Source organism: Polynucleobacter arcticus (assembly GCF_013307205.1).
GTDB lineage: Bacteria > Pseudomonadota > Gammaproteobacteria > Burkholderiales > Burkholderiaceae > Polynucleobacter > Polynucleobacter arcticus.
The window spans coordinates 847373-903870 of sequence record NZ_CP028940.1; the positions used below are offsets into that span (position 1 = coordinate 847373).

At 46.3% G+C, this 56498-nt stretch carries 62 protein-coding genes and 3 tRNA genes (2 of these 65 running past the window's edge); 42 read left to right on the forward strand and 23 right to left on the reverse strand.

What is annotated here, in order from left to right:
- Window positions 1-771: the final stretch of a beta strand repeat-containing protein gene (locus DN92_RS04265; RefSeq protein WP_173960089.1), read on the forward strand. The gene continues 18420 nt to the left of window position 1, outside the view; the window shows 771 of its 19191 coding nt (coding positions 18421-19191); the start codon falls outside the window, past its left edge; the stop codon is at window positions 769-771.
- 129 nt (window positions 772-900) lie between these two features.
- Window positions 901-1491 carry a hypothetical protein gene (locus DN92_RS04270; RefSeq protein WP_173960090.1) on the forward strand — a complete coding sequence of 197 codons (591 nt, stop codon included), beginning with the start codon at window positions 901-903 and terminating at the stop codon, window positions 1489-1491.
- A 77-nt stretch (window positions 1492-1568) separates the two neighbouring features.
- Here DN92_RS04270 and DN92_RS10730 read toward each other — a convergent pair whose 3' ends face one another.
- The 5 genes from DN92_RS10730 to pgi form a co-directional block, all read right to left on the reverse strand.
- On the reverse strand, window positions 1569-1724 hold the full coding sequence (locus DN92_RS10730; protein WP_367651931.1) for a type II toxin-antitoxin system CcdA family antitoxin: 156 nt from the start codon (window positions 1722-1724) through the stop codon (window positions 1569-1571).
- Between the two features lie 174 nt (window positions 1725-1898).
- Window positions 1899-3284, reverse strand: coding sequence for a phosphomannomutase/phosphoglucomutase (locus DN92_RS04280; RefSeq protein ID WP_173960091.1), 1386 nt, complete (start codon window positions 3282-3284; stop codon window positions 1899-1901).
- Between the two features lie 17 nt (window positions 3285-3301).
- Window positions 3302-3670 (reverse strand): type II toxin-antitoxin system PemK/MazF family toxin, encoded by a 369-nt coding sequence (locus DN92_RS04285; RefSeq protein ID WP_173960092.1) that lies wholly within the window; start codon window positions 3668-3670, stop codon window positions 3302-3304.
- Window positions 3670-3930, reverse strand: a complete 261-nt coding sequence (locus tag DN92_RS04290; RefSeq protein ID WP_173960093.1) for an AbrB/MazE/SpoVT family DNA-binding domain-containing protein — start codon at window positions 3928-3930, stop codon at window positions 3670-3672. Before DN92_RS04290 ends, DN92_RS04285 begins: the two co-directional genes overlap by 1 nt.
- Window positions 3931-4015: 85 nt before the next feature.
- On the reverse strand, window positions 4016-5506 hold the full coding sequence (gene pgi, locus DN92_RS04295; protein WP_173960094.1) for a glucose-6-phosphate isomerase: 1491 nt from the start codon (window positions 5504-5506) through the stop codon (window positions 4016-4018).
- 140 nt (window positions 5507-5646) lie between these two features.
- Here pgi and DN92_RS04300 point away from each other — a divergent pair, with 140 nt between their 5' ends.
- Window positions 5647-6783 (forward strand): NAD(P)/FAD-dependent oxidoreductase, encoded by a 1137-nt coding sequence (locus tag DN92_RS04300; protein WP_173960095.1) that lies wholly within the window; start codon window positions 5647-5649, stop codon window positions 6781-6783.
- Between the two features lie 170 nt (window positions 6784-6953).
- Window positions 6954-7041: transfer RNA gene (locus DN92_RS04305), tRNA-Ser, on the forward strand.
- Window positions 7042-7194: 153 nt separating this feature from the next.
- On the opposite strand, the gene DN92_RS04310 is transcribed toward DN92_RS04305, so the two are convergent.
- Window positions 7195-7443, reverse strand: a complete 249-nt coding sequence (locus DN92_RS04310; protein WP_173960096.1) for a helix-turn-helix domain-containing protein — start codon at window positions 7441-7443, stop codon at window positions 7195-7197.
- Between the two features lie 721 nt (window positions 7444-8164).
- On the opposite strand from DN92_RS04310, the gene DN92_RS04315 reads away from it, so the two are divergent.
- Entirely contained in the window at window positions 8165-8410 is a 246-nt protein-coding gene (locus tag DN92_RS04315; RefSeq protein WP_173960097.1) for a hypothetical protein, read from the forward strand.
- Between the two features lie 21 nt (window positions 8411-8431).
- On the opposite strand, the gene DN92_RS10735 is transcribed toward DN92_RS04315, so the two are convergent.
- The 6 genes from DN92_RS10735 to DN92_RS04345 all read right to left on the reverse strand — a co-directional run bounded on the left by DN92_RS10735 (window position 8432) and on the right by DN92_RS04345 (window position 12749).
- Window positions 8432-8917, reverse strand: coding sequence for a helix-turn-helix domain-containing protein (locus tag DN92_RS10735; protein WP_173960098.1), 486 nt, complete (start codon window positions 8915-8917; stop codon window positions 8432-8434).
- The gene (locus DN92_RS04325) at window positions 8914-9633 is read right to left on the reverse strand and encodes a helix-turn-helix domain-containing protein (protein WP_173960099.1); all 720 of its coding nucleotides are present in this window, start codon (window positions 9631-9633) and stop codon (window positions 8914-8916) included. The genes DN92_RS10735 and DN92_RS04325 overlap by 4 nt, the downstream gene beginning before the upstream one ends.
- Window positions 9634-9637: 4 nt before the next feature.
- A complete protein-coding gene (locus DN92_RS10740; RefSeq protein WP_173960100.1) occupies window positions 9638-9850 on the reverse strand; it encodes a helix-turn-helix transcriptional regulator in 213 nt (70 codons plus the stop codon).
- A gap of 74 nt (window positions 9851-9924) precedes the next feature.
- Window positions 9925-10479, reverse strand: coding sequence for a hypothetical protein (locus DN92_RS04335; protein ID WP_173960101.1), 555 nt, complete (start codon window positions 10477-10479; stop codon window positions 9925-9927).
- Between the two features lie 89 nt (window positions 10480-10568).
- Window positions 10569-11768 (reverse strand): tyrosine-type recombinase/integrase, encoded by a 1200-nt coding sequence (locus DN92_RS04340; RefSeq protein WP_173960102.1) that lies wholly within the window; start codon window positions 11766-11768, stop codon window positions 10569-10571.
- Between the two features lie 318 nt (window positions 11769-12086).
- Complete coding sequence (locus DN92_RS04345; protein WP_173960103.1) at window positions 12087-12749, reverse strand: 3'-5' exonuclease; 663 nt, start codon at window positions 12747-12749, stop codon at window positions 12087-12089.
- Window positions 12750-12862: 113 nt separating this feature from the next.
- Here DN92_RS04345 and DN92_RS04350 point away from each other — a divergent pair, with 113 nt between their 5' ends.
- From DN92_RS04350 to DN92_RS04360, 3 genes are all read left to right on the forward strand, one after another.
- Window positions 12863-13630, forward strand: coding sequence for a metallophosphoesterase (locus DN92_RS04350; protein ID WP_173960104.1), 768 nt, complete (start codon window positions 12863-12865; stop codon window positions 13628-13630).
- A 131-nt stretch (window positions 13631-13761) separates the two neighbouring features.
- The gene (locus tag DN92_RS04355; protein WP_173960105.1) at window positions 13762-14034 is read left to right on the forward strand and encodes a helix-turn-helix domain-containing protein; all 273 of its coding nucleotides are present in this window, start codon (window positions 13762-13764) and stop codon (window positions 14032-14034) included.
- A gap of 2 nt (window positions 14035-14036) precedes the next feature.
- On the forward strand, window positions 14037-15377 hold the full coding sequence (locus tag DN92_RS04360) for a type II toxin-antitoxin system HipA family toxin (protein ID WP_173960106.1): 1341 nt from the start codon (window positions 14037-14039) through the stop codon (window positions 15375-15377).
- A gap of 67 nt (window positions 15378-15444) precedes the next feature.
- Here DN92_RS04360 and DN92_RS04365 read toward each other — a convergent pair whose 3' ends face one another.
- Window positions 15445-16026 (reverse strand): hypothetical protein, encoded by a 582-nt coding sequence (locus tag DN92_RS04365; RefSeq protein ID WP_173960107.1) that lies wholly within the window; start codon window positions 16024-16026, stop codon window positions 15445-15447.
- 235 nt (window positions 16027-16261) lie between these two features.
- Between DN92_RS04365 and DN92_RS04370 the strand changes: the two genes are divergently transcribed.
- The 5 genes from DN92_RS04370 (at window position 16262) to DN92_RS04390 (ending at window position 21463) form a co-directional block, all read left to right on the forward strand.
- The gene (locus tag DN92_RS04370) at window positions 16262-16645 is read left to right on the forward strand and encodes a DUF1924 domain-containing protein (protein ID WP_173960108.1); all 384 of its coding nucleotides are present in this window, start codon (window positions 16262-16264) and stop codon (window positions 16643-16645) included.
- A 5-nt stretch (window positions 16646-16650) separates the two neighbouring features.
- Window positions 16651-17118 (forward strand): diheme cytochrome c, encoded by a 468-nt coding sequence (locus tag DN92_RS04375; protein WP_254598342.1) that lies wholly within the window; start codon window positions 16651-16653, stop codon window positions 17116-17118.
- An 8-nt stretch (window positions 17119-17126) separates the two neighbouring features.
- The gene (locus DN92_RS04380; RefSeq protein WP_217426051.1) at window positions 17127-17789 is read left to right on the forward strand and encodes a cytochrome b/b6 domain-containing protein; all 663 of its coding nucleotides are present in this window, start codon (window positions 17127-17129) and stop codon (window positions 17787-17789) included.
- 37 nt (window positions 17790-17826) lie between these two features.
- A complete protein-coding gene (locus tag DN92_RS04385) occupies window positions 17827-19269 on the forward strand; it encodes a sensor histidine kinase (protein WP_173960110.1) in 1443 nt (480 codons plus the stop codon).
- 91 nt (window positions 19270-19360) lie between these two features.
- Window positions 19361-21463, forward strand: a complete 2103-nt coding sequence (locus DN92_RS04390; RefSeq protein ID WP_173960111.1) for an alkyl/aryl-sulfatase — start codon at window positions 19361-19363, stop codon at window positions 21461-21463.
- Window positions 21464-21541: 78 nt separating this feature from the next.
- Here DN92_RS04390 and DN92_RS04395 read toward each other — a convergent pair whose 3' ends face one another.
- A complete protein-coding gene (locus DN92_RS04395) occupies window positions 21542-22756 on the reverse strand; it encodes a CaiB/BaiF CoA transferase family protein (protein ID WP_173960112.1) in 1215 nt (404 codons plus the stop codon).
- A gap of 81 nt (window positions 22757-22837) precedes the next feature.
- On the opposite strand from DN92_RS04395, the gene DN92_RS04400 reads away from it, so the two are divergent.
- Both DN92_RS04400 and DN92_RS04405 read left to right on the forward strand, forming a co-directional pair.
- Window positions 22838-23836: a Bug family tripartite tricarboxylate transporter substrate binding protein gene (locus tag DN92_RS04400; protein ID WP_173960113.1), complete on the forward strand. Its 999-nt coding sequence runs from the start codon at window positions 22838-22840 to the stop codon at window positions 23834-23836.
- Window positions 23837-23907: 71 nt separating this feature from the next.
- Window positions 23908-24711: an enoyl-CoA hydratase/isomerase family protein gene (locus DN92_RS04405; RefSeq protein WP_173960114.1), complete on the forward strand. Its 804-nt coding sequence runs from the start codon at window positions 23908-23910 to the stop codon at window positions 24709-24711.
- A 64-nt stretch (window positions 24712-24775) separates the two neighbouring features.
- Here the strand turns inward: DN92_RS04405 and hemW are convergent, their stop codons facing one another.
- From hemW to rph, 3 genes are read right to left on the reverse strand one after another with little or no spacing between them, the layout of a single operon-like run.
- On the reverse strand, window positions 24776-25993 hold the full coding sequence (gene hemW / locus DN92_RS04410; RefSeq protein WP_217426052.1) for a radical SAM family heme chaperone HemW: 1218 nt from the start codon (window positions 25991-25993) through the stop codon (window positions 24776-24778).
- Window positions 25959-26549 (reverse strand): RdgB/HAM1 family non-canonical purine NTP pyrophosphatase, encoded by a 591-nt coding sequence (rdgB, locus tag DN92_RS04415; protein ID WP_173960116.1) that lies wholly within the window; start codon window positions 26547-26549, stop codon window positions 25959-25961. Before rdgB ends, hemW begins: the two co-directional genes overlap by 35 nt.
- 17 nt (window positions 26550-26566) lie before the next feature.
- Complete coding sequence (rph, locus tag DN92_RS04420; RefSeq protein WP_173960117.1) at window positions 26567-27298, reverse strand: ribonuclease PH; 732 nt, start codon at window positions 27296-27298, stop codon at window positions 26567-26569.
- Between the two features lie 32 nt (window positions 27299-27330).
- Between rph and DN92_RS04425 the strand changes: the two genes are divergently transcribed.
- The 4 genes from DN92_RS04425 to DN92_RS04440 are packed head-to-tail and all read left to right on the forward strand — an operon-like array spanning window position 27331 to window position 31540.
- Window positions 27331-28260, forward strand: a complete 930-nt coding sequence (locus DN92_RS04425; RefSeq protein WP_173960118.1) for a YicC/YloC family endoribonuclease — start codon at window positions 27331-27333, stop codon at window positions 28258-28260.
- Between the two features lie 20 nt (window positions 28261-28280).
- Window positions 28281-28931, forward strand: a complete 651-nt coding sequence (gene gmk / locus DN92_RS04430) for a guanylate kinase (protein WP_173960119.1) — start codon at window positions 28281-28283, stop codon at window positions 28929-28931.
- Window positions 28932-28975: 44 nt separating this feature from the next.
- Window positions 28976-29179, forward strand: coding sequence for a DNA-directed RNA polymerase subunit omega (gene rpoZ / locus DN92_RS04435; RefSeq protein ID WP_088527738.1), 204 nt, complete (start codon window positions 28976-28978; stop codon window positions 29177-29179).
- A gap of 15 nt (window positions 29180-29194) precedes the next feature.
- Window positions 29195-31540, forward strand: coding sequence for a RelA/SpoT family protein (locus DN92_RS04440; protein ID WP_173960120.1), 2346 nt, complete (start codon window positions 29195-29197; stop codon window positions 31538-31540).
- Window positions 31541-31570: 30 nt separating this feature from the next.
- Here the strand turns inward: DN92_RS04440 and greB are convergent, their stop codons facing one another.
- The gene (gene greB / locus DN92_RS04445) at window positions 31571-32071 is read right to left on the reverse strand and encodes a transcription elongation factor GreB (RefSeq protein ID WP_173960121.1); all 501 of its coding nucleotides are present in this window, start codon (window positions 32069-32071) and stop codon (window positions 31571-31573) included.
- 18 nt (window positions 32072-32089) lie between these two features.
- Between greB and DN92_RS04450 the strand changes: the two genes are divergently transcribed.
- The 7 genes from DN92_RS04450 to DN92_RS04480 all read left to right on the forward strand — a co-directional run bounded on the left by DN92_RS04450 (window position 32090) and on the right by DN92_RS04480 (window position 39115).
- A tRNA-Arg gene (locus tag DN92_RS04450) sits at window positions 32090-32166 on the forward strand.
- Between the two features lie 89 nt (window positions 32167-32255).
- Window positions 32256-33428: an MlaE family ABC transporter permease gene (locus tag DN92_RS04455; protein WP_173960122.1), complete on the forward strand. Its 1173-nt coding sequence runs from the start codon at window positions 32256-32258 to the stop codon at window positions 33426-33428.
- A complete protein-coding gene (locus DN92_RS04460; protein ID WP_173960123.1) occupies window positions 33428-34195 on the forward strand; it encodes an ABC transporter ATP-binding protein in 768 nt (255 codons plus the stop codon). The genes DN92_RS04455 and DN92_RS04460 overlap by 1 nt, the downstream gene beginning before the upstream one ends.
- Window positions 34192-35106 (forward strand): MlaD family protein, encoded by a 915-nt coding sequence (locus DN92_RS04465; protein ID WP_173960124.1) that lies wholly within the window; start codon window positions 34192-34194, stop codon window positions 35104-35106. The genes DN92_RS04460 and DN92_RS04465 overlap by 4 nt, the downstream gene beginning before the upstream one ends.
- A gap of 11 nt (window positions 35107-35117) precedes the next feature.
- The gene (locus tag DN92_RS04470; protein WP_254598343.1) at window positions 35118-35753 is read left to right on the forward strand and encodes a PqiC family protein; all 636 of its coding nucleotides are present in this window, start codon (window positions 35118-35120) and stop codon (window positions 35751-35753) included.
- Window positions 35754-35846: 93 nt separating this feature from the next.
- Window positions 35847-36632 (forward strand): SDR family oxidoreductase, encoded by a 786-nt coding sequence (locus tag DN92_RS04475; RefSeq protein ID WP_173960126.1) that lies wholly within the window; start codon window positions 35847-35849, stop codon window positions 36630-36632.
- A 5-nt stretch (window positions 36633-36637) separates the two neighbouring features.
- Window positions 36638-39115, forward strand: a complete 2478-nt coding sequence (locus tag DN92_RS04480) for an ABC transporter permease (RefSeq protein ID WP_173960127.1) — start codon at window positions 36638-36640, stop codon at window positions 39113-39115.
- A 46-nt stretch (window positions 39116-39161) separates the two neighbouring features.
- Here the strand turns inward: DN92_RS04480 and DN92_RS04485 are convergent, their stop codons facing one another.
- From DN92_RS04485 to DN92_RS04500, 4 genes are read right to left on the reverse strand one after another with little or no spacing between them, the layout of a single operon-like run.
- Window positions 39162-39701, reverse strand: coding sequence for an RDD family protein (locus DN92_RS04485; protein WP_254598344.1), 540 nt, complete (start codon window positions 39699-39701; stop codon window positions 39162-39164).
- Window positions 39702-39722: 21 nt separating this feature from the next.
- Window positions 39723-40349: a DUF3106 domain-containing protein gene (locus DN92_RS04490; RefSeq protein WP_173960128.1), complete on the reverse strand. Its 627-nt coding sequence runs from the start codon at window positions 40347-40349 to the stop codon at window positions 39723-39725.
- 26 nt (window positions 40350-40375) lie between these two features.
- On the reverse strand, window positions 40376-40840 hold the full coding sequence (locus DN92_RS04495; RefSeq protein ID WP_173960129.1) for a DUF3619 family protein: 465 nt from the start codon (window positions 40838-40840) through the stop codon (window positions 40376-40378).
- Window positions 40837-41406, reverse strand: coding sequence for an RNA polymerase sigma factor (locus DN92_RS04500; RefSeq protein WP_173960130.1), 570 nt, complete (start codon window positions 41404-41406; stop codon window positions 40837-40839). The genes DN92_RS04495 and DN92_RS04500 overlap by 4 nt, the downstream gene beginning before the upstream one ends.
- A gap of 194 nt (window positions 41407-41600) precedes the next feature.
- Between DN92_RS04500 and DN92_RS04505 the strand changes: the two genes are divergently transcribed.
- From DN92_RS04505 to DN92_RS04530, 6 genes are all read left to right on the forward strand, one after another.
- Window positions 41601-43388 (forward strand): acetolactate synthase 3 catalytic subunit, encoded by a 1788-nt coding sequence (locus tag DN92_RS04505; RefSeq protein WP_173960131.1) that lies wholly within the window; start codon window positions 41601-41603, stop codon window positions 43386-43388.
- Window positions 43388-43879: an acetolactate synthase small subunit gene (gene ilvN, locus DN92_RS04510; RefSeq protein WP_173960132.1), complete on the forward strand. Its 492-nt coding sequence runs from the start codon at window positions 43388-43390 to the stop codon at window positions 43877-43879. Before DN92_RS04505 ends, ilvN begins: the two co-directional genes overlap by 1 nt.
- Window positions 43880-43930: 51 nt before the next feature.
- The gene (gene ilvC, locus DN92_RS04515) at window positions 43931-44947 is read left to right on the forward strand and encodes a ketol-acid reductoisomerase (RefSeq protein ID WP_173960133.1); all 1017 of its coding nucleotides are present in this window, start codon (window positions 43931-43933) and stop codon (window positions 44945-44947) included.
- Between the two features lie 56 nt (window positions 44948-45003).
- The gene (locus tag DN92_RS04520) at window positions 45004-45651 is read left to right on the forward strand and encodes a phosphatidylserine decarboxylase (RefSeq protein ID WP_173960134.1); all 648 of its coding nucleotides are present in this window, start codon (window positions 45004-45006) and stop codon (window positions 45649-45651) included.
- Between the two features lie 27 nt (window positions 45652-45678).
- Window positions 45679-46542: a CDP-diacylglycerol--serine O-phosphatidyltransferase gene (pssA, locus tag DN92_RS04525; protein ID WP_173960135.1), complete on the forward strand. Its 864-nt coding sequence runs from the start codon at window positions 45679-45681 to the stop codon at window positions 46540-46542.
- A gap of 242 nt (window positions 46543-46784) precedes the next feature.
- Complete coding sequence (locus DN92_RS04530; protein WP_173960136.1) at window positions 46785-48332, forward strand: 2-isopropylmalate synthase; 1548 nt, start codon at window positions 46785-46787, stop codon at window positions 48330-48332.
- Between the two features lie 33 nt (window positions 48333-48365).
- Here the strand turns inward: DN92_RS04530 and DN92_RS04535 are convergent, their stop codons facing one another.
- Window positions 48366-48959, reverse strand: a complete 594-nt coding sequence (locus DN92_RS04535) for a lipid-binding SYLF domain-containing protein (protein WP_173960137.1) — start codon at window positions 48957-48959, stop codon at window positions 48366-48368.
- Window positions 48960-49078: 119 nt separating this feature from the next.
- Here DN92_RS04535 and DN92_RS04540 point away from each other — a divergent pair, with 119 nt between their 5' ends.
- The 10 genes from DN92_RS04540 to DN92_RS04585 all read left to right on the forward strand — a co-directional run.
- Window positions 49079-50248 carry a patatin-like phospholipase family protein gene (locus DN92_RS04540; RefSeq protein ID WP_254598345.1) on the forward strand — a complete coding sequence of 390 codons (1170 nt, stop codon included), beginning with the start codon at window positions 49079-49081 and terminating at the stop codon, window positions 50246-50248.
- Window positions 50249-50474: 226 nt separating this feature from the next.
- Window positions 50475-50744, forward strand: coding sequence for a 30S ribosomal protein S15 (rpsO, locus tag DN92_RS04545; protein ID WP_112204355.1), 270 nt, complete (start codon window positions 50475-50477; stop codon window positions 50742-50744).
- A 271-nt stretch (window positions 50745-51015) separates the two neighbouring features.
- The gene (gene pnp, locus DN92_RS04550; protein WP_173960139.1) at window positions 51016-53187 is read left to right on the forward strand and encodes a polyribonucleotide nucleotidyltransferase; all 2172 of its coding nucleotides are present in this window, start codon (window positions 51016-51018) and stop codon (window positions 53185-53187) included.
- Between the two features lie 35 nt (window positions 53188-53222).
- The gene (locus DN92_RS04555) at window positions 53223-54221 is read left to right on the forward strand and encodes an NAD(P)H-quinone oxidoreductase (RefSeq protein ID WP_173960140.1); all 999 of its coding nucleotides are present in this window, start codon (window positions 53223-53225) and stop codon (window positions 54219-54221) included.
- A 17-nt stretch (window positions 54222-54238) separates the two neighbouring features.
- Complete coding sequence (gene tpiA / locus DN92_RS04560; RefSeq protein WP_173960141.1) at window positions 54239-54997, forward strand: triose-phosphate isomerase; 759 nt, start codon at window positions 54239-54241, stop codon at window positions 54995-54997.
- A gap of 23 nt (window positions 54998-55020) precedes the next feature.
- Window positions 55021-55368: a preprotein translocase subunit SecG gene (secG, locus tag DN92_RS04565; protein ID WP_173960142.1), complete on the forward strand. Its 348-nt coding sequence runs from the start codon at window positions 55021-55023 to the stop codon at window positions 55366-55368.
- Window positions 55369-55455: 87 nt separating this feature from the next.
- Window positions 55456-55540 (forward strand) — tRNA-Leu (locus tag DN92_RS04570).
- A gap of 106 nt (window positions 55541-55646) precedes the next feature.
- Window positions 55647-56006, forward strand: coding sequence for an NADH-quinone oxidoreductase subunit A (locus DN92_RS04575; protein WP_011902892.1), 360 nt, complete (start codon window positions 55647-55649; stop codon window positions 56004-56006).
- A gap of 5 nt (window positions 56007-56011) precedes the next feature.
- Window positions 56012-56494, forward strand: a complete 483-nt coding sequence (locus DN92_RS04580; protein WP_011902891.1) for a NuoB/complex I 20 kDa subunit family protein — start codon at window positions 56012-56014, stop codon at window positions 56492-56494.
- A gap of 3 nt (window positions 56495-56497) precedes the next feature.
- A protein-coding gene (locus DN92_RS04585) for an NADH-quinone oxidoreductase subunit C (RefSeq protein ID WP_173960143.1) crosses the window boundary here: on the forward strand, window position 56498 shows a 1-nt sliver of it. 599 nt of this gene lie beyond the right edge of the window; only 1 of the gene's 600 nt is visible here; its start codon straddles the right edge of the window (only 1 of its three bases is visible, at window position 56498); its stop codon lies beyond the right edge, outside the window.

Consider the following 56498-nt stretch of genomic DNA (forward strand, 5'->3'; position numbering starts at 1 on the left):
ACTACCTTTGAGACCCAGACCTATAACGGTAATGTCCGAATTGGAAGTAATGGCAATAATGGCCTAATTCGCACACTCCTGTCTGCAGATCCTAGTGTCACCTTCAATGGTTTGTTGGATGACACCAATTCTGGCACCCATACGCTATTGGTTAGGGCAATTGCAATGCAGGCAGGTCAAAATCCAGTGATCAATTTCAATCAATATGTCGGGTCTATTGCACCTTTGGCTGCATTGGATGTGAAGACTGGAACCCAAACACCAGTCAGCCCAACTACGATCATTACAGACACGTATTTGTTAGCGGCAAATTATTCCGGAAGCATCAATATTGCTGGTGATGTCACTACAACGGGTAATCAAACCTATACAGCTAATACCTACAATTTGGGCGATTCTTCTACGCCCAATAGACAGCAAGCCTTCACCACTAGTGGTGGTGACATTACCTTTAATATTGGTTTGGCAGCCGGAGGAGGAGTGAGCTCTCTAGGCGGTCTGCCAGTTAACTTTGCTCCAAACGGTGGTGTATTAAGTGGTCTATCTGGCTCGGGCTTAAGTTACCAAAACCTATCAGCCATCCCTGGTGTAAATGTATCCGGTAATGAAGGAATCGCAACAGGGACAATCATGGCCTTAATTAAGGCTAGTAAGGACACTAACGACGTTATGCTACGCGGGAATAATGCCCCTAGCTCCGTATCGGTAACTAGCCCAGATTCAGAGTGCAGGGCGTCAGAGGAAGAATGCTTAGGTGCAAAGCCAATCTAAAGAAAAGCTTTCATGATTGGGCCGCTGTATATTCCTTAGGTGATCCTACTGCCCTAATGTAGGTCTAAAACGGCCCCAAAATCTCAAGTTAAATGATCTTTCTATCAAACTACTGGATTCAAATTTAATATGGCCATTAAGCAATTAAATGCCTCTTATGTAGTTAATGAAGACCGCATTTTGTTTCGGTTTAACACTCAAGATCAGGCTGAATATCGTCTCTGGTTAACCAGAAGAGTAACGCTATTTATTCTAGTTGCTAGCACCCATTTGCTAACCAAAAAGCTCGAGCAAGTACATTCACCTGACACGGCAAAAGCCGTTAATGAGTTTGAAAAAGCAGCGCTGATAGAAGCTGCAAAAACTGCAAATGCAGGATCAACAGATTACGAATCCGGTGTGCAATTTCCACTTGGATTTGATCCATTATTGGTCATGGATGTGTCGTGTTCTTTGACTAAAAATGGTGAAAAAGTAACCGATGAAAATTCATCAAAAGCAGTTGATTTTGACGATGCATTATCAATAGATTTTTTACTCCCCGGTGGAGCCAATTTGAATCTAAATCTACCGAATAATCTGATGCGCGCAATGTGTCTATTATTAGATCAATTGCGTATTCAGGCTGGTTGGGGTGAGGCTGTATTGAGTATAAAAAAAGATGTAGAAATAGAGCCTGTTGTAGATGAAGTTCTCAAGAAAAATAGCCCGCTACATTAAAGAAAAAGCGCTGCTGTTTTCATCTCTTTAAGGCAGTGATTTTCCCCCAATATTTTCATACACGCTAGATCTTGCGATTAGAAAGCTCTCCAACTATCCAACGGCAAACCTTCATCTTCAATAGTTTTGTTATAGCTGGCAATGAAGTCAGTATTCTCCAGTTTCCAAAGTCGCTCTTTTTCATGCTGAACCAGAGACTCAAGTAATGCGTCACAGGCCTTTGGGATATTGATTCCTAGTTTCTTAGCCTCAGCTAAAACCTCAGCACTTAAGCTTAGGTTAGTCGACTTTTTTTAAGGCTTTGTATTGAGGGCGGATAGAGTTATGAATGATCATGGTCCAATCATATGCATAATTCATACGCAGTTAATATGCGCATAAATTATGCGGGTAATGCTATAGGTGTCCTAAAAAGGCAGCTTCGCCCCCGGCTTAGCAGCCAGTAGAACCGCCTTAAACTCCGCCTGAATACGCTTAATCGCCTCTTCACTATCCGCCTCAAAACGCATGACTACCGCTGGAGTCGTATTGGATGGTCTAGCTAGACCAAATCCATCGGCATATTCCACGCGGACACCATCAATCGTATTAATGGATTCTGATGTTGGGAACTTGGCATTGGCTTTAATGGTTTCGAGTAGGGCGAATGGCTCACCTTCAGCACAAGCTAGTTGTAACTCTGGGGTACAAATCGCATTAGGCAAGTTATTGAGAGTATCGCTCGGATTCTTTTCTTTACTGAGGATCTCTAGCAAGCGAGCGCCTGTGTATAAGCCGTCATCAAAACCAAACCAACGATCCTTAAAGAAGATATGACCGCTCATTTCACCAGCAAGCGGGGCACCAGTTTCCTTAAGCTTGGCTTTAACTAAAGAGTGGCCTGTTTTCCACATAATGGGTTCGCCACCATGCTCTTTTACGTAGGTGGCTAAGTTACGAGTGCACTTCACATCGTAAATAATTTGACCGCCAGGATTTCTGGATAGAACATCTTTAGCAAAGAGCATCATCTGACGATCTGGGAAAATCACTTGACCATCTTTAGTCACCACGCCTAGGCGATCGGCATCACCATCAAAGGCAAGGCCTAATTCATTATCGGTAGTCTGGAGGTTTTTGATGAGATCTTGCAAGTTCTCTATATGCGCTGGATCAGGATGATGGTTGGGGAAATGCCCATCGACTTCACAAAATAACTCTTGAACTTCACAACCAAGGGCTCTAAATAACTTGCCAGCAAATGCACCACCAACCCCATTACCGCAATCGACTGCAATCTTCATCGGGCGGGCAAGCTTGATATCACCCACAATATAGTTGAGGTACATGGGGAAAATATCAAAAGTACTTCTTGTTCCTTGGCCGGTAGCAAATTGCTTAGCTTCAATACGCTTTCGCAAATCCTGAATTTTGTCCCCATAAATCGCAGCAGTGCCCAAGACCATTTTGAAGCCGTTGTAATTCGGGGGATTGTGACTACCAGTAATCATGATGCCGGACTTGGGAGTCTTGCCACCAATAGTGTGATTGGCGGCAAAGTACACCATGGGTGTGGCAACCATATCCAAATCAATCACATTGATCCCGGTAGAGAGTAGGCCTTCTGTTAGCGCCTCGATCAGGCTTGGTCCAGATAGACGGCCATCGCGACCGATGACGATATCGGTTTCACCAAGCTCACGCATTTCGGTGCCAAAGGCTTGGCCAATCAGTTCGGCAATCGAGGGATCTAAAGTCTCATCAATAATGCCGCGGATGTCATATGCTTTAAAAATTGAAGGGGATAGTTTCACTTTGATTCCTGGTGGTATTAATGAGCAATTTCGATGATTGAGTTTAGGCCCTCACAAGCCTCCTGAAAGAGAGCGGGCGGCAGGCTCTTCCATGGATGGGGTCTTGCGGAGCGCAGGCGCCAGTCAAAAGATTTTGGCTGATGTGTCAAGATAAAGACGGGCTCACTACGACCAACAGAAAATTTGATTGCAAATGGATTGGTTTCATTGGACTTTGCGTGCGTCATAGGGAGCCCAATAACAAGACCAGTTTTTTCATTAAATGCTTTAGGTGAGAGGACGAGCATAGGATGTTCATCTTTCATTTCTTTTCCCAATTGGGGGTTAAAGTTAATCCAAATCATGTCCCTACGCTCAGGAACCCAAGCCTTCAATTTTTCTGCCATTAAATAATTTCTTTCCCAATGGGTGTTGATGTCATTACTTCACCGCCATGTGTCTCTGGATCAAAGGCTTTTAGCTTTTGAGAGAGGCTCAGTTTAGGCTTGCCAACCACCCGGAGTAAAACACCATCCTTAACAACCTCAACTGAGATAGGGACTCCTTTAGAAAAATGGGCAGCCTTAGCCACTGGTGAGGTGATTCGAACACCAAGACCATTTCCCCATTCTTGAATGGTTTGCTCTACCTTTAATGCTGGAGCCATAGGTACCCCCTAGATGAATGTTTATACAAGTTTAAACAATTTGTCTGACAATGTCAATTTGATCAGACTTAGGTGGATTGGCGCTCTATGAATTTAATAAATTAATACGGGTAGCAGTGACAGCATCTATATCTGTACTAGCAGTAATGTCGTTCTGATGACTAGCTAGGGCTTTTTCAATCGGCTTAGCTAGTACTTTGCCGTATTCCACTCCAGGCTGATCAAAGCTATTGATATTCCACAAAGCGCCTAATGTAGCAGTGCGGTTCTCATACAAAGCGAGTAGGGCGCCAAGATAAAAGGCATTGAGCTTAGGCAGCAACAAGAGATTGCTCGGACGTTTACCGGGATAAACATCATTCGGGTTGCTAGCAGCTTTGCCATTCGCCAATGCTTGCGCTTGTGCCAAGCAGTTAGAAAGCAGAATACGGTGATGCGCTATAGCCTCCGGCCGATCACTCATCGGCTCACGCACTGCGATGAAATCAATTGGAATGATTTCCGTGCCCTGATGAAAGAGCTGGAAGTAAGAGTGCTGAGCATTACTGCCAGCACTACCAAACACGACTGGAGAAGAGTGTTTGACAGGATTGCCATTGCGGTCCACGCTCTTACCATTGCTCTCCATATCCAGCTGCTGCAACCACTTCGGAAACCAATCTAAGGCATCTGCATAGGGGATGGCAGCATAGGCTTTGATATTGTGTTTTTCTTGCTGATAGAGCAAGGAGAGTGCCATGATGACAGGCAAATTGTCTTCGAGAGGTGCATTCTTAAAGTGCAGATCCATTGCTTCTGCACCAGCTAAAAACTGCTTGAAGGTCTCAAAACCGTATTGCAGAGCAATCGGTAGGCCGACTGCTGACCAAACCGAATAGCGTCCACCGACCCAATCCCAAAAAGGATAAATATTATTTTCCTCAACACCAAATTCTTTAGCGGCCGGGATATTAGCAGTCACTGCATATAGAGCATGAGCAACTTGACTCTTAGTACAACCACTATCTTTTAGCCAAGCAACGACTGCCTTGGCATTCATGGAGGTCTCAAGGGTGGTGAATGACTTCGAGACCACAATCACGCGAGTGCTGTGTGGCTGTGCACGGGCCAAGATACGCGCTAACTCGGCAGTGTCAATATTTGCCAAAAAATGCATTCGCATACCGCGGCTCTGAATACTGGGTACATGGGCTAAGGCTTCAATTGCCAGGCGGGGGCCAAAATCTGAGCCACCAATACCAATGTGAATCACATCCGTGACGCCAACCCACTTATTACAAAGTGCCTCTATACGATGCCAGACCTCTGCTACTGCAGGCATCACATCAGCACCATTAATCAATACAGGAGTCTTAGTGAGATTGCGTAATGCGGAATGTAGGGCGGGGCGATCTTCACTATTGTTGATGTGCTTACCAGCAAACATATCTTCAATAAATTGCTCCAAGCCACTTTGGCGAGCGCGAGTAAATAACTTCTTCCAGGCATCGTCACTAATACCTTGATAGGCAGTATCGAGAACCACATCGATAGCGGAATGAAGATTTTGGGATGCTAAATAGGGTTGCAAAGACATTTCTAGATTTTATCAATAAGGGCATCAATATCCCCTTAAAACACCGAAAATGTTACGATTTGAGTAACAGAAGGGCTTTGGCGAGGGCAAAAGTCATTACAAAATTGAGACATATCTGAAATCAGGTCAGGAATAGCCGAATGGAGCAGGTGGATTGCGTAGTAGTGGGCGCCGGAGTGGTTGGTTTGGCAGTGGCTCGCGAGATGGCCTTGCAAGGCCGTGAGACTATATTGCTCGAGCGAGAAGCTGCCTTTGGCACTATCAGCAGCGCTCGCAATAGTGAGGTGATTCATGCGGGGATTTATTACCCAAAAGACTCCCTTAAAGCCAAGCTCTGCGTAGCAGGTAATCGCCTTCTATATGAATACTGCCGTAGTCATCAAGTGAGTACGAAAGCTTACGGCAAGCTTATTGTTGCTGCAGATGCTGGCCAGCTGGATGATCTTCAAGCCATTTTGTATAAAGCCCAAAATAATCAAGTTCCCGATATTAAGATGATTTCAGGGGCGCAAGCTAAGGCCTTGGAGCCACAGTTGCAATGTGAGGCAGCAGTACTCTCTGGCTCTACCGGCGTAGTCGATAGTCATGGTTTCATGCTGTCGCTATTGGGCGGCTTTGAAGATGCTGGCGGCATGGTTGCCTATCAATCTCCATTACTCAGCGCTAAACCCATTGGCAATGATGCTGAAGGTGGCTTTGAGCTCACTATCGGGGGTGCTGATGGCATGACCATTCAGACTAAATTGTTGATTAATTGTGCGGGACTGAGTGCGCCAGCGCTAGCGCAAAAAATTGAAGGTCTCTCGAAAGATCTAATACCCAAAGCCTATTTTGCAAAAGGAAACTATTTCTCCTTATCCGGAAAATCCCCATTTAGCCATTTGATTTATCCCATCCCTGAGCCAGGCGGATTGGGTGTGCACTTGACCCTAGATATGGGTGGTCAAGCCAAGTTTGGCCCAGATGTTGAGTGGCTCGATATTGACGAAGAAAGCCAGATTAACTACACGGTGGATCAAGAGCGGGGAGATAGCTTTTATGCAGCCGTCAGAAAATACTGGCCCGGATTGAAGGACGGCAGCTTACAGGCCGACTACTCGGGCGTGAGAGCCAAAATCGTGCCACCAAATGCCCCAGCAGGAGACTTTTACTTTGAAGGGCCCCAACAACATCATCTTCAAGGCTTATTTAACCTCTATGGTTTTGAGTCCCCAGGCCTCACCTCTAGTTTGGCGATTGCGCAGCATTTAGAGGCGCAAATCAAAAGTTCTCTATAATCTAGGACTCAAATCGCAAGGAAGAGTGGCAGAGCGGTTGAATGCACCAGTCTTGAAAACTGGTGCTGATGCTTGTAAACAAAGGGCTGGCGGGGAGGGTGTGCTGTTTTTGTGCTTCGGCTCCCCTGAAGCCCTACAATCTACAGGCTTGCAGGGTTTTTTGTAGCAACGGAAGAGTGGCAGAGTGGTCGATTGCAATAGTCTTGAAAACTATCGTTCCGAGAGGAACCGTGAGTTCGAATCTCACCTCTTCCGCCAAGATGTCAAGTAAATAGAGCCTATAAGGCTCTTTTTCTTTTTATTCCCTCAGTTGTTCCCTCAATTGATTTGACAACATAAAGATGGTCTTGTCATTTGACATCTCCTGATAACCAGAAATACCCCCCATACCCCCCAGTTCTAGGTAATGATTTAGTGGGATTGAGATTCCTCATCCACGAGTTGAATTAGCTTTGCGGGTTTGATTTTGAGGGCTTTTGATATCTTGAAGATGATGGATATAGTTGGTTGGTTATGTCCAAGCTCAATAAGGCTTATGTAATTCCTCTGAATTTCAGCCTCAAGCCCCAATTCCTCCTGAGATAAATCGGCCTTGAGCCTTAAGTTTCTAAGCACTCTCCCAAAGGCTAAATTTAAAGGTGATCTTTTTGTTCCCAACATATAGGGAAACTTTGCTGGATAAGCTAGACTGTGTCTTCACCATATATTGTAAATTTATTGAGACTCCATGATTTCAAGCATAAGAGATTTGCCTGTATTCAGGCTAATGAAGGGGTGGCGAATCCAGCTTGCCTTGGTAGCGGTACTTGGGTACTTCTTCATTTCAAAAAATGGTTTTCTCTTGGCTTATCTAAAAATAATTGGATGGGTTTTCTTTGGGGTTGCCCTAGTGTTAGCCATTTTTACATCTGGATTTATAGACAAAGTATGTCGTCGAAAGTTTTCAATTTCATATAAGTTCAGAACTTGGATTGGATTCCCACTCTTTTTCTTGTTTTTTTATTTGGTTGAAAATGGATCTGACTATGTTCTGAGAAATTACTCTGGGTATCCAGTCTATGTTTTGTATCCCTGTACTTATCCACCATCACTTGGTGATCAGGAGAGGGAGGCAAAAGCTTTTTGGAGGCTTAAGCCATTTCAGGATTTTGATTGTGGCTCTGATGATTAAGTTGACCTATATTCTGACCCAAATAGTTTTTTAGATAGATTGGGATTATTTTAATTTCTATAAATATGGAGGGTACAAGTGAAGAAACTTTTACTTTTTCTAATGGTAATAACAGGTCTTTTGACTGGGTGCGCGACTAGAGAAAAATATGTAAATAAGCTTAATACTCTTGTGGGTAAGCAAGAAAGCCAGCTAGTTTCAATGTGGGGTATGCCTACAAGCATGTATGAGGCTGATGGCCTTAGATACTTAACTTATACCCGATCTGAAACAGTCTATATTGCTGGCACCCCAGCAAAGACCACTACAACCTATTACCTCGGTAAGCCCATCCCATTTCAAACTGTTGGCACCTCGGACTATAGCTATACCAAAGACTGCACCACAACTTTTACAGTCATAAACAAAGTCATATCCAGCTTCCGAATTCAAGGCAATGACTGCCTCTCAGATTAAAAGCTAAAACTCCATACATGTTTATTCGGTAACTAATATTTCTCCCTCCTTATCTGAGGGTAGCTTTTCATCTCCCCTGATAAGTATTTGATACCTATTGCCACGCTTAATCGCTGATGGATGCTTTCTTCCCTTTGGGATTAGGAATCGAATATAGCCAAAACCTTTTAGGCGACTTATTGCCTTGGTGACTGATGGTCGCTGAATTCCCAAATGACTGGCTAATGTGGACTGATTAGGAAAGCAGATACCTTTCGGGCTGGTATAGCAACAAAGCGCGCCCAACACTCGTAAATCATTCCTTGATAGTCTTGTATCTGAAATAGCTCTGGAGGGCATAAGACTAAATGCAAGCGGAAATGGGGTGAAATTCCAAAGAAAATTTGAGTCAGGCCACCCTATCGGATACACCCATGGGGGAGGGGGCAAGGCCTCTTTCTTTGATGTTCGGGATTCGATCCTAATGAGCTTAGGCTTTTTAGGTAGTTTGAATTGAACTTCTTTCATTTAAGCATTCCCTTGATCCGTAATCCAATATCAGTAGTGTTCTCACTCTTGTCACAAGTGATCCTTAGGCGGGCAATTAACTCTCTTACCAAGGCAGCATTTTCATACCAGTACGCACCATATTTTTCCTCTAGCTTGGCATTAGTTAAATTAGACTCACCACTGGTTTGACTCTCCTTAAGAGGGGGTGGCATTGCTACTCTATTCTCTTCATCTGTTTCATTAAATTCTTCTTTAGTTGTAGTTGTATATAGTTCCTTAGTAGTTAGGGTGTTCTGTAGGACAGGGGTTAAGCGAACTGTAGGACAGGGGTTAGTGCCTTTTAGAACACCCGTAGGGTTGTGTTCTAGGACAGGGGTAGGGGTGCTCTGTAGGACAGGGGTAAGAGTGGTTGAATCCGCATTACCTTTGTTTGATCTACTCTTAATTGCCTTAGACAAGGCTGACCCTTTATGAACTAAAAAGATGGTTGTGCACCCTGGATTTCCACCTAGCGAGTTACCAACTCTAGAGATATATTGATCCTCCTCTAACTCCCTAAGTATCTTTTGCGCATAGCGTTCTTTTATCCCTGATAGCTCTGCAATCCTATCAACACTGGGATTACATCTCCATGTCTTATTGTTTGCATGATTGGCTAGAACCCATAGAACCATCTTATGAATTGGCTTTCTAAATCCAACCATGTGCCCGACAATTACCACTGGAAACTTCATCTCATTAATCCTTAGCGAGAGATGATTTTTCAAGAATCCAATTATCGATGTCACTCTCAAGCCATACCCTGAGTGTTGTCGATAATCTAATAGCCTTCGGGAATCTCCCAGTCGCCTCCCATGCCAAGATGGTGCTTTTACCAAGCCCTGTTTGATTTGCTACATGATCAAGTCTTACAAATCTAGGTTGATTATTTAGCGTGCTTTCAATCATCATTTAGTCCTTATAAGTAACGGCAATTCCGTACTTACATTTCAGACTAAATTACATATTTGATCTAGACGGGGGTGCTAGCTGGCAGACAGCATTTCCTTAAATTCAGTCACCCAATCCTTTAGAGCTCCAAGTGTCCATGGCTTTTTAGTATCGGGAAATTTACTTTGAAGTCTTAAAAGTAGTCTAGCTGGGCTAATACTTGCCTGACCATTTTTACTCATAGCTAAATATTCTGCTTGAGCTATTTTTTTGTTAGTCGCATAGGGAGCATTTTTCTGTTTCGCGCCCTCCTTAGAGGAGTTGATCGCAGAATCTTGAGCTTTTTTAGCCGCCTTTATTAGCCTGTTGTTTGAATTGAGTAGGGTGGTGTTGTCAGACTCCATTACCTTCAATTTAAGAGTAAGTATTGCAAGCTGATCTATCAACTGATCGGCAGTTAGATTTTGCTTCGATAGATCTTTTTTCATCTTCGAGATGGCTTGAGCTCTTTTCTTCTCTGACACTTGCGACTCTCTAGGATCACCATCATTAACCTTAAATGAGAATCCTCTAGCCCCGTCAAGGGCGACCTTATATTCTCTAGCCCATAGATTTTTTAGAGCGGTTGCTTTTGACACTATTTTCTTCATGTGATTCCACTTTCACCCCACGATTAGAGTGCGCACCGAGGGATGTGGGTATCCTTTTCGCCCCGTCGGGCTAGGTGCGCAAGATAAGTCTATGCTGTTTTTAAAGCCACTACATTTGTTGTTGATCCTTGAGCGCAATAATCCGACCAGTCCTCCATCAATGAGAGTCTTTTAGCAAGTAGATCTCCTCTCCTATATGCGGCCTCAACTCGATTCTGAATGGTGTGTGCAAGAGCCTTCTCAGCCAATTCAGTAGGGTAGTCCGTTAGTTCTGATACCCAGTCCCTAAAAGAGGATCTAAACCCGTGAACTGTAGTGTCGAATCCCATCCTTTTGGCAACTGAGTACATCGCCATATTGCTGAGTGCTTTTCCCTCGATTGAGAATAGGTACGGACTATCAGGATCAAGATATTTACCAATTTCAATTAATTCCAATGTCCTTGTTGTCAAAGGCACTCTATGTTCTTTTCCCGCTTTCATTCGCTCGCCCGAAATAGTCCACACACCATCTTGAACTTCACTTCTCTTAGCTCCAATAACTTCACCAGTACGCGCGCAAGTCAGGATGGCAAATTCAAGGGCGATAGCACTAATGCCTTCCCGCTCTCTTAGCTGGCTAATGAATGTTGGTACTTGGCTGAAATGAAGTGCTTTGAAGTGCTTTGTCTTATTTGTCTTTTTGGGCTTTGGGAGAATGGTGTCGAGATGCGCCCTCCATTGGGCTGGATTAATGCCTTCTCTGAGCTTTCTAGTGGTGGCTGATGCAAGTATCCATTCAAGCCTACCTCTAAGTCTAGAGGCAGTTTCCGTCTTGTTAAGCCAAATTGGTTGAAGGATCTTGAGTATGTCCTCGGTTGTGATTTCATTGAGGGGTTTATCTCCAATTACTGGATTTGCAAACTCTTCAATCGTGTAAGTCCATTGATCACCATGTTTAGAGTTTTTCCATTCGGGCGACTTTAGCTCAATACAAGATTTAGCAAAATCCTTAAACTTAGTTTGCTCTTTTAAAGAATCCTTCTTTAAGGCTCTTTTATCCTCTATTGGATTCACCCCTTGGGCGAGTTTAATTCTCGCCTCCATAGCCCCTTTACGGGCTTCTGAAAGAGATATAAAGGGAAATACTCCCAATGACATATCTTGTCGCTTTCCAAGCTTCATGTATCTGAATATCCAATACTTCTTTGAAGGCGACTTTACCCAGAGATGGAGTCCAGATCCGCTATCGAAATATCGACCCGTCTTGGTTATTTTTTGTGCAAAGTTAAAGCTAAGAGTTATATTCATGGCTATATCGTTCCATCATTTGTTCCCTCAAAACATCTATATAAGATGTAAGAAGGTATTGATATGAAATGTATCGCCTAAGAATTGATTGGGCTAGGCTGGTTGCTAGCTGGCAGACAATATAGTTATCAGAAACAGCAACAAAGTTGATTCTTAAGGTTTCTTGGCTATAACTAGGGTTGCTTAGGCAGTACATGCCCTCTACTAGACACCTCTTCCGCCATATACGACAGCAGAGCCCCTAACCATGGGGCTCTTTGTTTTTGGGGCTCTTCTACCCACCTCTCTACCCACCCTTTAATCTTGGCTTTATGGTCCCTAGTGAATTTTCTTGGCATCTTTTATCAATTGATAGTGTTGGTTTTGTCTTTCGAGGATAGCGAAGAAAAGTCGTAGCGTATTAAAGGCATCATCATCCGCTCGGTGGGGTGTGCCGTCAAAATGAAGCTTAAAGCTAGCAAGCGCAGATGACAGTCCGCCACTTGGTTTCTTTCCTATTGCCAGCATATGCAAGGTGTACCAAGTTTTTACATCAATCCATCTGCGCCCAAAATAGGGAAAATGAACGCCTCGATTTTTGAACTCAAGCTTCAACTCTGTTGAATCGCCACCACCCCAGCTAATCGGGTTGATGAAGCACTGGTGAACTTCGATCAACTCGCCGATTTCTTTGGCGAACTGTTCATGAGGCACGGCATTTTTGAGGATGTCTTCATTAGAGATGCTGGTCAAACTGGTAATGAATTCGAAGATGGGCTCTTGCGGATCTAAATACCATTTGTACTTAGCAATACTGTTATTTTTGTAATTTAAATAACTTCCAATCGCAACTCCCGCCTGAATGATCTTGGGATGTGCGGTTGTATTATCTTGCGCATTATTCAGTTCAAGATCTAACGAAAAATAACACTGTTTTTGATTCATTTTTTCTACATTGAGTTGGCGAGTTTGTAATTTAGGTTGTAGCAGTGTAGTAGTCAACTACATCCTCAATGCCTTGTAGGACGGCATGGTTAATTGATTCAATACAATCCTTACCTTAAGAAGAGATTCATCTTCTTAATTCCAATGTAAAAATTTATTAAATAGTGCATATGAAAATTCATATTTTGAGTGACCTTCACTTAGAGTTTGCCGCTTTCAATCCCGAGCCAACTGATGCGGATGTTGTGGTTCTAGCTGGAGATATTAATGTCCGCTCTAGTGGTGTTGAACGGGCGCGTGAGACTTTTCCAGATCGAGAAATTATCTATGTTGCCGGTAACCATGAGTTTTATGGATCTCAACGACTTGAGCTTATTTCGAAGTTACAAGAGCAATGCGCTCTCTATGAAATTCATTTTTTAGATGATCGAGCAATTCAGTTGCAAAGTGCTAATGATAAAAAACCCGTCCGTTTTTTAGGTGCCACCTTATGGACTGATTTCTTATTGTTTGACGATGAGTTGAGAGAAAAATGCATCATGTATGGCGAAATGTATTTAAATGATTTCAGGAGAATCGGTGATGGACGAATTGGCTTCTCGCCACAAAAGTCGATCCAATTGCATGAGCAGTCACTCTTTTTTCTTAGGGGAGAGTTGGATGTTCCTTTCGATGGTGAGACTGTAGTTATCACCCATCATCTTCCTTCAATGCATTCTGTTGCAGAGCGTTATAAACCTGATTTTTTGTCAGCGTGTTTTGCATCAGAGTTATCGCATTTATTTGGAAAGATGTCGCTTTGGATTCATGGTCATACCCATGACTCTTGTGATTATGAAATGAACGGCACTAGAGTGGTGTGCAATCCTCGCGGCTATGTTCGCTCTAGCCATGCGGAAAACCCACAGTTCAATCCCTCATTGATCGTTGAGGTCTGAACGACTAAAAGGGTCGGTGTCGGTAAGCTTTCACTGTTATTTACAATTTATAAGTTGTTATGTAAATATACAACCCATATATTGTTATTGTGCGTTACAATTTAAAAGTTGTATTCATAGCGAGGCTGCAGATGATTTATCAAATTCAAACCCTAGAGACCTTGAAGCTATTTATTAGGGCTTTCCGAAAGCAAAAGGGGGTTACTCAGGCCGATATGGCGCAAAAGCTCGGAATTAGTCAGCAAGCTTATGCACGTTTTGAGGGCAATCCGCAATTAGCCACTCTTGAAAGATTGTTTCTGGTCTTGCGGATCCTGGATGTCAACATATCACTGGAACAGATCATTAAAAACTCAAAAGAAGCAAAAACCAACATGAAATCTGGGTCCAAGGAGATTTGGTAGTCATGGCAGCTCGCTCAAAATCAAGAGGCCTAACCATTTGGATGAATGGTGTTCAAGTGGGCACTTGGCAAATCACAAGACAACTTGAAAGCTTCTCCTATTCTAATGAATGGATTTTGCGGGCAGAAGCAAGACCCTTATCGCTATCCCTTCCTTTCTTGCCAGGTAATGTGGCGCATCAAGGCGATCCTGTTAATTATTATTTTGATAACTTATTGCCTGATAGTGACGTGATTCGTAGGAGGTTAGCGAGTCGCTATCAGGTAAAAAGTTTGGGCGCCTTTGACTTGTTATCTCAGCTTGGTCGCGATTGTGTTGGGGCTATACAGCTCCTGCCCGATGGTGAGTTGCCAGCAGAAATTTATCAAATTCAAGGTCGAGTATTGAGCAATGAGGAGATTGCAGATCACCTTCGTCGCGTCTCGTCGGATTCGGTTTTCAGGCAAGCAGAGCAAAGCAACGATTTAAGACTATCCATAGCGGGTGCGCAAGAAAAAACTGCGCTACTTAAGCGCGATGGACGTTGGCTCTTGCCTCAAGGTAGCACTCCAACTACACATATTTTGAAATTACCCTTGGGTTTGGTTGGTCATATGCGAGCTGACATGCGCACATCGGTTGAGAATGAGTGGCTCTGCTCTAAAATTATGGCTGCATATGGTATTCCAACTGCTTCCTGTGAAATTAATTCTTTTGAGGATCAAAAAGTATTGACCATTGAGCGCTTTGACCGGAGATTAGCTGCTGATGGGCAATGGATTATGCGTCTCCCTCAGGAGGATTTTTGTCAGGCAATGGGCATATCGCCAATGAGTAAATATCAAGCAGATGGAGGTCCAAGTATCACATCTGCAATGAAGTTATTGCTGGGCTCAGTAAACGCAGAACAAGACCGACTACATTTTTTCAAAACGCAAATTATTTTTTGGATCTTAGCTGCAACTGATGGACATGGAAAAAACTTTAGCATTGCGCATCTGCCGGGCTCTCAATATCAAGCAACTCCAATTTATGACGTGTTATCGGCGCACCCAGTAATAGGTTTTGGGGCAAATCAAATCGCACCCCAAAAAGCGAAGCTAGCAATGGCTGTTCGTGGGTCGACCAATCACTATCTACTAGATAAAATTCACTATAGACACTGGGTAGCTCAGTCTCAGCAGACAGGTCTTGGTCCTGATGTAGCGCGGCAATTAATTGGCGAAGTTATTGAGATGACTGGGTTTGTCATCAATCAAGTAAGGTCGAGCATTACAGGGCCATTTCCAATGGATGTGGCTGAGTCAATTTTTATGGGAATGGAACAGAAGGTTCAAATGTTAGCCTCCCAATTTTCAACCTAAAAAATAAAAACCCCAGCAATCTCTTGCTGGGGTTTTGTCTTTCTAGTAGCTAGAAAAGATTAGCGCATTACTTCTTAGCAGCTGGTGCACTAACTACAGCAGCAATCGCTTCTGTGTAAACCACTTTAACTTGGTCGTTCACAGCAATATCTTTCATCAAGTCAGGATTCTGAACTTTAACTTTGAAGATGTTTCCTTGAGGGCCTTTTAAAGAAACAACGTTCTTTACTGTATCAATTGCCTCAATGCTGGCAGTTGCAGTAACAGTGTTGGTAGTGATCATGCCTGGCTTATCGCCTTGTGGGGCAGTAGTAGTGCTAGTAGTAACTTGCTCACTAGTTGTACCTGGGTTTTTCACTTTTACCAATTCAACAGCTACGGCTAATTCATAGACCACGTCAAAACGGTCGCCAACTTTAATTTCAGCAAAGTTTTTAACTTCTGGTCCAGCAACAATAGTAGATTCGCCATCTTGGTTTTTGAGGGTGATTGCGCGAGTTGCAGCATCGATCTTGATGACTTCACCGTCATAAATGAGGGCAGATTCTTGAGCGGCTACAGCGGCAATAGGTGCCTTTGGTTTATTGAGATAGAAGTAGGCGCCGGCTGCGATGGCAGCAATGACGATAACAATGAATAATTTTTTCATGATGGTATTAATCCTTAGTGTGTTGAAGCACAGCACCGTAAAACGGTAATGCGCGAATAATAAAATACTTTTTAACAGTATTAAAAGATATTGTACTCATGCTATTAATCAGAATGAATTTTTAGCCACATAGGTGAGATTTCTGGTCAATACCCGACTATTTCACTTATTTATTGATTCTCACTGTCATATAGAGAGCGCATACTATAAATAAGGTTACAGAAAAGAGGTTTGTATGCTGCCGAAGTTCATCACAATGTCTTTTTTGATGGGATTTACGGTTTCTGTCGGCGCGATAACGCCGCAAGACTTATTAAAGTCTTATGAAGCGCAGTCAGGCAAGGCTTCACCTAACCGCGGCGACCAATTTTTTAATGCCAGGCATGGTAAGGAGTGGAGCTGTTCATCTTGTCATGACAACCCCCCCATTCATGATACTAAGCACATTGTGACTGGTAAGGTGATTAAGCCACTTGCCCCTAGCGCTAATCCCGCACGCTTTACTGACCAAGCCATAGCGGATAAATGGTTTAAGCGTAATTGCAATGATGTGCTCGGAAGAGAATGTACCGCGCAAGAAAAGGCAGACGTTCTCTCGTGGTTAATGACAACTAAATGAGTTCTATGAAAAACAACAAAACTACCTTAATTTTTGCTGTCTTGATCTTGACCTCTTCAAATACCTTTGCAGCCAAAATGGCGATGCCGGCGAACGCACTAGCTTCCTACGAATCTGAATGTGCAAGCTGTCATATGGCTTACCCACCAGCACTCTTAGGTGAGCAGAGCTGGAAGAATGTAATGTCTGGGTTAAATAAGCACTTTGGTACTGATGCTAGTGTGGATCCTAAAATCCAAACTGAGATTACAAGCTGGTTATTGAAAAACGCCGCCACACGTCAAAAGTACAGTGAGATTGCCCCTGATGACCGCATCACAAAAACTACTTGGTTTATTCGTGAGCATGATGAGGTGAGGCCCGATATATGGAAGAGGGCGGGTGTCAAGAGTCCTTCAAACTGTGGCGCATGTCACAGCGATGCCGCTAAAGGCACCTTTAGCGAAAATAATATTCAGATTCCATCGAAATGAGGCATTCAATGCATGATTCAGTTGGTGCAACTGGGAGGCTAAGGGAAAAGATATTGGTGTGGGATATGCCGGTACGGATATTTCATTGGCTACTAGTCATTTGTTTTGCAGGAGCTTGGCTCACTTCTGAAAGCGAACGCTTGCAGATGATTCATTATGCATTTGGCTACACCGCCTGTCTGCTGGTATTGCTCCGTTTGGTGTGGGGTGTGATCGGAACACGTTACGCTCGCTTTAGCCAATTTCTCAAAAGTCCTCAGGCGGTACTAGTGCACTTTATGGCAATGTTACGAAGACATCCCCATCACGATGTTGGTCATAACCCCGCTGGCGGTTTAGTGATGGTTGCACTCATGTTACTAATTCTTCTGATTGGTTTGACTGGCTATTTATCCGTAAAGGATTTTTTAGGTAACTTTTCAAGCGAGGCCCATGAGATCGTCTCTAATTTGGCTATGGCGGTGGTCATTCTGCATATTCTTGCAGCTATTGTCATGAGCTTATTGGAGAGGCAAAACCTGGTGAAATCGATGGTTACTGGAAAAAAATACGGTATGCCAGAGCAGGCAATTCGATATCCACAATATTGGTTGGGCGTGCTGATATTACTCGGCTCCCTATATTTTTTCTTCTTGATCCTGAGTGGCTCTTTGCCTGCGCTGACACAGTAAAAAACCGTGGGCTAACTAGCGTTGTACGATAGATAGCATGAAGCTCCTGCTTTCCCTATATTTCTTTGTTCTCGCCACGATTCAGCTTGGGTTGTTTATTGGCGTTTATCACTATTATCGATCTCAAATTACTGTAAGACCTAGTCCGTACTGGATGGGCTCATTAATCGTGAGTGTTTTCGCCTTGACTACCTTTGGCGCTGGAATCATCACTCTTGAAGATGTCTCCAAGCCAGAATTTAATTTCACGGTAGCCAATACGCTCTTTTATATTGCTGCTATTTTGCAATTGCTGTTTTGTAGGTCTCTTAATAAACCAGTCAGTAAACGGGTGCAATACGTCTTTTTGCTTTCCGCACTTATTTTCGGCCTAGTATTTGAGTGGATGCGTATTCACAGCACATTTGAAAGTCGAACTTCGCTTATTTGCTTAGTCACGGGATTCTTTTTCATTTTGCAAATTGTTCAACTGCGTATTAAAAGAGCTACCGCACCTTCAAAGCAATTAATCTATTTGCAATACGCTACTAGTGCGGAATTATTTTTTGCTATTGGCCGGCTATCTTTGGTGCTTGCATCCGGTTTGACTATTCGCGAGGTTGAGCAGATTCCTCAATTGCTGATTCTGCTCACAATCACCCAGATCGTCATGAACACCCTGGCCTATATCGCCATTGGCGCTTATTGGTCTGAGCGCATTGCTAGGTCGAATGTTCAATCACAAATTGAGAATGAAGAAATCAAGTCACTCTTGATGGAGCGCGAGAACTTAATCTCTAATTTGCTCAAAGCCAATAAGACTGCCGCAACAGGCGCTTTATCTGCCTCAATTGCCCATGAGTTAAATCAGCCCCTAGGAGCATCCCAACTGAATATTCAGTTTCTGCAGAAGAAGCTGCTTGAAGGCAATTTAACTGTCGAACAAAATCAAGAGATACTTGCTGCATTACTTGCCGATAACCAGCGAGCTGCCAGCATCATCCAATCCCTTCGCTCTATTTTCTCGAGTGGCAAGATCGGTTTAAGATCAGTTGAGATTGGCGGCTTGATTGAATCTGTTCTCGAGATTACCACTCCAGAAATTCAAGCTAAAAACATTCAAGTGGTTCTGAAGCTGTCATCAACGGCATTGGTCAACGCTAATCAGAGCGAAATGGAGCAAGTCTTTCTGAATTTAATGAATAACGCCATTCAAGCTTTGGTTGCTTCCAATAAGGTGCCGCGAATTCTTCAAATTGAAAGCCATGATTTTCCAGGGGGTTTAGAGCTGCGGGTGACTGATAACGGTCTTGGCATACCAGCTGAGATCAGACTCCATCTATTTGAGTTGCTCGCGGGTAGCGATAAAAAGTCGAGTATGGGATTAGGCTTGTGGCTTTGTCGGCATATTGTGCGACGTCATGGCGGGCGCATTGACTATCAAGATGCCCCTGGTGGAGGCGCCCAATTTATCGTTTTTCTGCCTAAGGCATCGCTATAAATTAGCCCTTGGGCTAATTGCCCAATACGCCACCTCTCTTATCATTAAGAAAGTTACTTTTAATCCTTTTGATCAATTTCTAGGTCTTTATATGAAAACCCAACTCACGCTCATCGCGCTCTCTATTGCCCTGATTTCTGGTAGCCCAGCTATTGCTGCTGGTGGGGGTGGGTTGGTTGCTGATCCTGGTGCAATGCAGGGCAAGCACTTTGACTCTAAGGGCAAGGCACCCTCAAGATTTACAGTAGAACTCCAAAATGGTTTGCGAAAATCTTTGCCATTTGAAGATAAGCGTGACTTTGAAGAGTCTAAGAGGGGATTTATTGCAGCGCCAAGCTATAAAACCATCATGGCTGATGCCGGTAATGTCGCTTGGGACATGGGGAGTTATGATTTTCTGCTGCAAGGTAAAGACTTCGATAGCGTTCATCCATCATTACAACGCCAAGCGATTCTCAATATGGGCTATGGCCTTTATGAAGTCGTGCCAGGAAAGATCTATCAAGTACGCGGCTTTGATTTATCCAATATCAGTTTTGTTAAAACGAATACGGGTTGGATTGTCTTTGATCCCTTGACCTCTAAAGAAACTGCTAGAGCAGCTCTGCAGTTGGTGAATGAGAAGCTAGGTAAACGCCCAGTAGTAGCAGTGGTGTATTCCCATTCTCATGCCGATCACTTTGGCGGTGTCCGCGGGGTAGTAGAGGAGGCGGATGTGAAGAGTGGCAAGGTCAAGATTATTGCCCCGGCTGGCTTTATGGATCACGCCGTGGCAGAAAACGTATACGCTGGTAATGCCATGACACGTCGTTTGTATTTCCAGTATGGCGTTTTGTTACCACGCAGTCCATTTGGTCACGTAGACCAGTCGATCGGCAAAAATACGGCAGCAGGTAATCTAGGTCTGATAGAGCCAACCATTCTCATTAATGAGCCATTTGAAAAAATGACAGTAGATGGCGTTGAGATGGAGTTCCAGAACACACCTGGTACTGAAGCTCCCGCCGAGATGAATACTTATTTCCCACAGATGAAAGCATTCTGGGCTGCTGAAAATATTACCGGCACCATCCATAACATCTACACCTTGCGCGGTGCGTTAGTGCGTGATGCTTTGGCGTGGTCTAAGAATATTAACAATGCCTTATATAGTTATGGCACTGAAGCGCAGGTCATGTTTGCTTCGCATTCCTGGCCGCGCTGGGGCAATGATCGCGTGCAGGAAGTCATGCGTACACAGCGTGATAGCTACGCCCACTTGAATAACGAAGTTCTCCATTTGGCAAATAATGGTGTGACGATTAATGAAGTACATAATGTCTATAAGCAACCAGAGAGCTTGAGATCTCAATGGGCAGCCCATAGCTACCATGGCTCAGAGGAGCACAACAGCCGCGCCGTAATTAATCGTTACCTAGGTTACTGGGATGCTAACCCCGCCACCTTGATTCCTTTATCACCTAAAGATTCTGCGCCGCTTTATGTTGAGATGATGGGTGGTGCTGGCAAGATCATGGCAAAGGGCAAGCAACTCTATCAGCAGGGTAAATACCGTGAAGCGATGGAGATTGTGAATAAGTTGGTTTATGCAGAGCCGGACAATACTGCAGCCAAGGACTTATTGGCAGATATCTTTGAGCAAATAGGCTATCAAAAAGAAAGCCCGAGCGTGCGCAATAGTTTCTTGGGTGCTGCCTATGAATTGCGACATGGTATGCCTTCGGGGGCCTCTCCGAAGACAAATGGTCCTGACATGATTCGGGCAATGACAACCGAGCTTTGGTTGAACGCATTAGCCATCAGCATGGATAGTAAAAAAGCTGCCGGGATGAAGTTCATCATCAATCTGTGTACGCCAGATAATAGTGAAAAGTTCGTTGTGGAGATGAGTAATTCTGCGCTGTCTAATATCAAAGGTTATCAGGATAAAAATCCAAACCTGACAATCACCGTGAATCGTAGCGACTTAGAAAAAGTCATGGGTGGTCAAACCACGTTTGAAAAATTATTAGCTGAAGGCAAGGCCAAGTTCGAAGGTGATCGCAAGGTATTTGAGCAACTGCGCAGCACGATGACCACCTTTACTCCAGATTTTGAGTTGATGCCAGGTACGAAATCTAAAAAAGCGCCACTTACCAAACCAAACAAGGATCCATTCGAGGCGCCTCCTATCGCCAATTCGGATGGCGCTTAATCCAAGCCGTATAACACTCAGCATTAACAAAATGGGCCCTAAGGGGCCCATGTCTTTTCCAAGGAAGAGATGAATCACTCAGGCTGTAAAAGCACCGCCCGCCTCAAGTGCTTTGAGTTCATCGCCAGCAATGCCTAACTCTTGAAGGAGTTCATTGGTGTGTTCGCCCAAAAGTGGGGGATGTCTGCTTACTTTTTGAGGGGTGCCCATCAACTTGACTGCAAACCCAATATTAGGAACCTTGCCTTCAATCGGGTGATCAATCTCCATGCGCATTTGGCGATGCTTGCCATGTTCACTATCAAACGCTTGGGGGTAGGTGTTAATCGGCCCTGCTGGAATGCCGTCAGCCAGCAGTAGATCTACCCATTCTTCACTGGTTTTGGTGATGAAGGTCTTTTCAAGCTCAGCCGCCAGAATCAGGCGATTGGCTAAGCGCAAAGGATTGGTTTTAAACAGGGGGTCCTCAAATAATTCTGGTCGACCAATCTTGTCGCAAAGCAGTTTCCAGAGTTTCTGATTGGTAGCCCCCATCACAAAGTAGCCATCAGAAGCTTTCATAGCCTGGTAGGGCGCACTCATGTGGTTAGCTGTACCGAGCTTGTAGGGCTCAACACCAGTGCCCCAGTACTGCGCTGTATCCCAGATGGAGAATGCCAATGCGGAATCAAAGAGGGAGGCATCAATAAATTGCCCCTCTCCGGATTTAGTCTTACCAATATGGGCAGACAAAATACCGTAGACAGCGAACAGGGCACAACCAATGTCGGCAACAGGGACTCCCGCTTTTACTGGTGGACCATCCGGATAGCCTGTGACACTCATGACGCCAGACATGGCTTGTGCCATGAGGTCAAAGCCAGGACGATCAGCCCAAGGGCCAGTTTGCCCAAATCCCGAAATGCTGGCATAGACTAATCCTGGGTTGATGTCCTTGAGCGAGGGGTAATCGATGCCCAGTTTTTTCATGACACCGGGGCGATAGTTTTCAACCAAGATGTCAGCTGTCTTCACTAATTCAAAGAATACTTTTTTGCCCGCTTCGGTTTTGAGATTGAGCGTCACGCTGCGCTTATTGCGATTCATATTCAGAAAGCCCATGCTATCTGAGCCTTTCATCTTGAATCCCATTGCGCCACGGGTTTGATCTCCAGTACCCGGAGGCTCTATTTTGATGACATCAGCGCCTAAGTCAGCAAGCAGCATGCAGCAGTAGGGACCTGCCATAACTTGACTCACGTCAAGAACTCGAACGCCAGCCAGAGGTAAAGGCTTACTGATAGGTGTTTTCATCTATGTCTCAAGTGTTTTTATATGTTTATATTTAAAAATCGAATGAATAGCAGTCAATATAAAACAAAAAATGGAGACCGTATGATCAATCAATCCCCCAAAAGGATTTTGCGTAGATTCGCTTTCTTGGCTTTGGGTATGTGCAGTGTCTGGCCATTGGCTGCCCATGCACAGCAGCCTTTTCCAGTAAAACCTATTCGTCTCATAGTGGGCTTTGCTCCTGGTGGCGGTACCGACATCGTTGCACGTGCCATTGCACCCAAGATGGGTGAGATCTTGGGTCAAAGCGTGATCATTGAAAATAAGTCTGGTGCTGCTGGAACGATTGGTGCAGATTTGGTTGCCAAATCCAATCCCGATGGATACACGCTCTTAATGGGGCACTCCAACTCCAATGCGATTTCTCCCTTTGTACTGAAGAATGTTCCTTATAACCCGGCCACAGATTTCACCCCGATTACTTATTTAGGATATGTGCCTAATGTACTGGTGGTGAAATCATCCCTGCCAGTGAACACAGTAGCGCAATTGGTCTCCTTGGCAAAACAGAACCCAGGTCAAATGACCTATGGCTCGTCTGGTATTGGTAGTACTCAGCATCTCGCGGGCGCTTTGTTCTCCAAAATAGCTGGTGTAGAAATGAATCACGTTCCGTATAAGGGTAGCGGCCAAGCGATTGTGGATTTACTAGGCGGTCAAATCACTATGAACTTTGATACTTTGCCACCCAATTTGCAACAAATTCGGCAGGGGAATTTAAAGGCCTTGGCGATTTCTACTCCCAAGCGTTTAGCCTTATTGCCGAATGTGCCGACGTTTAATGAAGTGGGCATTGTGGGTTTTGATGTTACCAATTGGTACTCGGTCATGGGACCAAAAGGCATGGATCCTGCGGTCATTAACAGGATCGATCAAGCAGTCAAGGCGGCTGCTAATGACCCAGAGATTAAGAAAACATTGGATGCCCAAGGTTTACAGCCAGAAGGACCCACAACACCGGCAGCTTTCAGTCTGTTCTTAACTGGGGAGTTAGCAAAGTATCAGCGCTTAGTTAAGAGCTTAAACATTAAAGCTGAATAATCTAGCAATTAACTCATTTCCGTTATAGTGTTTATATACCCTCTCTCTTACATGGGAGAGGGTTTCATTTCATGACATCAGATCAACATCTTCCTCCAGATCGCCTCGCTGAAGTTCGCTTAGAACTACGCAATGGCATTGCCTACATTACCTTTGATCATGTTGCTGCTCGCAATGCGATGACAGTCAAGATGTATCAAAGCTTGCAAACGATTTGTGAAGACTTGACCAAGAGTTCTGCAGCACGTGTAGCTATTTTGCGCGGCGCTGGTGGCAAATCATTTATTTCTGGAAGTGATATTGCGCAGTTCTCCAGCTTTACGACGGGCGATGATGGTATTCGTTATGAAGAGGGTATTGATCAATATTTATCACCTCTAGCAACAATGCCCATTCCGACAATTGCAGTCATTGACGGCATGGCCATCGGTGGAGGTCTTGCGATAGCCAGTTGTTGCGATTTCAGAATTGCCACACCCGATGCCCGTTTCGGAGTGCCGATAGCCAAAACATTGGGCAATTGCTTATCTGCAGGAAACGTAGCTTGGCTTGTTGCTCATCTCGGAATAAATATCGTCAAGCGCATGCTGTTATTAGCTGAGTTAGTTTCCGTACCTGAATTGCTACAACAAGGCTATCTCTTGGCTACTTATGCTGCCGATGATCTCGAGAGCCAGGCCAATCAATTGGCTGAGCGCTTGATGAAGCTAGCTCCCATCACACAAAAGTCGAGTAAGCAAACCCTGACGCGGATCATTCAACATCACTTACCGGATTGCAGCGATCTGATTCGGGAATGCTATGGCAGTGATGATTTTAAGAATGGTGTTGCTGCATTTCTAGATGGCAAGCCACCCATTTGGACTGGAAAGTAATTTCAGCTCTTCAGTTCTGATCTGCGATCGATTAGGGCGCCTACAAAAATATCTACAAGGGCATCTACAAGAACAACTCTTGTAAGTTATTCAGATAGCGCAGACCTTGTTCTGTGGCCTTCAGTTTGCTAGGATTTAAGTCTAACAAACCTTTTTTGCTGGCCTCTTCTAAGCCCTTTGAGACCGTATTCAGGGGTAAGCCCGTGCGTTCGCTAAAAGTCACTGTATCTACTCCGTCCGTTAGGCGAAGTGTATTGAGCATGAACTCAAAAGGAAGATCTTTGGCAGAAATCTCTCTTGCCTCAATCAAGGCATTGCCTTTGGTTTCCATGGCCTGCATGTAAGTTTCTGGATGACGCTCTCGTACTTGACGGGTAATTTTGTCGGGAAAGGAGATCTTGCCATGGGCGCCAGCACCGATGCCAATGTAATCACCAAAACGCCAGTAGTTCAAATTGTGTTTGCACTCTTGACCTTTCTTGGCATACGCTGACACTTCATAACGTCGATAACCTGCCGCCTCTAACAAGGCCAAGTTTTGTTCAAAGATCGCATCGATTTCATCTTCGCTGGGGAGCTTGGGTGGAAAGCTTGCAAAGTACGTATTTGGTTCAAGTGTCAGGTTATAGAAAGACAGGTGTGGCGTCTGAAATGAGAGGGCGGTTTCAATATCGGCCTTGGCAGCATCTAGACTTTGGTTTGGTAAGCCAAACATCAAATCGAGATTGACAGACTTAAAGTGTTGTAGCGCAATCGCAATAGCGCGCTTGGCTTCTTCACCGTTATGAATGCGCCCCAACGCCTTCAGTTGCGCGTCTTGGAAACTCTGAATTCCTAAAGAGACGCGATTGATTCCGGCCTGAGCAAAGCCAGCAAATTTTTCTGTCTCGACTGAGCCTGGATTGGCCTCCATCGTGATCTCACAATTAGGCTCTAAGTTCAAGCGCGCCCGAACGGCCGATAGTAGTTCATTCATGCCCGTGGCTGAAAGTAAGCTAGGGGTGCCGCCGCCAATGAAGATGCTGTGCACTTGCCGCCCCCATATTCGAGGCAACTCTGTTTCTAAATCAGTAATCAGTGCCTGAATATATCTATCCTCATCAAACCCTTGCTTGCCTTCTTTGACTTGATGAGAATTGAAGTCACAGTAAGGACATTTCTTTTCGCACCAAGGAAAATGAATATACAGAGATAGCGGAGGTAGGGCGGTCAGCTTTGTTTGGGTAGCCAAACCCGGCGTCAGTGTATTAAGCACGGCTTTGCAACTGGGTAATGAGTTCACGTAAGGCTTGACCACGATGGCTAATGCGGTTTTTCTCAGGGGGCTCTAATTGGGCGGCAGTCTTACCGAGTTCTGGCAGAAAGAAGTAAGGGTCATAACCAAAGCCATGATCGCCTTGAGCTTCGTTAATCACTTGACCATACCAACGGGTTTGCACAATGAGTGGCTCTGGATCATGAGCGCTATTGACCATGACCAGCGCGCAAACATAGTGTGCGCCGCGATCCGTTTTTCCCTGTAACGCCGCAATCAATTTTTGATTATTGGCTGCATTATCGCCATCAAGCCCTGCATAGCGAGCTGAGTACACTCCCGGGGCGCCATCTAAGGCATGGGCGCAAATCCCGGAGTCATCAGCCAGCGCAGGTAAGCCGCTAGCAGCACTAGCGTGACGCGCTTTGGCGAGGGCATTCTCGACAAAAGTGCAGTGCGGCTCTTCTGCTGCCGGAATACTTAAGTCACCTTGAGGGATTACCTGAAAGTGAAACGGCGCCAAGAGTTCCTGAAATTCACGAAGCTTGCCGGCATTGTTAGAGGCGAGTACAAGCTTTTGCACAATTAAACCTTTGCCGTTTACTTCAATGCTTCTTTTTGCAGTTGAATGAGATCGCGAATACCTTCTTGCGCTAAATCGAGCAAGGCATTTAATTCAGGGCGGGTGAACGCAGGGCCTTCGGCAGTACCTTGTACTTCGATCATGCCGCCTTTACCTGTCATGACGACATTCATATCGGTATCGCAAGAAGAGTCTTCAGGGTAATCTAAATCGAGTACGGGTACGCCCTGGTAAATGCCCACCGAGATTGCGGCAACGCTATCAATGATCGGATCAGACTTGAGTACGCCACTAGCTAGGAGAGTATTGATGGCATCACGTGCTGCAACATAAGCGCCAGTAATGGCAGCAGTTCTAGTTCCGCCATCGGCTTGTAAGACATCACAATCTAAATGAATCGTTCTTTCGCCCAGCACTTTTAAATCAAAGACGCTACGCATGGCACGGCCGATTAAACGCTGGATCTCTTGTGTACGCCCAGATTGTTTGCCACGAGCAGCCTCACGATCACTGCGAGTATGGGTGGCACGGGGGAGCATGCCGTATTCCGCGGTGACCCAACCTTCGCCAGAGCCCTTTTTATGAGGAGGCACCTTTTCTAGGATGCTGGCAGTACATAGCACCTTGGTGTCGCCAAAGGCAATGAGGACCGAGCCTTCCGCATGCTTAGTAAAGGCACGGCTGATGCTGACTGGGCGCAATTGGGTGGGGGTGCGGCCACTTGGGCGAGTGATGTTGGGCTGAGTCATGGTGTGTGGTCCTAAAGATCTACAATGTGCCTATGATATCGAGCATGACTGGTTATGGCAGCGCTTCTCGCCAAGTCTCCCTGGGAGCTGGCGTAGTTGCTGATCTGCAAGTGGAATGTCGGACTGTCAATAGCCGCTTTCTGGATTTAGGCTTTCGTCTACCGGACGAGTGTCGTGGGGCTGAGCCTGCCTTACGAGAAATGGCGACCCAAAGCCTTTCTCGAGGCAAAGTGGAGTTTCGGGCTGCTTGGCGAGTCAATGCTGGCGCTGGCGCTAGTGCAAAGGCAAACCCCCATGCTTTAGGTGCCTTAAACAAAGACCGCTTAGACGCCTTGTATACCCTTCAAGAACATGCTCAAGCAGCCTTTCCGAGTGCAGAAGCACTACGAATTGCCGACATTTTGCGTTGGCCCGGTATTGTTTCTGAGCCTAGGGGTGAGGAGGAGGGCTGGATTGCTGCCACCGTGGAGGCGGGGCGCGCTGCTTTGGCGGCCTTGATGGAAAGCCGTCATGCTGAAGGCAAGGCCCTGACTACCGTTTTGACCAATATCACCACCAAGATGCGGGAGATTGTTCAGGTGATTGAACCCAAGGTACCGGTCTATGTTGCCCAGTACCAGGACAAGCTGACAGAACGCCTGGCTGAAGCCTTAGCTAGTCAGGAACAGTCCAAGGGCGGTACTGAGCTGATGGAGCGTATTCGTCAAGAGGTTGTGCTCTACGCAGTTCGTATCGATGTGGCAGAGGAATTTGCTCGTTTGAAGACCCATCTGCAGGTGGTAGACACGGCACTAGCGGGTAAAGGTCCAGTAGGTAAGCGCCTAGATTTCTTGATGCAGGAATTGAACCGTGAAGCCAATACCTTAAGTTCTAAGTCTGTTTCAGAAGAATGTACACAAGCAGCTCTAGAGCTCAAGCTCTTGATCGAGCAGATGCGCGAACAAGTACAAAATTTAGAGTAATTGTTCTTTCGATAAATCCTATGGCTAGCCCAAAACTGAAACCCAATCTTTCTCCTGCTTATCAAGGCAGCATGCTGATGATCGTTGCCCCATCTGGTGCCGGTAAATCGTCTCTAGTGAATGCCTTATTGCAAGAGGACACAGCGCTCAAGCTATCTCTGTCAACTACCACGCGTTCACCCCGGCCTGGTGAAGTCGATGGCAAGGACTATCGTTTTATTGCCAGAGAAGAATTTATTGCCGAGCGTGACCAAGGACATTTTTTAGAGCACGCCGAGGTACACGGCAATTTTTATGGCACCTCCAAGGCCTGGATCGAAGCACAGATGAAAACTGGGCGCGATGTGATGCTCGAGATTGACTGGCAGGGCGCACAGCAGATTCGTCTAATGATTCCTGAAGTACAGTGGATATTCATCTTCCCACCATCGTTTGAGGCACTAGAGGAGCGTTTGCGCAAGCGAGGGCAGGACGATGAGGCCACGATTCAGAGAAGGTTGGCTGCGGCGCACCTCGAGCTCCAGCATGCTCATGAAGCGGATTTCATTGTGATCAATGATGATTTTGAGCAGGCATTGATTGATTTACGCCAGGTAGTTGCAGCTAGCCGCCTGCGTTCAGGACCGATTATGGCCCGCAACCCTGCGCTTTTAAGGCGCCTTGGGGTCTAATCAGTTATCCTATAGGTACTAAAGTTAAATTAAGTGAGTTCAGCATGGCCCGTATTACTGTAGAAGATTGTCTAAAAACTATCCCCAATCGTTTTGAGCTGGTATTGGCTGCGACTTATCGCGCACGTCAATTAGTTCAAGGTCACTCCCCACGTGTCGAAGCTAGAGATAAAGCAACGGTTGTTGCGTTGCGTGAAGTTGCTGCTGGCGTAACTGACCGTGATATGTTGACCAAAGTACCTTTGTAATTCAGGGGTTCCGTTGTGGAGCTCCCCTTAGGAGACCTAAGCACATCGGAATCCACAGGTCGTGTCTCGCCTGAAGAGTCTGGAAAAACTAGTAAGTCCTCGATTATTGCCACCCTGTTGGCGCAATCGAGTCGACATTTGTTTGGCCCTACCTCATCCCCCAAGCTCCCGCTAAAGCATCAAGTTATTTCCATTGAAGGGCTTGTCTCCAAGTTAGGCTATCTCAAGCCGGACGAGATAACTCTCATTAAGAAAGCTTTCCACTTTTCTGATGCTGCCCATTTGGGTCAGTATCGACATAGTGGTGAGCCCTACATTACCCATCCCGTTGCAGTAGCTGAGCTCTGCGCTACTTGGCGCCTAGATGCGTCCTCCATCATGGCTGCGCTATTGCATGACGTGATTGAAGACACTGGCTGCACACAGGCAGACTTAGTCGGTAAGTTCGGTAGCAAAGTAGCGGAGTTAGTTGAGGGTTTAACTAAGCTCGATAAGCTAGAGTTCCAAAGTCATGCAGAAGCCCAGGCGGAGAGCTTTCGCAAAATGTTTATGGCGATGGCACGCGATGTCCGAGTCATTCTGGTCAAGCTCGCAGACCGAACTCACAATATGCGTACGCTAGATGCGGTGCCGATGGAAAAGCGTCGTCGGGTTGCCGCTGAGACTATCGAAATCTACGCGCCCATTGCACACCGTCTTGGTTTAAATGTGATTTACCGCGATCTGCAAGATTTGAGTTTCCGTTTCTCAATGCCGATGCGCTTCAGGGTGATCGAGGGCGCAGTCAAGCGGGCGCGTGGTAATCGCAAAGAGATGGTTGAAAAGATTTTGCAGACCACTCGCATGGCGTTTGCAAAAGCCAATCTCGATGTCGATCTACAGGGCCGAGAAAAAACGCTTTTTAGTATCTATAACAAAATGCGCAGTAAGCATTTAAGCTTTTCTCAAGTACTCGATGTATATGCCTTTAGGGTAACTGTTAGCTCGATTGACGAATGCTACCGTGCGCTCGGTTTATTGCATTCGCTTTACAAGCCGATGCCAGGTAAGTTTAAGGACTACATTGCGATCCCTAAATTCAATGGCTATCAATCTCTGCACACCACGCTGTTGGGTCCATCGGGCGTACCAGTGGAGTTTCAGATTCGCACAAGTGATATGCATGCGGTTGCTGAGGCAGGTGTTGCAGCACATTGGGCCTACAAGGATGGTTCACCGGACATGAGTGAGGTGCAAAATCGCGCTCACCAGTGGCTACAGTCTTTGATCGATATTCAGGACAGTAGCGGCGACTCTCAAGAATTCTTAGAGCACGTCAAAATTGATTTGTTCCCTGATGCGGTTTACGTCTTTACTCCCAAGGGGCAAATCAGAGCATTGCCACGGGGTGCTACCGCGCTTGATTTTGCGTATTCGATTCATAGTGATCTGGGTAACACTTGCGTAGCCGTGAGGATTAACGGCATGCAACTGCCGCTACGCAGTGAATTAAAGAATGGCGACATTATTGAGGTGGTGATCTCTGCAAACTCTCAACCCAATCCTGGTTGGCTAGCTTTTGTCAGAACTGGTAAGGCCAGAGCTTCTATTCGTCACTCGCTCAAGACCAAGCACTATGCTGAGTCCTTGCAATTAGGCGAACGTCTCTTGGCAAGTGCTTTACGTCAGCAGGGCGTAGATGCAGGTCTCTTATCTCCTGAGGTTTGGGAAAAACTACTACATTGGACTGGTGACAAAACGCGCGAAGAAGGCTGCGTCAATATTGCATTAGGACGAAGATCACCGCAAGAGCTCGCCATTCGTCTGAAGATTTTGATCGACGATGAGGGCGGCACTGAGCAAATGCGTTTAGGTGCGACTGACTGGGTTTCTCCCCATCAAGAAATCGCCTCCAACCACCATCAGCGTCAGGCAATCTTGGTCGATGGTCGTGAAGGTAACTCTATCAGTTTTCAGACCTGCTGCCATCCAATTCCTGGTGACAACATCATCGGCTACCTTGGTAAGGGCGAAGGTTTACAGGTTCACACGAATGACTGCACGGTTGCCCTCAGAATGCTTTCAAAAGACAGTGATAAGTGGGTAGAGGTAGAGTGGGGTAAAGAAGTCAATCGTGAGTTTGAGGTCGATTTGGCAATCGATACCCGTCAAGGTAAAGGGGTTCTCGCCAGAGTTGCCAGTAGCGTGACTGCTGCAGATGCCAACATCATGAACGTCTCGATGAACGATCGTTACAAAGAAGATGCCGTTACTATTCGCTTTACTGTCCAGGTATCAGACCGCCTACATCTTTCCAAGGTCATGCGCAGTTTGCGTGCCAATCAGGATGTGATGCGCGTGACCCGGGTTCGGGTCAGCTAAATCAGTCTAGCTCGCATTACTTGTTACTCATCACTGGTACTGAACATCGAGGATTTCTATTTCAGTAGGTCCGGTGGGTGTTTGAATTTTGACGCAATCTCCTAAGCGCGCTTTAATTAAGGCTTTGGCAATGGGCGATACCCAACTGACATGCCCGCACTCTAAATCCACTTCATCAACCCCTACGATCGTGATGCAAGTTTGCTTACCGATATCTGGACCTTCAAGACTTTCATAGGTCACCGTAGCCCCAAAAAAGACCTGTTCAGCGTCCGCATCTCCAGATTTTCGGGCTTGGTTATCCACTACAACAGCAAATTCGAGGCGCTGATTGAGGAAGCGAATCCGGCGATCAATCTCACGAAGCCGCTTTTTTCCGTAGATGTAATCCCCATTTTCTGAGCGATCGCCATTAGAGGCTGCCCAGTGCACAACCTTGACAACCTCAGGCCGATCAAGGTTCAGGAGCTGTAAAAGCTCACTTTTAATGCGCTCATGACCGGCGGGCGTGATGTAGTTCTTCTCTTCCATGGCATAATTATGGCTGTTGCGGCTGTAGCTCAGCTGGATAGAGTACTTGGCTACGAACCAAGGGGTCGTGGGTTCAATTCCTGCCAGCCGCACCAACTCATACAGGGCCTAGTCCAAAAACTAGGCCCTTTTTCTTTTGTAGGCTTTTCACAATGCTTTCATCGGGATCCCTTATAGTTCGAATATGAGTATTTCAGACCCTAATTCCTCGACTTTGACAGCCCCAGTAGCGGTTTGGTCACAAGTGGATCAAAACCACGCTCAAGTGACCTTGAGTGGTGCTGTGAATGTCTACTCCTTGGCAAGGGTATGGAGTGATGTACGCGTGAAGCAAGCTGCTTGGTTGGCTCAAGGTGGCGGCAATGCCCAATCTCTTCTCTTTGATGCCTCAAAGGTCACCTCGCTAGATGGTTCTGCATTCGCATTTTTGATTGATGTGGAAGAGGCTCAACAAGCAGCAGGCGGGCAATTTGAGATTCAAGGTTTAGATCCAAAGTATCAACCGCTCTTGAAAGAGTTTGCTCCGATCGGTAACTTGTTCCCGACACCCGCCATCAAGACCAAGAGAAGCTTTGTTGTCAGCACCGGAATGGCAACCCAAAATTTATTGGATGACGCTCGCGGACTCATTACTTTTGCAGGGCATCTCGCTTCTGACCTTGTATGGTCCATCCGCAACATTAAGCAAGTACGCTGGGGTGATTTTGTGAATGCCGCCGTAGAGGCGGGAGTCGCAGCTCTGCCAATCGTCGGTCTTGTCGCATTCTTAATTGGCGTGATTTTGTCTTTTCAAGCCGCTATCGGCATGGAGCAATTTGGCGCAGTTTCCTTTGTAGGGCCACTTGCTGCATTGGGGATTGTGCGGGAGATGGGTCCACTCATCACCGCCATCTTGCTGGCTGGTCGCTCATCTGCAGCATTCGCTGCAGAGATCGGCACGATGACCGTCAATAGTGAAGTAGATGCCTTGGTGACAGGGGGCTTAAGTCCAATTCGTTTTTTGGTAGTGCCGAGGGTGCTCGCTGGAATTTTAGTGATGCCAATTTTGACCTTATATGCCGACATCGTGAGTATCTTCGCGTCGATGTTGACTATGCAAATCTACGGCATTCCATTTATTAATTTCTATAACGGGATGTTGGCGGCGATCGGAATTGAGGATATCCTCTCCGGTCTCTTAAAGGCCACGCTATTTGGTGTGGTGGTATCAGCGGTAGGTTGCTTGCGTGGCATGCAGACGGGTACTGGCGCAGCTGCCGTGGGAATCTCTGCAACTCGTGCTGTAGTCAGCAGCATTGTCATGATCGTATTGGTAGATGGGATTTTTGCCTACATCTCCTACAGGACAGGCTTCTGATGGATGCTCTCGATAATGCAATCGACGTCCAGAACCTCACCGTGGGTTATGGATCAAATGTGCTTTTACAAAATCTAGATTTCTCCGTAAAGAATGGAGAAATCTTTGTTATTTTGGGTGGATCAGGCTGCGGTAAATCGAGCCTTCTAAAGAATTTATTTGGCCTCTATCAACCGCTCTCTGGTGATGTATTGATTGAAGGTCAAAACATCACTACTGCTCAGGGAGCTGACCGTCAAAAGATCATGACGAGTTTTGGAGTGATGTATCAGCAGGGTGCTTTGTTTGGTTCTATGAACTTGCTGGATAACGTGACACTCTTTATGGAAGAGTACACCAAGCTCACCCGTGATCAAATGAATTTATTAGCACGCTGCAAGCTAGATCTCGTAGGTTTGTTGCCCTACGAAACCTATATGCCTAGCGAAATTAGTGGCGGGATGCAAAAGCGCGCCGCCATTGCTAGAGCAATGGCTTTGGATCCAAAAATTTTATTTCTAGATGAGCCGTCAGCCGGTCTAGATCCAATTACATCAGCTGATCTCGACAGCACGATTCTGGATCTCTCTAGAAATTTAGGCTTCACCTTTGTAATTGTGTCTCACGAGTTAGCAAGTATTTATTCCATCGCCGATAAAGTCATTATGTTAGATAAGGCCGCCAAGGGCATCATTGCCGAGGGTGATCCTAAGACATTAAGAGACACCAGTAAAGATCCTCGAGTACATCAATTCTTTAACCGCATCATGAGCAAGGACGCAGCATGAGTAATAACTCCAATCCTAATTATTTTCGCTTAGGCATTTTTGTCTTAGCGGCAATTGGCACATTACTTGCCGTTGTGTTGATTTTTGGTTCGGGCCAGTTCTTTAAAAAGTCGTTCATGATCGAAACCTACCTCAAGCAATCTGTGACCGGTTTAGATGCTGGAGCGGCGGTACGCTTTCGGGGTGTCAAGATCGGTCAAGTAACCTCTATTGGTTTATCTGGTGATGTATATGAGAGCTCAGTACCGATGCCAGAGCGTCGTGAGTATGTGATCGTGCGAATGAAAATTTTTGGAGATCATGTGCAGTTAAGTCATTTAGAGACTTACTTAAAGGATAACTTGCGTGCCCGTATCAAATCGATGGGCATTACCGGTGTTAACTATGTGGAGCTAGATTTCTATTCAACGGCTACTCAATATTCTCCACTGCCGTATTCATGGGATCCGAAGTATCCAGTAGTGCCATCTATGCCGAATCAGGCAGATGAAATTATCTCTGGAATTCAGAAGCTCATCACTGGGTTGAATGGTCTAGATATAGATGGGACTCAAAAGAAATTTGATGCGCTACTGGGTAATCTTAATCAGTTGATGGCAGGTGATAGTAAAGATAGTGCCGGCTTAATCAATTCTGTAAAAGACCTGAATGTATTGCTAGATCGGATTGCAAAGTCAACTGACAAAGATCAACTCAATATCTTGATGCGTGAATTGGTTGCAACGATGGTTTCTCTTCGCCAGACCGTGACCAGCGTCCAGGGCGATACAACAGCCACCCTAGAAAACCTGCGCCAGGCCAGTGAGCAGCTAAATGAATTTACCCGTGTAGCTAGCCAATCTCCATCTACTTTAATTTGGGGTGAGCCACCCGCACGTATTACGCCCCCAATGAATGGAGCTCAAAAATGAGAATCCAGACCATGAAAAACTTTACTAAGTTCGCTACTATCTGCTTGATCATGACTGCCTTAAGTGCATGTTCTTTGCCGAAGAGACCTGCACTGGATACGGCTAGTTGGATGGTCGCCCCAGAGCGAACTGGAACTCCCTATAAGCCACGTACGGATCTTTGGCTGAAGATGGGCCCAGTGACAACAGCCTCACCATTTGACGGTAAATCCCTGGTCTATCGCTTAGGTGATCAACGCTACGAAAAAGATTTTTACAATATCTATTCTGCATTGCCAAATGAAATGATTGGTAGCGCTACTCGTCAGTGGCTCAATAGTGCTCAAGTCTTTTCGATGACGGTAGGACAGGGAAATAGCTTCTTCCCCTATTACATTTTGCAGACTTCTGTAGAAGAGTTTTATGGCGACTATCGTGTTCGTCCTGAAGCGGTTGTCACAGTAGAATTTTTCCTGACAGCCACTGATCCCAAAAAGTTGAACCCGGTGATTGGTAAGAATCGTTATACCAAGAGAGTTGCTCTTAAGGACAACACCCCTCAAGCATTGGTGTTAGGTCAACAAGAAGCCTTGGCACAAATTCTGAAGGAGTATGAGGTTGCGCTTTATCAATACGCAGGTAATTTACCTAAACCTCTAGGGCAGTAGTTATTTGCAGTAGTTATGCGTAGTAGTTACTCGCATTAGTTGTTCTTTGTGGGCATTCTAAAATTACAGTACATATAAAAAGATGGAGAAGACATGGATTTAGGACTCAAGGGCAAAGTAGCTTTAGTGATGGCATCAAGCCGAGGTTTAGGTCAGGCAATGGCCGTATCTTTGGCGCGTGAGGGTGTGAAGGTAGCGGTAACTGGGCGCAATGCTGAGGGCCTTAAAAAATCAGTAGAGTTGATAGAGGCGGCTGGTGGTAAGGCATTGGCTTTAAGTTGGGATTTGACAGATAGCTCGGTGATTGATGCTCTGGTTACTAAAGTGGAGCAAGAGTTGGGTCCAATTGATATCTTGATTAATAACACCGGTGGTCCTGCGCCAACGCCTGCAGCGGGGCAAGACCCAGCTCTCTGGCAAAAGAGTTTTAATGACATGGTGCTCTCTCTGATTAGTATTACCGATCGAGTTCTGCCAGGGATGCGTCAACGCCAGTGGGGCCGCATCATTACCAGTACTACCTCCGGCGCTATCGCCCCAATCAAGAATTTAGCTATTTCCAATACTTTGCGTGCAGCTCTTCTTGCCTGGTCAAAAACATTAGCTGCAGAAGTGGCTGCTGATGGTATTACTGTCAATGTCATCATGCCAGGCCGTGTAGCAACTGACCGCTTGCGCCAACTTGATGAGGCACGTGCTCAACGTGAAAACGTCAGCTATGACTCCGTTGTACAGGCCAGCTTGAAGCAAATCCCGATGGGCCGTTATGGCGACCCCCAAGAGTACGGTGATACAGCCGCATTTTTAGCTTCTCGTAATGCCTCCTACATCACGGGTTCAGTGATCCGGGTTGATGGTGGTCAGATTCAGGCAATTTAAGCGCAGTGTTAGCCAGTTTTTTTCAGGGCATTAGACGGGATTTTCGGTCGAGTGAATTGGTAGCGCTGCTGTTTGCGCTTACCCTGTCGGTAGCGGCGCTATCGAGCGTGAGTTTTTTAGCTGACCGTATGCAGCGCGCTTTTTCGTTAGACGCTCGCCAGCTACTTGCGGCAGATTTACTCTTAGTGGCTGATCAGCTTTTACCTGAGCGTTTTATTCAGGAGGCGAAGGAGCGACAACTGAGCTTCGCCCAAACGGTTGTCTTTCCAAGCATGGCCACGGTAGGCTCGCAAAGTAAGCTTGCCTCGCTCAAGGCGGTGAGCAGCGCCTATCCCTTACGCGGATCCCTAAAGGTTTCCTCTGCTTTGTCAGATTTAACTCCGTCCACAGGTTCTGTATGGGTTGATCCCGCAATGCTGAATGCGCTGCGCGCTACAGTGGGCGATCAGGTGCTCTTGGGTGATAAGACATTTGTAATCAGCGGTGTCCTTGAGCGTGAGTTAGATCGTGGCGCTGGATTTATGAACTTCGCTCCACGCGTCATGATGTCGCTTGATGATTTGTCCTCTACAGGGCTCATTGGCCTAGGCAGTCGCGTCACCTATCGCTTGCTGCTAGCGGGTGATGATCGTGCTATCTCTGGCTATGAGAAATGGGCTATGCAGCAGATCCGTTCTGATGGTGTGCGCGGATTGCGTATAGAGACCTTAGAAAATGCCCAGCCTACGATGCGCAAAACATTGGATCGGGCGGAGCGATTCTTGTCCTTAGTTGCTTTATTAACGGCAATGGTTGCTGCTGTGGCGATTGCTTTGTCGGCACGTCGTTATGTGCTTAAGCAAGCAGATGTTTGTGCCGTCATGAAATGCTTAGGTGCAAGTCAAAAAACGATTCTGATTAATCAAGTCAAGCTTTTGACGAGTCTTGGCCTGTTGGCTGCCCTCATTGGCGCAGTAGTTGGGTATGGCGTACAGGAGGTGCTGATGCGCATCTTAGGTAGCTTGGTAATGGCGGATTTACCTGCCGTATCGCTTTGGCCTATGGTTTGGAGTATGTTGTTTTCATTTTTCTTGCTAGCGGGTTTTGCTGGTCCGCCGCTATTGAGTTTGGTCATGATTTCACCGGTGCGGCTCATTCGAAAAGAATTGGGCTTGGTGAATATCAAGGTGATTTGGGTCGCATTGCTTGGTTTGATTACCTGCCTATCTCTGATTGCCCTGGCGGCAAGAGATCTAAAGCTGGCGTTTTGGGTTGCTACTAGCTTTGGCTTGGCCATCGCTCTCTTTGCAACCCTTTCTTGGTTATCCCTGCGTTTACTGAGATTCCTTTTTTCGAAACAAGGTTCTCAGAGTTTTGCGCTTCGCTTTGCTTTGACGGCTCAAGCGCGCCGCGCAGGGTTTGCCGTGATGCAAATTACTGCCTTAGGCGTTGCATTGATGGCGTTGCTGCTCATTCTGCTACTACGACAGGATTTGTTGGCCACATGGCAGGGTAATATTCCGATGGATGCACCTAATCGCTTCATGATTAATATTCAGGAAGATCAAAAGCGAGATATATCCCAGTCACTTGCTGATGCAGGTATAGAAAATCCCAGCTTCAGTCCGATGGTGCGTGCACGTTTAATCGAGGTCAATGGAAAATCGATTGGACCTAATGATTATGTGGATGAGAATGCGCGCCGTTTAGTGGATCGAGAATTTAATCTCTCCTATACCGATCAATTACCTGAGGGCAATCGTATTACCGCAGGCAAATGGATTGCAGGAAGTGCGCCCCAGGTTTCAATAGAAATGGGTATTGCTAAGACCCTCAAACTTAAGCTTGGCGATCAAATGACGTTTGAGCTTGCCGGAGAGCGGGTGACTGCGCCAATTACGTCTTTACGTAAATTGGACTGGAGTTCAATGAAAGTGAACTTCTTTGTCATCATGCCACCAGCAATGCTAGAAAATATGCCGCAATCTTGGATTACTTCCTACTACCAAGGTGCCGGAGTTGAGGGGCTGGACTACCAGCTAGCTCAAACCTATCCTAACCTCACCATTGTGGATGTCGCAACATCACTTCGCCAAATCCAAGATGTTTTAGATCGCCTATCTTCGGTACTAGGCCTGCTCTTTACGTTTACGATTGCTGCTGCTGTTCTCGTGCTGGTTGCTGCGATCGCCGCAACGCAAGATGAGCGCTTTCGAAGCGCGGCATTACTTAAAGCGGTCGGTGCATCACGCCATCTACTCGGTAAGATTGCCTTGGCTGAACTTCTGGTGATTGGAGTGCTTGCGGGAACCTTGGCTGGATTAGCGGCAGCAATGGCCGCTTGGGCGCTAGGCCACTTTGTTCTAGAGATTGAGTTTCGTGCGTTTGCACAGTCTTTAGTGATGGGTATTGCCTTTGGTATATCTGCTTGCCTCTTAGCAGGCTATCGTTTTCAGAGAAAAATTCAGACTGCTACTGCGATGGAATGTTTGCGAGAGAGCTAAGGATAAGCAATCAGGGCCCAAGCATCTTTAGCTATTGACGCGACGCTTACTTGAGGGTCACCAGGCTCTTGGGTAATTCTACTAAGCGAGTTTTACCAAGGCGGTCTGGTAGGCCTTGGCGCAGCAGGGGGCTGACTCGATGCAAGTAGATGCTGAGTGGCCACAGAAATAAGGATACCGCCAAGAGCATTTCGATAATCTGCCATTTCTGTAACTCGAAGAGCCATTGCAATACGACGCAGGGCACAACCCATAGTGACCCGAAGACGTAACGCCAGATTGCTTGGCGACGAGACAGATTAAAGCCGCCTGAGCTAATCATGCGTATTCTCCAAGTCTGCATCGCCAAGGTTTGCCCTGATTTAGTCCAGTACCAAACAAAGTAAACGCCAAGAATTACATAGAGGTATAAAAAGGTGAGCCAGCTTGGCAGCGAAACGCCAAACAAAAGGCCTAAGCCTAAATTCGGCAACAGGAAGGTGAGGGCGATCACGCCCAATAAAACCAATTGCTCGTACATGCCGCAGAACACGCGTCGCCAAAACTGTGGAGCGGGGAAGGTGTTTAATTCAGCGGGGGTAATCACGAATCAGGGCTTCTTTTGGTCTTAGGGGTTGCTGGTACTGCTATCCGAGTTTGAGCTCGAAGTTGGAGCATCTTGTGCAGGAGTGCTACTTGCTGGCAGGGTTGGTGCCAAATTCGATTTTTGTGTGATCGGATGCTGTTGCAATGTAGGTGCACTAAGCGCAGTCGGTTTTTTCTTATTGACCTCTGCTTGCGCAAGCTTCTTCTTTTGCTCATCGCTGAGTTTTTGGTAAGCACTCCAGGCCTCTGCCTTTTTCTCTGCAGGGAACTTCAGACTGCTCAAATAGTTTTCTCGTGCTATGCGACGATCCTTTTGAGAGAGTTTGGACCAGTCAGTCATACGAGATTGAAGGCGCTGTTGATCAAGCGCACTCATTTTCGGATAGAGGTTGGCGACCTGTATCCATTTCTTGCGACTGTCAGGCAGCATATAGTCCCAATCACTTTCGAGAGGGGCCAAAATGGTTTGCTGCGCTGGTTTGAGGCCTTCCCAAGTACCATCGGGTTTTTTCTCGGGAATACTGACCGTTTTGCCTTGAGTGCCTGCGGATGTTTGCGCATGTGCACCAGCGCTCGGTAAAAAGCCAACTGTAGCTAACATCAGCATCATGCTGATAGCAACAGAAGACGAGCGTAAGTTTTTTAGCATGCGCTAGTTAAGGCCGGGTATGAGATTTAAGAAGGTGACTTAGCAGAATCGAGGCGATCGTCTGGATCAGCAAGTAGACCATTTTTTAGGAAGCCCATAAAGCCACTATCAGCGTAAGCATCTGGCGGGACATCATCCGTTAAGAGGGCAACATCCAACTCAGCAATATCGTTAATGCGGGAATCCTGCTGCCATTGGGCGATACCGATTAAACCAAATACGAGGACCATTAGCGGTGCAATCCAGCCAACGTTATCCCAAAATGAGCGTGATCCTAAAGACCAGTTACCGGCGACATTGGCCAAAACAGGCTGCTGAATACGGACCTTTTCCGGTTTTTGAAGAGAAAGGGCCGTCAGGCGAGCTGCATAAAGGCGATCTTTAATGCCTGCTGGCAAGAATTGTGATTCTTGACGAAGCAGGGCGGCAGTAGCCTGACCAAACTGGTCTGCTTCTGAGGGGCTTAAGAGGTCTTCATTTTTGCGGTTCACAGCGTAATTCCTTTTAATTTCAATGCTTTAGCTAGAGCCTGGGTGGCTCTTGAGCAGTGGGTTTTAACGCTTCCCTCGCTACAACTCATTGCAAGGGCAGTTTCACTAATACTCAGCTCATCCCAATAACGCATCAGGAAGGCTTCTCGTTGACGGGCAGGCAATTTTGATATTTCTGACTCCAGCGCCTGTAAAAGCTGACTTCTCTCGAGCTGATGCGCACCATCTTGGTGAATTTCACTGTCATCTGGCGCTGAAAGTGACTCTAAGGGGTCAAAATCATCGCTTTCATCGGATTTCTTACCCATGTTGGAAAATAGGGTCACCCAGGTGTTACGGACTTTTTGACGTCTAAACCAGTCGTGAATACGGTTTTGCAAAATTCTGGTGAACACTAAAGGTAGTTCGGCAGCGGGTCGATCGCCGTATTTTTCCGCTAACTTAATCATGGCGTCCTGAACAATATCGAGGGCAGCATCGTCATCTCGCACGGCATAGACCGCCTGCTTGAATGCGCGCTGCTCAATACTGCTCAAAAAGTCAGAAAGTTCTTGGGGTGAAGCCATGCAGAAGATTAGACCTGAATCAGATGGAATTGGTTGATTTTAGGGGATTGCTATAGAATATAAGGCTTACTACCTAGAATCTCATTCAAGAAGTGGTTTTTTCCGGTAGCAGCGCCGTTCGAACTCAGGCCACAAGCAGGAGACAGAACAGACCAAACAATTTTTTGCCGAAAATTGCAAAGGACGAAAGAAAAATGAATACAAGCAGCGCCGAATTTTTAGCCTCGAAGGCTAATCAAGACACAACAAAACCCAATTCCGTAGAAGCTCCACCAGAAATGATCGGTGCAGAGATGCTTGTCAAAGCATTGCACAAAGAGGGTGTCGAATACGTCTGGGGTTACCCAGGTGGTTCTGTTCTCTTTATCTACGATGAAATTTTTAAGCAGGACAAGTTTGAGCACATTCTGGTCCGCCACGAACAAGCAGCCGTTCATGCGGCCGATGGCTATGCTCGCGCAACCGGTAAGGTTGGCGTTGCCCTAGTTACCTCAGGCCCTGGCGTAACCAATGCGGTTACCGGAATTGCTACTGCTTATACCGACTCTATTCCACTGGTAGTTATCAGCGGTAACGTACCAACGTACGCCATTGGTGAAGATGCCTTCCAGGAGGCGGATACCGTTGGTATTACACGCCCAGTGGTGAAGCACAACTTCCTTGTAAAGGATGTGAAAGACCTGCCCTTAGTGATTAAGAAGGCTTTTCATATTGCGCAGACGGGTCGTCCAGGCCCAGTGTTGATCGATATCCCAAAAGATGTCTCAGCAGCCAAAGGTCCTTTTGTGTACCCAGAAACATTGGAGATGCGTTCCTATAACCCAGTGGTTAAAGGGCATAGTGGACAAATTCGTAAAGCGGTGTCTTTATTGCAAGAAGCCGAGCGTCCATTTATCTATACGGGTGGTGGCGTGATCCTGGCTGATGCTGCCCCAGAATTAAAAGAGTTTGCTGATTTGTTGGGTTATCCCGTTACCAACACCTTGATGGGTCTTGGTGGTTTCCCGGGTACTAGCCCCCAGTTTGTGGGCATGCTCGGAATGCACGGTACTTACGAAGCCAATATGGCGATGCAACACAGCGATGTGTTGATCGCAATTGGCGCACGTTTTGATGACCGAGTGATTGGCAACACTGCGCACTTTGCAGGTAATCCACGCAAGATCATTCATATTGATATTGATCCATCGGTGATTTCTAAGCGGGTGAAGGTAGATGTTCCCATCGTTGGCAATCTTAAAGAAGTATTGCAAGAGATGACTGCTCAACTCAAGGCTTCTGGTCCTCGCAAGAATGATGCGCACCTGGCGGCATGGTGGGCGCAAATTAACGAATGGCGTAAAAAAGATTGCCTGAAGTACGACGAGGCATCGCAAATTGTCAAGCCACAGTATGTAGTTCAAAAGCTGTGGGAGCTGACTGGCGGTGATGCATTCATCACTTCTGACGTAGGTCAGCACCAAATGTGGGCTGCCCAGTTCTATAAGTTTGATAAGCCGCGCCGCTGGATTAACTCCGGTGGTCTTGGCACCATGGGTGTTGGCTTGCCTTACGCCATGGGTATCAAGAAAGCCTTCCCAGATAAAGATGTGTTCGCCATTACGGGTGAAGGCTCGATTCAGATGTGTATTCAAGAACTATCCACTTGTAAGCAATACAACACACCAGTGAAAATCGTGTCTTTGAACAACCGATACCTCGGTATGGTTCGCCAATGGCAAGAGCTGACTTACAACAAGCGCTACTCCAGTTCTTATATGGATTCCTTGCCGGACTTTGTGAAGCTAGCGGAAGCCTTTGGTCACGTTGGCATGCGCATTGAGAAAAAGTCTGATGTGGAGGGCGCCCTCAAAGAGGCGATTCGTTTAAAAGATCGCACTGTGTTTATGGATTTCCAGACAGACCCAGAAGAAAATGTTTACCCGATGGTGCAAGCAGGTAAGGGGATTACTGAAATGCTTTTGGGTAAAGAGGAGCACTAATGCGTCACATTATTTCAGTACTAATAGAAAACGAACCAGGAGCGCTGTCTCGTGTAGTGGGTTTGTTCTCTGCGCGTGGCTATAACATTGAGACTTTGAGCGTTGCACCTACTGAAGATTCATCACTATCCCGCATGACGATCGTTACTATCGGCTCTGAGGATGTCATTGAGCAAATCACTAAACATCTCAATCGCTTGGTTGAAGTAGTCAAGGTGTTTGATTTGACTGAAGGCCCTCATATTGAGCGTGAGCTCATGATGATTAAAGTGCGTGCGGTTGGTAAAGAGCGCGAAGAGCTTAAACGAACAACGGATATCTTCCGTGGTCGCATCATTGATGTGACTGATAAGAGTTACACCATTGAATTAACTGGTGATGGCACCAAATTAGATGCCTTTATTGATTCGATTGATCGTGCATCGATTCTGGAAACTGTCCGCTCGGGTGGTTCTGGTATCGGGCGCGGCGAACGCATCCTGAAGGTTTAATTTTTTTAACTAATTACTGAATTAACAACATTTTCAATACAAGGAAAGAGCATGAAAGTTTTTTACGATAAAGACGCTGATTTGTCACTCATTAAAGGCAAAAAAGTCACCATCATTGGTTACGGTTCACAGGGCCACGCGCACGCACTGAATCTTAAGGATTCGGGCTGTAACGTGACTGTTGGTCTGCGTAAAGATGGCGCCTCTTGGAGCAAAGCCGTCAATGCTGGCTTGACAGTAAAAGAAGTTGGCGAAGCAGTGAAAGACGCTGACGTAGTGATGATGCTCTTGCCGGATGAGCAAATCGCTGATGTTTACAGTAAAGAAGTTCATGGCAACATCAAGCAGGGCGCTGCATTAGCATTCGCTCACGGCTTTAACGTTCACTACGGTCAAGTTCAGCCACGCGCTGACTTAGATGTCATCATGATTGCCCCTAAGGCTCCTGGCCATACGGTTCGTGGCACATACGCTCAAGGTGGCGGTGTTCCTCATTTGATCGCTGTATACCAAGATAAATCTGGTTCAGCGCGTGATGTTGCTTTGTCATACGCAACTGCGAATGGTGGCGGTCGTGCCGGCATCATCGAAACCAACTTCCGTGAAGAAACTGAAACGGACTTGTTTGGTGAGCAGGCAGTTCTTTGTGGTGGCGCAGTCGAGTTGATCAAAGCTGGTTTTGAAACTTTGGTTGAAGCTGGTTACGCTCCAGAGATGGCCTATTTTGAGTGCTTGCATGAGCTCAAGTTGATTGTTGACTTGATCTACGAAGGTGGTATTGCGAACATGAACTACTCTATCTCTAATAATGCTGAGTACGGTGAGTATGTTACTGGCCCACGCGTTGTGACAGAGGATACCAAGAACGCGATGCGTCAGTGCTTGAAAGACATTCAGACTGGTGAGTACGCTAAGAGCTTCATTCTTGAAAACAAAGCAGGTGCGCCTACTTTGATTTCACGCCGTCGCTTGAATGCTGAGCATGACATCGAGGTAGTTGGTGCTAAGTTGCGCGCCATGATGCCTTGGATTGCAAAGAACAAATTGGTTGACCAGACTAAGAACTAAGCAAGAACTCAGTAGTCAGAAATTAATAGCAGTAATTAAAAAGGCTCAGAACAAAGATGATGTATCCACACCCCATTATTGCGAAAGAAGGTTGGCCGTATTTGGCATTAGTGGGGGCTCTGACTTTGCTGGTCCACTATTTTGGTGGTATTGGCTGGTCATGGCCGCTATGGATCATTTTCTTCTTTGTTCTGCAGTTTTTTCGAGATCCGCAGCGAATTGCTGCCTTAGGTCGTGATTTGGTTTTATCTCCTGCAGATGGTCGCATCGTCGTAGTAGAGGTAACTAACGATCCTTACGCTGGTCGTGAAGCGTTAAAAATTAGCGTGTTTATGAATGTCTTTAACGTTCATTCCAACCGCAGCGCAGTGAACGGCACGGTAAAAGAGATTCAGTATTTCCCGGGCAAGTTTGTTAATGCGGATTTAGATAAGGCATCAACTGAGAACGAGCGCAATGCCGTGGTGATTGATGCTAATGGTCAAATCGTGACTTTGGTTCAGGTTGCAGGCTTAATTGCTCGACGTATTCTTTGCTATATCCACGTTGGCGATCGTCTGAAAGCGGGTGAGCGTTATGGCTTTATTCGCTTCGGTTCCCGTGTCGATGTTTATTTGCCATTAACAGCTGAGCCCTTGGTTAGTGTCGGTGACAAAGTGTTTGCTACGAATACCGCATTAGCTCGTGTACCTGGCCTAGATTAATCAGACCGCTTTAACTAGGAAGATATTTTGACTTCATTTCGCCGTCGTGGCCGTATCGATCGCAGTCGCTTGGAGCGTACTCGCACTGATCGCACTCAAAATGAGTGGGCCGAAGATCTCGGTGATGGGGTAGATTTTGAGGTAGAGGAGTTGCATGCGGATAAACCGCGTCACCGTAGTAAAGGTATTTATCTTCTCCCGAATGCATTTACTACTGCAGCTTTGTTCTGTGGTTTCTTTGCCATCGTTAATGCGATGAATCACCAGTTTGAAACAGCTGCTATTGCAATTTTTGCTTCGCTAGTATTAGATGGTATGGATGGTCGCGTTGCTCGCATGACTAATACTCAAAGTGCTTTTGGGGAGCAGTACGACTCTCTGGCTGATATGGTGTCATTTGGCGTAGCTCCAGCATTAGTTGCTTACGAGTGGGCTTTAAAAGACTTGGGTAAGTGGGGTTGGTTGGCTGCTTTCACTTATTGTGCCGGTGCTGCTTTGCGCTTAGCTCGCTTTAATGTGAACACAACCGTTGTCGACAAGAAGTTCTTTCAGGGTTTACCAAGTCCAGCTGCTGGAGCGTTGATGGCTGGCTTCATTTGGCTGGCGGATGACAATAAGATTCCAGTACGCGATAGCGCTATTCCTTGGATTACTTTTTTCTTGGCGGTCTACGCTGGCTTAACAATGGTGTCCAATGCGCGCTTTTATAGCGGTAAGGCATTAGATGTGCGCTACCGAGTGCCCTTCGGCGTCATGGTTTTGATGATTCTGACCTTTGTGCTGATCTCCTCTAACCCACCATTGACCTTATTCGGCCTCTTCGTGGCGTACTCCATCTCTGGCTATGTTATATGGGCTTGGGAGCGTATGAGTGGGCGCCGTTTTAGCTAATTTAGGATATTTAGGTTATATTTAATCCATGTTGATGAATTTTTCTTTATCCAGCCTTCCCAGCGGGAAACTGCTTCTAGCACTAAGCCTACAGCTTGGGGCGGGTAAGGCCTGAGTTAATGAGATTAAAGTAATTCATTAGCCGCCAAATACCAGCCCCAGCAAATTGCTGGGGTTTTTGTTTTTAAGATGGGTGATTTGGCGGTAAACCTAATTAAGTCATATTGAATCGGAGAGTAGTGATGAGCGACAAAGTAATCATTTTTGATACCACCTTACGTGATGGCGAACAATCGCCTGGTGCTTCGATGACAAAGGATGAGAAGGTGCGCATTGCTCGTCAATTAGAGCGCCTAAAGGTGGATGTGATCGAGGCCGGTTTTGCCGCAAGCTCTGAGGGTGACTTTCAGGCTATTTCTGCAGTTGCCGCTGCGGTCAAAGATTCGATTGTTTGCTCACTTGCACGCGCTAATGACAAAGACATTACTCGGGCTGCTGATGCATTAAAGGCTGCGAATGCCAAACGTATTCATGCATTCTTAGCTACCAGTCCTTTGCATATGGCTGTGAAGTTGCGCATGTCTCCTGAAGAGGTTTTGAAGCAGGCTAAACGGTCGATTCGGTTTGCTAGAAACTTGGCCGAGGACGTGGAGTTCTCTGCAGAAGATGGTTATCGCTCAGAAATGGATTTCTTGTGCAGGGTAGTTGAGGGCGTTATTAATGAAGGCGCCACCACTATCAATATCCCTGACACCGTAGGCTATGCCACTCCAGAGTTATACGGCGAGTTTATTAAAACCTTACGTACGCGTGTACCCAATTCAGATAAAGCAGTATGGTCGGTGCACTGCCACAACGACTTGGGCATGGCGGTTGCTAACTCCTTGGCAGGCGTCAAGATTGGCGGAGCGCGTCAAATCGAGTGCACGATCAATGGCTTGGGTGAGCGCGCAGGCAATACAGCCTTGGAAGAAATTGTGATGGCCTTGCGTACCCGTAAGGATTACTTTGATATGGTGTGCGGTATTGATGCTACTCAGATTGTTCCAGCCTCTAAGTTAGTTTCTCAGATCACGGGATTTGTGGTTCAGCCTAATAAGGCAGTGGTTGGCGCGAATGCCTTTGCGCACACTTCAGGTATTCATCAGGATGGCATCTTGAAGAACCGCGATACCTATGAAATCATGCGTGCAGAAGATGTCGGTTGGGCGACTAACAAGATTGTCTTGGGTAAGTTATCTGGCCGCAATGCTTTCAAACAACGCTTACAAGAGTTAGGTATAGCGATTGAGTCTGAAGCGGATTTTAATGAGGCCTTTGTTCGCTTTAAAACATTGGCCGATCAAAAATCGGAAATCTTTGATGAAGATATTATTGCCATCATGTCAGATTCTGCAGCAGCTGAAGAAGGCGAGTTTTATAAATTTATATCCTTGAGCCAGCACTCAGAAACGGGTGAGCGTCCAAAATCCAAAGTGACTTTTCGCATTGGCGATAAAGAAGCGAGTTCAGAGGCCGAAGGTAACGGTCCAGTCGATGCGAGCTTAAATGCCATTGAAGCAATTGTGAAGAGTGGGGTGGAGCAGTTGCTTTACTCTGTCAATGCCATCACTTCGGGTACTCAATCGCAAGGTGAGGTGACTGTGCGTCTTGCTAAGGGGGGGCGTATCGTCAATGGAGTTGGAACCGATCCAGACATCATCGCAGCCTCTGCTAAGGCTTACTTATCCGCCTTGAATAAGTTGCATGATCCCAGTCAAGCGAAGCTCAACGCACAGATGACGCCTTAAGAAGTTCTCAGCGACATCTGCAATAGCATCTCTTTATTTATTGAGATCTGTGTTTTTATAGTACTTAGTGCCCTTGCCGGTGATTTCCGCGGCAAGGCCTGAGTCTGTGAGTTGATACATCAATACGCCAGGCGCTACTACAGTGGCGTCTTGATAAGCATCACCACTTTTTTCATACTTGGCCGCAGCGGTCACTTGACCCCCAAATGTCCAGCCAGAGTTCACAAAGTCATTCAATGCATCTTTAGTTTGAAATACAAAAATATTTTGGAAGGATTTAATTCCAAGACCCAGTCCAGCTTGGACTTCAGCCATGTTCATATAGATAGGCTTGGCTCCATCTTTAGCAATAACAACTCCACTGCCAGTGCCGCCACCAGCAATCAGAATCTTCATGCCAAAGTTGCTAAAGGTGGCATAGCCTACAGATCGATCAATCAACTCTTTGGCTTTAGGCTGTACTTGATAGAGTGCCTTTAGAGTGTCATCGCTCTTCTTTAATATTTCTTGACGCTGTTCGCTGACAGTTTTATCGGTGCCAAAGATATTTGAAAATTGTGCGGAGCTACTTAATGGAAATAGAGCTAATAGACCACAAGCTAATACTTGAATGATTTGGACTCGCATTGATCTTCCTTTACCGTATTTCGATCATTAAATAATTCCCTCTTTATACTCCATTCAGACTTTTAGACTTCCAACTGCCCATCATGCCCCTACTTATTCGTATCATCCTCCCTTTACTCATGCTTGCGTTAGCAGGTTGCAGTAGTTTGCAGCGCAAAGCGGCAGTTCCGTCTCAGCAGATGGGTCAGGCGCAAATCGCCGGCTTATCTGGTGTGAGATATCTGGTTGCTAGTCAATCTAGCATTGATCAAATGGCAGGTGATATTCAAGCTGGGTTTAAGGTGAGAGATGAAAAAACCTTAAATACCCCAGCGAACTATTTATCACTTTCTGGTGGCGGTGATGATGGCGCATACGGCGCTGGATTGCTGATAGGGTGGGCTGAGCGTGGTGATCGCCCCCAGTTTAATTTGGTCACCGGAATTAGTACGGGCGCTTTAATTGCGCCGTTTGCATTTATGGGGAAAGAATATGACCCCGCTTTACGTGAGGTCTACACAAAATATGGCCCCCGAGATATTTTTATAGAGCGAGGATTGGTCTCAGGCATTTTGAGTGATGGCTTATCTGACACCACGCCCCTTTTTCAATTGATTTCAAAATATATTGATCAAGACTTCTTGAGGAAGGTTGGAAATGAGTACACCAGTAAAAATCGCTGGCTATTAATCGGCACAACCAATCTGGATGCTGGAGTGCCGGTAGTTTGGAATATGGGCAAGATTGCCAGCATTGGCACACCTGAAGCGCTCGATCTGTTTAGAAAAATCATGCTGGCCTCCGCCTCCATACCTGGGGCATTTTCTCCGGTCATGTTTGACTTTGAGGTAGCCGGTCAAAGCTTTCACGAGATGCACGTGGACGGCGGGGCTATTACTCAGGTATTTCTGTATCCCAGCGCTTTATCTCAGCGCGCCCAAGACTTGAAGCTCAAACTACAAAAGCAGCGTAATGCTTACATTATCCGGAATGCCCGTTTGGATCCTGAGTGGCGTGAGACGGAGCGGGGTACCCTGAGCATCATTCAGAGGGCGATCTCCAGCATGATTCAGACTCAAGGCATTGGCGATCTCTATCGGATCTATCACACCACCCAGCTTGATGGAGTTGGCTTCAACTTGGCATTTATCGGATCAGACTTCAAATTTCCACATAAATCTGAGTTTGATACTTCCTACATGCAGGCTCTTTTTGAATATGGTTACAAGCAGGGTTTGGGCGGCAAGGAGTGGCAGAAGTACCCCCCTGGCTACAGGCGGGGATTTGATGAGGAAGTGCCTAAAAAATAGGCAATATTCGTTATGTTGATCTGAATTTGTATATAAATCAGACCCTTGAAGTCACCTTTCTGCTTGTAGCTCTCCTGATCTGCAGAGTCCAAGGGTAGGGGATTGATCGTGGATCTGCTACAATTCGAGGGCTTTGATTTGTAAAGCTTTTTTGTTTTATTTGATTAATAAATGCACGACACGAATTGGGTGAAAGCTCAGGTGTTCGCAAGTAAGGAGTATGAAAATGGCAGTTGCTGATATTAAAACGGCGGAAATCGTCAAAGACAACGCGCGCAGCGCAAACGATACGGGTAGCCCTGAAGTGCAAGTTTCATTGCTCACAGCCCGCATCAATGAATTAACACCCCATTTCAAAGCTAACGCTAAAGATCATCACAGCCGTCGTGGTTTGTTGAAGATGGTTTCACGCCGCCGCCGCCTCTTGGATTACCTCAAGGGCAAGGATTTGGGTCGCTATCGCGCATTGATCGAGAAATTAGGTCTCCGTAAGTAATTCTTATTGGTATTGCAATGCCATCTATCTTAGGGTTGTTTCGTCACAGAATCAGTCTTAAGCAGATGGCATGTTTTTTGGGCGCTTCAAGATTATTTGTGTAGGGGATCGTGTCATTCCAATGAGTTTCTGAGTTTGCGAACTTAGTGTCTCCCTGGAATGGCATCCCTTGTAATCTTTAGACGCTCCAGTGTTGTCGTGACACTGCTTTATCCCACGACAAGCGTGAAATCCATGTGGCTTTTACGTGAACAACTTGGAGAAGATCAGAATGTCTATATTTAATAAAGCAGTAAAAACGTTTCAATGGGGCAACCATCAAGTCACCATGGAAACTGGCGAGATTGCTCGTCAAGCTGGTGGTGCCGTTATCGTGAACATCGATGACACTGTAGTAATGGGTACTGTAGTGGCTTCTAAGTCTGCTAAACCAGGCCAGTCATTTTTCCCATTAACGGTTGATTACCTCGAAAAAACTTATGCCGCAGGAAAGATTCCTGGAGGCTTCTTCCGCCGTGAAGGCCGCCCATCAGAAGGCGAGACCTTGATCTCCCGCTTGATCGATCGTCCGTTACGTCCTTTGTTCCCAGAAGGCTTCTTGAACGAAGTTCAAGTAGTGATTCATGTACTTTCTATCAACCCAGATGTTCCTTCTGATATTCCTGCATTGATCGCTGCTTCAGCGGCTTTGGCGGTTTCAGGTATTCCGTTTGCCGGTCCAGTTGGTGCTGCGCGTGTTGGCTATACCAACGGCCAATACCTCTTGAATCCAACTCGTACAGAGCAAGCTACTAGCGAGATGGACTTGATCGTGGCTGGTACGCAAGCTGCGGTATTGATGGTGGAGTCAGAAGCCAACCAGCTATCAGAAGAAATCATGTTGGGTGCAGTGGTATACGGCCACGACCAAATGCAAACCGCAATTAATGCAATCAATGAATTGGTAACCGAAGCTGGCAAGCCAGAGTGGGATTGGACTGCCGCTCCTAAAGATGAGCCATTCATTGCCAAGGTAACTGCATTGGCTGAAGCGCCATTGCGTGAGGCTTATCAGATTCGCCAAAAAGGTGCTCGTTCAGACAAGCTAAAAGAGACTACTAAAGCAGTCATGGCGAAGTTGGCTGAAGAGGGTGATGTTGATGCAGTTGCTGTTAACGACATCATGTTCGAAATCGAAGCCAAAATTGTCCGTAGCCAGATTTTGAATGGCGAGCCACGTATTGATGGTCGCGATACACGCACTGTTCGTCCGATTGAAATTCGTAATGGCGTATTGCCACGTACACACGGTTCAGCTTTGTTTACTCGTGGTGAAACACAGGCCCTCGTAGTAGCTACTTTAGGTACGGCGCGTGATGAGCAGATCATTGACGCACTCGAAGGCGAGTACCGTGATCGCTTCATGTTCCACTACAACATGCCTCCGTTCGCTACTGGTGAGACTGGTCGCGTAGGTAGCCCTAAGCGTCGTGAAATTGGTCACGGCCGTTTGGCTAAGCGCGCATTGATTCCAGTACTGCCAAGTGCAGAAGACTTTGCTTACAGCATTCGCGTAGTTTCAGAGATCACTGAGTCCAATGGTTCTTCATCCATGGCTTCCGTTTGCGGTGGCTGTTTGGCGATGATGGACGCTGGTGTTCCAGTGAAAGCGCACGTTGCTGGTGTTGCAATGGGCTTGATTTTGGATGGCAATCGTTTTGCTGTGTTGACTGATATCTTGGGTGATGAAGATCACTTGGGCGATATGGACTTCAAAGTTGCTGGTACAGCTAATGGTATTACTGCTTTGCAAATGGACATCAAGGTTCAGGGTATTACTAAAGAAATTATGCAAGTGGCATTGGCCCAAGCTAAAGAGGGACGTTTGCACATTCTGAGCGAGATGCAAGCGGCAATGGGTTCAGTTCGCACTGAGTTGTCTGCACATGCTCCACGCATGGTTTCTTTCAAGATTCATCCAGACAAGATTCGCGAAGTGATCGGTAAAGGCGGCGCAACAATTCAAGCCTTGACTAAAGAAACCGGTTGCAGCATCGATATTAAAGATGACGGTACTGTAACAATTGCCTCTACTTCTGCAGAAGGTATGGCTGAAGCCAAGGCACGCATCGAAGGCATTACTGCTGAAGCTGAAGTAGGCAAGATCTATGAAGGCCCAGTTGTGAAGTTGCTCGAGTTTGGCGCTTTGGTAAATATTCTTCCAGGTAAAGATGGTCTCTTGCATATCTCTGAGATTTCGAATGAGCGTGTAAAAGAAGTTAAAGACTATTTGGCAGAAGGCCAAGTGGTCCGCGTGAAGTTGTTGGCTGCTGATGAGCGTGGTCGTTTACGCCTATCTCTCAAAGCTGCAATGGCTGATGAAGGTGGCACGATCGCTCCCTTAGCTGGTGCATCTGCTGATGCTCCTGCCGAAGCGGCGCCAGCAACTGATGAAACTGCTTAACTGATTAAGTCAATTAGTTAGCGAGCGGAGTTCATATGCGCGTAATGGAAATCAAAGAGTTTGGGGCACCAGAAATGTTGGTGCCTGCCACTCGCCCAGATCCAGTAGCTCCGGCTGCAGGAACGGGTGAGATTTTGATTAAGGTGATTGCTGCTGGGATTAATCGCCCAGATGTATTGCAGCGTAAAGGTCATTACCCTGTTCCAGCGGGCGCATCGGATATCCCTGGCCTTGAAGTTGCTGGGGAAATTGTTGGCGGTGATTTGAATCACGCTGACAATTTGTTTGGACTTAAAGTGGGCGACAAGGTTTGCGCGCTTGTGCAGGGTGGCGGTTATGCAGAATTGTGTACCGCTCCCATTGCTCAATGTTTGCCTTATCCAACAGGATTTACCGATCAAGAAGCGGCTGCTTTGCCAGAAACTTTCTATACCGTGTGGAGCAATGTCTTCATGCGTGGTGAGTTATCCGAAGGTGAAACCCTATTGGTCCAAGGCGGCTCTAGTGGTATCGGTGTTACAGCCATTTTGATTGCCAAGGCCTTAGGTCATACAGTATTTGTAACTGCTGGTACTGATGAGAAGTGCGCTGCTTGCGTCGCTTTAGGTGCTGATTTGGCGATTAACTACAAGACACAAGATTTTGCAGAAGAAGTGAAGAAGGTAACCAATGGTAAGGGCGTCAATGTCGTGCTTGATATGGTTACCGGTACTTACGTTCAAAAAGAAATCGATTGCTTAGCCGATGATGGTCGTATCGTGATTATTGCGATTATGGGTGGATCAAAAGCCGAAGTGAATACCGGGCAAATTTTGCGTCGTCGTCTAACAATTACGGGCTCTACCTTACGTCCCCGTCCAGTGTCATTTAAGAAGCAAATTACTCAGCAGCTGCATGAGCGCATTTGGCCTCTGTTAAATGCGGGTAAATTAAAGCCGGTGATTTATAAAACATTTACTTTGGACCAGGCTGCTGATGCCCATCGCTTGATGGAGTCTTCTGAGCATGTTGGCAAAATTGTGTTGACTGTTTAAGTATTGAGCTAGATTTGATGCGTCCACTCACAGTAATCGGCAATTGGAAAATGAACGGCAGTCTTGCGAGCAACGCAGACTGGGTGAAGACTGTTTGCCGTGGCATGGAGCAGGGAATGCCAGCAGGTCGTCAATATGCGGTTTGTGTACCAACCCCATATTTAGCGCAGTGTGGTGAATTAATTACTGAGTGCTCTCTTGCATTCTTAAGTATGGGCGCTCAAGATGCATCAGCTCATACCTCGGGTGCTTATACGGGTGAGGTTGCAGCTTCCATGCTCAAGGAGTTGGGTTGTGCTTACGTGATTGTGGGGCACTCGGAGCGTCGCCAGCATCATCAGGAAGTGGATGAGCAGGTTGCGGAGAAGGCCCTGCAAGTACTCGATAGTGGCATGACTCCAGTCATTTGTGTGGGTGAGTCGGCTGATGAGCGTAACTCGGGTCGCGAGATCGAGGTTGTCAGAGGTCAGATTTCAAAGCAGGTAGCGATTTTGCAAGACCGTTTGGCTGACTGTTTGATTGCTTATGAGCCCATTTGGGCTATTGGCACTGGCAAGGTAGCAAGCGCTCAGATGGCCCAGGATATGCACCGAGCGATTCGGTTGCAGTTGGCGGAGTTTGATGAAGATGTAGCTTCCCATGTGGGAATTTTGTATGGCGGCAGTGTTAAGCCTGATAATGCCGTTGAATTATTTGCAATGCCGGATATTGATGGTGGATTGATTGGAGGTGCCTCCTTGAGCCCGCAGGATTTTCTCGCTATTTGTCAGGCCTAGTTTTTTTATTTTGGAGATAAGCCATGGAATGGTTTAAGACTTTACTGATCGTTTTACAGGTGATTTCAGCTTTGGCTGTGATCTTGCTCGTATTAATGCAACAGGGTAAGGGTGCCGATATGGGCGCTGCTTTTGGCTCTGGTTCCTCTGGTAGCCTTTTTGGCGCTAGCGGTTCTGCTAACTTCCTTTCCCATGCAACTGCGATCTTTGCTGCGGTCTTTTTTGTCTGTACTTTGGGCATTACTTGGCTTGGTAATCAGAAGGAATCTAGTTCTGGAGTTCTATCCGGCACAGTAGCTCCTGTAGTAGCCCCAGTAGCTGCCCCAGTTGCTCCAGTTCAGGATCCGACTAAGCCAGCAGTTCCAAAGTAAAAATAGGATTTTAAGCAGTTTTTACCCCCTCTTTTTTTGGGGTAGACCAGTGGTGCAATGCAGTAGAATTGATGAGTTTTGAAACATGCCGACGTGGTGAAATTGGTAGACACGCTATCTTGAGGGGGTAGTGGCTTAGGCTGTGCGAGTTCGAGTCTCGCCGTCGGCACCAATTGAGAGATTTATAGCGTTTTAATGCTTTAAATCAAGGTTTTATGTAGCGGAATAATTGAAAATCTCATTTTTAGGATTTATCAGACGAACGACTCAGGACCATTTTGAATCTCGCTAACTATTTTCCTGTTCTGCTTTTTATCCTTGTAGGTATTGGGGTTGGTTTAGTACCCATGTTCCTTGGAAAAATCCTGGCTCCTTCAAAGCCAGACGCTGAAAAACTGTCGCCATACGAGTGCGGTTTTGAGGCCTTTGAAGATGCGCGTATGAAATTCGACGTGCGTTATTACCTTATTGCCATCCTGTTTATCTTATTTGACTTAGAGACTGCATTCCTGTTTCCATGGGGTGTGGCTTTGCGTGATATTGGTTGGTTCGGCTACGCCTCTATGGTGATTTTCCTCTTGGAATTCATCGTGGGTTTCGTATATATCTGGAAAAAGGGCGCTCTCGACTGGGAGTGATCGATATGGCACTAGAAGGCGTTCTCAAAGAAGGATTTGTTACCACAACTGCGGATCAGTTGATTAACTGGACCCGTAATGGTTCTTTATGGCCAATGACATTTGGCCTTGCTTGCTGCGCCGTGGAAATGATGCATGCGGGTGCGTCCCGTTATGACTTGGACCGTTTTGGTGTGGTATTCCGTCCATCTCCACGTCAGTCAGACTTGATGATTGTGGCAGGCACTTTGTGCAACAAGATGGCACCAGCGCTGCGTAAGGTTTACGACCAAATGCCAGAGCCACGTTGGGTAATTTCCATGGGTTCCTGTGCCAATGGTGGTGGCTATTACCATAACTCGTATTCAGTAGTTCGCGGTTGCGACCGCATCGTGCCTGTAGACATTTATGTTCCTGGCTGCCCTCCAACTGCAGAAGCTTTGATCTACGGAATTATTCAGCTGCAATCTAAGATCGCGCGAACCAGCACGATTGCGCGGAAGGCTTAAATCA

Bases quoted from the DNA above. Each gene is read 5' to 3' on its own strand.
- greB (WP_173960121.1), bottom strand. From the start codon at position 32,071: ATGGAAGAGAAGAACTACATCACGCCCGCCGGTCATGAGCGCATTAAA.
- secG (WP_173960142.1), top strand. From the start codon at position 55,021: ATGGAATGGTTTAAGACTTTACTGATCGTTTTACAGGTGATTTCAGCT.
- DN92_RS04355 (WP_173960105.1), top strand. From the start codon at position 13,762: ATGATTTATCAAATTCAAACCCTAGAGACCTTGAAGCTATTTATTAGG.
- DN92_RS04470 (WP_254598343.1), top strand. From the start codon at position 35,118: ATGAAAAACTTTACTAAGTTCGCTACTATCTGCTTGATCATGACTGCC.
- DN92_RS04540 (WP_254598345.1), top strand. From the start codon at position 49,079: ATGCTTGCGTTAGCAGGTTGCAGTAGTTTGCAGCGCAAAGCGGCAGTT.
- DN92_RS04390 (WP_173960111.1), top strand. From the start codon at position 19,361: ATGAAAACCCAACTCACGCTCATCGCGCTCTCTATTGCCCTGATTTCT.
- DN92_RS04555 (WP_173960140.1), top strand. From the start codon at position 53,223: ATGCGCGTAATGGAAATCAAAGAGTTTGGGGCACCAGAAATGTTGGTG.
- DN92_RS04360 (WP_173960106.1), top strand. From the start codon at position 14,037: ATGGCAGCTCGCTCAAAATCAAGAGGCCTAACCATTTGGATGAATGGT.
- rpsO (WP_112204355.1), top strand. From the start codon at position 50,475: ATGGCAGTTGCTGATATTAAAACGGCGGAAATCGTCAAAGACAACGCG.
- rph (WP_173960117.1), bottom strand. From the start codon at position 27,298: ATGACTCAGCCCAACATCACTCGCCCAAGTGGCCGCACCCCCACCCAA.
- DN92_RS04270 (WP_173960090.1), top strand. From the start codon at position 901: ATGGCCATTAAGCAATTAAATGCCTCTTATGTAGTTAATGAAGACCGC.
- DN92_RS04465 (WP_173960124.1), top strand. From the start codon at position 34,192: ATGAGTAATAACTCCAATCCTAATTATTTTCGCTTAGGCATTTTTGTC.
- DN92_RS04370 (WP_173960108.1), top strand. From the start codon at position 16,262: ATGCTGCCGAAGTTCATCACAATGTCTTTTTTGATGGGATTTACGGTT.
- DN92_RS04340 (WP_173960102.1), bottom strand. From the start codon at position 11,768: ATGAATATAACTCTTAGCTTTAACTTTGCACAAAAAATAACCAAGACG.
- DN92_RS04460 (WP_173960123.1), top strand. From the start codon at position 33,428: ATGGATGCTCTCGATAATGCAATCGACGTCCAGAACCTCACCGTGGGT.
- DN92_RS04385 (WP_173960110.1), top strand. From the start codon at position 17,827: ATGAAGCTCCTGCTTTCCCTATATTTCTTTGTTCTCGCCACGATTCAG.
- DN92_RS04520 (WP_173960134.1), top strand. From the start codon at position 45,004: ATGATGTATCCACACCCCATTATTGCGAAAGAAGGTTGGCCGTATTTG.
- DN92_RS04290 (WP_173960093.1), bottom strand. From the start codon at position 3,930: ATGGCTCCAGCATTAAAGGTAGAGCAAACCATTCAAGAATGGGGAAAT.
- DN92_RS10735 (WP_173960098.1), bottom strand. From the start codon at position 8,917: ATGAAAGAAGTTCAATTCAAACTACCTAAAAAGCCTAAGCTCATTAGG.
- DN92_RS04505 (WP_173960131.1), top strand. From the start codon at position 41,601: ATGAATACAAGCAGCGCCGAATTTTTAGCCTCGAAGGCTAATCAAGAC.
- DN92_RS04285 (WP_173960092.1), bottom strand. From the start codon at position 3,670: ATGGCAGAAAAATTGAAGGCTTGGGTTCCTGAGCGTAGGGACATGATT.
- ilvN (WP_173960132.1), top strand. From the start codon at position 43,388: ATGCGTCACATTATTTCAGTACTAATAGAAAACGAACCAGGAGCGCTG.
- DN92_RS04315 (WP_173960097.1), top strand. From the start codon at position 8,165: ATGCCTACAAGCATGTATGAGGCTGATGGCCTTAGATACTTAACTTAT.
- DN92_RS04400 (WP_173960113.1), top strand. From the start codon at position 22,838: ATGATCAATCAATCCCCCAAAAGGATTTTGCGTAGATTCGCTTTCTTG.
- DN92_RS04490 (WP_173960128.1), bottom strand. From the start codon at position 40,349: ATGCTAAAAAACTTACGCTCGTCTTCTGTTGCTATCAGCATGATGCTG.
- DN92_RS04300 (WP_173960095.1), top strand. From the start codon at position 5,647: ATGGAGCAGGTGGATTGCGTAGTAGTGGGCGCCGGAGTGGTTGGTTTG.
- DN92_RS04580 (WP_011902891.1), top strand. From the start codon at position 56,012: ATGGCACTAGAAGGCGTTCTCAAAGAAGGATTTGTTACCACAACTGCG.
- DN92_RS04375 (WP_254598342.1), top strand. From the start codon at position 16,651: ATGAAAAACAACAAAACTACCTTAATTTTTGCTGTCTTGATCTTGACC.
- DN92_RS04380 (WP_217426051.1), top strand. From the start codon at position 17,127: ATGCATGATTCAGTTGGTGCAACTGGGAGGCTAAGGGAAAAGATATTG.
- DN92_RS04535 (WP_173960137.1), bottom strand. From the start codon at position 48,959: ATGCGAGTCCAAATCATTCAAGTATTAGCTTGTGGTCTATTAGCTCTA.
- gmk (WP_173960119.1), top strand. From the start codon at position 28,281: ATGGCTAGCCCAAAACTGAAACCCAATCTTTCTCCTGCTTATCAAGGC.
- DN92_RS10740 (WP_173960100.1), bottom strand. From the start codon at position 9,850: ATGATGATTGAAAGCACGCTAAATAATCAACCTAGATTTGTAAGACTT.
- DN92_RS04325 (WP_173960099.1), bottom strand. From the start codon at position 9,633: ATGAAGTTTCCAGTGGTAATTGTCGGGCACATGGTTGGATTTAGAAAG.
- DN92_RS04500 (WP_173960130.1), bottom strand. From the start codon at position 41,406: ATGGCTTCACCCCAAGAACTTTCTGACTTTTTGAGCAGTATTGAGCAG.
- DN92_RS04405 (WP_173960114.1), top strand. From the start codon at position 23,908: ATGACATCAGATCAACATCTTCCTCCAGATCGCCTCGCTGAAGTTCGC.
- DN92_RS04310 (WP_173960096.1), bottom strand. From the start codon at position 7,443: ATGTTGGGAACAAAAAGATCACCTTTAAATTTAGCCTTTGGGAGAGTG.
- DN92_RS04395 (WP_173960112.1), bottom strand. From the start codon at position 22,756: ATGAAAACACCTATCAGTAAGCCTTTACCTCTGGCTGGCGTTCGAGTT.
- pgi (WP_173960094.1), bottom strand. From the start codon at position 5,506: ATGTCTTTGCAACCCTATTTAGCATCCCAAAATCTTCATTCCGCTATC.
- DN92_RS04335 (WP_173960101.1), bottom strand. From the start codon at position 10,479: ATGAAGAAAATAGTGTCAAAAGCAACCGCTCTAAAAAATCTATGGGCT.
- DN92_RS04365 (WP_173960107.1), bottom strand. From the start codon at position 16,026: ATGAAAAAATTATTCATTGTTATCGTCATTGCTGCCATCGCAGCCGGC.
- DN92_RS04475 (WP_173960126.1), top strand. From the start codon at position 35,847: ATGGATTTAGGACTCAAGGGCAAAGTAGCTTTAGTGATGGCATCAAGC.
- rpoZ (WP_088527738.1), top strand. From the start codon at position 28,976: ATGGCCCGTATTACTGTAGAAGATTGTCTAAAAACTATCCCCAATCGT.
- DN92_RS04350 (WP_173960104.1), top strand. From the start codon at position 12,863: ATGAAAATTCATATTTTGAGTGACCTTCACTTAGAGTTTGCCGCTTTC.
- DN92_RS04455 (WP_173960122.1), top strand. From the start codon at position 32,256: ATGAGTATTTCAGACCCTAATTCCTCGACTTTGACAGCCCCAGTAGCG.
- pnp (WP_173960139.1), top strand. From the start codon at position 51,016: ATGTCTATATTTAATAAAGCAGTAAAAACGTTTCAATGGGGCAACCAT.
- tpiA (WP_173960141.1), top strand. From the start codon at position 54,239: ATGCGTCCACTCACAGTAATCGGCAATTGGAAAATGAACGGCAGTCTT.
- DN92_RS04530 (WP_173960136.1), top strand. From the start codon at position 46,785: ATGAGCGACAAAGTAATCATTTTTGATACCACCTTACGTGATGGCGAA.
- ilvC (WP_173960133.1), top strand. From the start codon at position 43,931: ATGAAAGTTTTTTACGATAAAGACGCTGATTTGTCACTCATTAAAGGC.
- DN92_RS04425 (WP_173960118.1), top strand. From the start codon at position 27,331: ATGATATCGAGCATGACTGGTTATGGCAGCGCTTCTCGCCAAGTCTCC.